56 protein-coding genes are annotated in these 55,392 nt (G+C 61.1%); 33 read left to right on the top strand and 23 right to left on the bottom strand.

Annotated elements, in window-relative coordinates; all coding sequences use genetic code 11:
• The first annotated feature begins 27 nt into the window (after positions 1 to 27).
• Positions 28 to 702 (top strand): RadC family protein, encoded by a 675-nt coding sequence (gene radC / locus KL786_RS02835; RefSeq protein WP_215516667.1) that lies wholly within the window; start codon positions 28 to 30, stop codon positions 700 to 702.
• Positions 703 to 743: 41 nt separating this feature from the next.
• On the opposite strand, the gene KL786_RS02830 is transcribed toward radC, so the two are convergent.
• On the bottom strand, positions 744 to 2,336 hold the full coding sequence (locus KL786_RS02830; RefSeq protein WP_215516666.1) for an ABC transporter substrate-binding protein: 1,593 nt from the start codon (positions 2,334 to 2,336) through the stop codon (positions 744 to 746).
• Positions 2,337 to 2,794: 458 nt separating this feature from the next.
• On the opposite strand from KL786_RS02830, the gene rpmB reads away from it, so the two are divergent.
• Both rpmB and rpmG read left to right on the top strand, forming a co-directional pair.
• The gene (rpmB, locus tag KL786_RS02825) at positions 2,795 to 3,028 is read left to right on the top strand and encodes a 50S ribosomal protein L28 (RefSeq protein ID WP_007920377.1); all 234 of its coding nucleotides are present in this window, start codon (positions 2,795 to 2,797) and stop codon (positions 3,026 to 3,028) included.
• An 11-nt stretch (positions 3,029 to 3,039) separates the two neighbouring features.
• The gene (gene rpmG / locus KL786_RS02820) at positions 3,040 to 3,195 is read left to right on the top strand and encodes a 50S ribosomal protein L33 (protein WP_003176906.1); all 156 of its coding nucleotides are present in this window, start codon (positions 3,040 to 3,042) and stop codon (positions 3,193 to 3,195) included.
• Positions 3,196 to 3,275: 80 nt separating this feature from the next.
• Here rpmG and KL786_RS02815 read toward each other — a convergent pair whose 3' ends face one another.
• Entirely contained in the window at positions 3,276 to 3,638 is a 363-nt protein-coding gene (locus KL786_RS02815; protein WP_032856821.1) for a cupin domain-containing protein, read from the bottom strand.
• A 228-nt stretch (positions 3,639 to 3,866) separates the two neighbouring features.
• Here KL786_RS02815 and KL786_RS02810 point away from each other — a divergent pair, with 228 nt between their 5' ends.
• Together KL786_RS02810 and KL786_RS02805 are read left to right on the top strand one after the other, a co-directional pair.
• On the top strand, positions 3,867 to 5,360 hold the full coding sequence (locus tag KL786_RS02810; RefSeq protein ID WP_215516665.1) for an aldehyde dehydrogenase: 1,494 nt from the start codon (positions 3,867 to 3,869) through the stop codon (positions 5,358 to 5,360).
• A 163-nt stretch (positions 5,361 to 5,523) separates the two neighbouring features.
• Entirely contained in the window at positions 5,524 to 6,666 is a 1,143-nt protein-coding gene (locus KL786_RS02805; RefSeq protein ID WP_215516664.1) for an MFS transporter, read from the top strand.
• 65 nt (positions 6,667 to 6,731) lie between these two features.
• Here KL786_RS02805 and KL786_RS02800 read toward each other — a convergent pair whose 3' ends face one another.
• Entirely contained in the window at positions 6,732 to 8,300 is a 1,569-nt protein-coding gene (locus KL786_RS02800; protein WP_215516663.1) for a phospholipase D family protein, read from the bottom strand.
• Positions 8,301 to 8,362: 62 nt separating this feature from the next.
• Complete coding sequence (locus KL786_RS02795) at positions 8,363 to 9,796, bottom strand: aminotransferase-like domain-containing protein (protein WP_215516662.1); 1,434 nt, start codon at positions 9,794 to 9,796, stop codon at positions 8,363 to 8,365.
• A 166-nt stretch (positions 9,797 to 9,962) separates the two neighbouring features.
• Between KL786_RS02795 and KL786_RS02790 the strand changes: the two genes are divergently transcribed.
• On the top strand, positions 9,963 to 10,196 hold the full coding sequence (locus tag KL786_RS02790; protein WP_215516661.1) for a DUF1127 domain-containing protein: 234 nt from the start codon (positions 9,963 to 9,965) through the stop codon (positions 10,194 to 10,196).
• 1 nt (position 10,197) lies between these two features.
• Here the strand turns inward: KL786_RS02790 and KL786_RS02785 are convergent, their stop codons facing one another.
• Positions 10,198 to 11,490: an NAD(P)/FAD-dependent oxidoreductase gene (locus KL786_RS02785; RefSeq protein ID WP_215516660.1), complete on the bottom strand. Its 1,293-nt coding sequence runs from the start codon at positions 11,488 to 11,490 to the stop codon at positions 10,198 to 10,200.
• Between the two features lie 115 nt (positions 11,491 to 11,605).
• Between KL786_RS02785 and KL786_RS02780 the strand changes: the two genes are divergently transcribed.
• Complete coding sequence (locus KL786_RS02780) at positions 11,606 to 11,959, top strand: YkgJ family cysteine cluster protein (protein ID WP_215516659.1); 354 nt, start codon at positions 11,606 to 11,608, stop codon at positions 11,957 to 11,959.
• A gap of 112 nt (positions 11,960 to 12,071) precedes the next feature.
• Here the strand turns inward: KL786_RS02780 and KL786_RS02775 are convergent, their stop codons facing one another.
• Positions 12,072 to 12,560, bottom strand: coding sequence for an Lrp/AsnC ligand binding domain-containing protein (locus KL786_RS02775; protein ID WP_003206849.1), 489 nt, complete (start codon positions 12,558 to 12,560; stop codon positions 12,072 to 12,074).
• Positions 12,561 to 12,716: 156 nt separating this feature from the next.
• On the opposite strand from KL786_RS02775, the gene dadA reads away from it, so the two are divergent.
• The 6 genes from dadA (at position 12,717) to KL786_RS02745 (ending at position 18,810) form a co-directional block, all read left to right on the top strand.
• Positions 12,717 to 14,018 (top strand): D-amino acid dehydrogenase, encoded by a 1,302-nt coding sequence (gene dadA / locus KL786_RS02770; protein ID WP_215516658.1) that lies wholly within the window; start codon positions 12,717 to 12,719, stop codon positions 14,016 to 14,018.
• On the top strand, positions 13,990 to 14,343 hold the full coding sequence (locus KL786_RS02765; RefSeq protein ID WP_032856829.1) for a RidA family protein: 354 nt from the start codon (positions 13,990 to 13,992) through the stop codon (positions 14,341 to 14,343). The genes dadA and KL786_RS02765 overlap by 29 nt, the downstream gene beginning before the upstream one ends.
• A gap of 77 nt (positions 14,344 to 14,420) precedes the next feature.
• The gene (gene alr, locus KL786_RS02760; RefSeq protein ID WP_032856830.1) at positions 14,421 to 15,494 is read left to right on the top strand and encodes an alanine racemase; all 1,074 of its coding nucleotides are present in this window, start codon (positions 14,421 to 14,423) and stop codon (positions 15,492 to 15,494) included.
• Between the two features lie 116 nt (positions 15,495 to 15,610).
• Positions 15,611 to 16,159, top strand: a complete 549-nt coding sequence (locus KL786_RS02755; protein WP_032856831.1) for a cupin domain-containing protein — start codon at positions 15,611 to 15,613, stop codon at positions 16,157 to 16,159.
• 181 nt (positions 16,160 to 16,340) lie between these two features.
• Complete coding sequence (locus KL786_RS02750; RefSeq protein ID WP_215516770.1) at positions 16,341 to 16,754, top strand: c-type cytochrome; 414 nt, start codon at positions 16,341 to 16,343, stop codon at positions 16,752 to 16,754.
• A gap of 133 nt (positions 16,755 to 16,887) precedes the next feature.
• On the top strand, positions 16,888 to 18,810 hold the full coding sequence (locus tag KL786_RS02745) for an acetyl-CoA hydrolase/transferase C-terminal domain-containing protein (RefSeq protein ID WP_215516657.1): 1,923 nt from the start codon (positions 16,888 to 16,890) through the stop codon (positions 18,808 to 18,810).
• A 131-nt stretch (positions 18,811 to 18,941) separates the two neighbouring features.
• Here the strand turns inward: KL786_RS02745 and KL786_RS02740 are convergent, their stop codons facing one another.
• Positions 18,942 to 19,514 carry a xanthine phosphoribosyltransferase gene (locus KL786_RS02740; RefSeq protein ID WP_029289761.1) on the bottom strand — a complete coding sequence of 191 codons (573 nt, stop codon included), beginning with the start codon at positions 19,512 to 19,514 and terminating at the stop codon, positions 18,942 to 18,944.
• A gap of 57 nt (positions 19,515 to 19,571) precedes the next feature.
• Positions 19,572 to 21,581: a DNA helicase Rep gene (gene rep, locus KL786_RS02735; RefSeq protein WP_032856834.1), complete on the bottom strand. Its 2,010-nt coding sequence runs from the start codon at positions 21,579 to 21,581 to the stop codon at positions 19,572 to 19,574.
• 267 nt (positions 21,582 to 21,848) lie between these two features.
• On the opposite strand from rep, the gene KL786_RS02730 reads away from it, so the two are divergent.
• The gene (locus KL786_RS02730; RefSeq protein WP_032856835.1) at positions 21,849 to 23,522 is read left to right on the top strand and encodes a putative bifunctional diguanylate cyclase/phosphodiesterase; all 1,674 of its coding nucleotides are present in this window, start codon (positions 21,849 to 21,851) and stop codon (positions 23,520 to 23,522) included.
• Between the two features lie 66 nt (positions 23,523 to 23,588).
• On the opposite strand, the gene KL786_RS02725 is transcribed toward KL786_RS02730, so the two are convergent.
• Positions 23,589 to 24,983, bottom strand: coding sequence for a NorM family multidrug efflux MATE transporter (locus KL786_RS02725; RefSeq protein ID WP_065943608.1), 1,395 nt, complete (start codon positions 24,981 to 24,983; stop codon positions 23,589 to 23,591).
• Between the two features lie 152 nt (positions 24,984 to 25,135).
• Between KL786_RS02725 and KL786_RS02720 the strand changes: the two genes are divergently transcribed.
• Together KL786_RS02720 and KL786_RS02715 are read left to right on the top strand one after the other, a co-directional pair.
• On the top strand, positions 25,136 to 26,056 hold the full coding sequence (locus KL786_RS02720) for a LysR substrate-binding domain-containing protein (RefSeq protein WP_215516656.1): 921 nt from the start codon (positions 25,136 to 25,138) through the stop codon (positions 26,054 to 26,056).
• Positions 26,057 to 26,246: 190 nt separating this feature from the next.
• Positions 26,247 to 28,223 carry a methyl-accepting chemotaxis protein gene (locus KL786_RS02715; RefSeq protein ID WP_215516655.1) on the top strand — a complete coding sequence of 659 codons (1,977 nt, stop codon included), beginning with the start codon at positions 26,247 to 26,249 and terminating at the stop codon, positions 28,221 to 28,223.
• A 6-nt stretch (positions 28,224 to 28,229) separates the two neighbouring features.
• Here KL786_RS02715 and KL786_RS02710 read toward each other — a convergent pair whose 3' ends face one another.
• Entirely contained in the window at positions 28,230 to 29,141 is a 912-nt protein-coding gene (locus KL786_RS02710) for an ABC transporter six-transmembrane domain-containing protein (RefSeq protein ID WP_181941695.1), read from the bottom strand.
• A gap of 113 nt (positions 29,142 to 29,254) precedes the next feature.
• Between KL786_RS02710 and KL786_RS02705 the strand changes: the two genes are divergently transcribed.
• Positions 29,255 to 29,839 carry a TetR/AcrR family transcriptional regulator gene (locus KL786_RS02705; RefSeq protein ID WP_090292413.1) on the top strand — a complete coding sequence of 195 codons (585 nt, stop codon included), beginning with the start codon at positions 29,255 to 29,257 and terminating at the stop codon, positions 29,837 to 29,839.
• On the opposite strand, the gene KL786_RS02700 is transcribed toward KL786_RS02705, so the two are convergent.
• On the bottom strand, positions 29,836 to 31,332 hold the full coding sequence (locus KL786_RS02700; protein WP_215516654.1) for a YifB family Mg chelatase-like AAA ATPase: 1,497 nt from the start codon (positions 31,330 to 31,332) through the stop codon (positions 29,836 to 29,838). The two genes, KL786_RS02705 and KL786_RS02700, sit on opposite strands and share 4 nt — an antisense overlap.
• A 208-nt stretch (positions 31,333 to 31,540) precedes the next feature.
• On the bottom strand, positions 31,541 to 31,801 hold the full coding sequence (locus KL786_RS02695) for an accessory factor UbiK family protein (protein ID WP_215516653.1): 261 nt from the start codon (positions 31,799 to 31,801) through the stop codon (positions 31,541 to 31,543).
• Positions 31,802 to 32,221: 420 nt separating this feature from the next.
• Here KL786_RS02695 and glnK point away from each other — a divergent pair, with 420 nt between their 5' ends.
• From glnK to sutA, 4 genes are all read left to right on the top strand, one after another.
• Positions 32,222 to 32,560 carry a P-II family nitrogen regulator gene (glnK, locus tag KL786_RS02690; RefSeq protein WP_002555808.1) on the top strand — a complete coding sequence of 113 codons (339 nt, stop codon included), beginning with the start codon at positions 32,222 to 32,224 and terminating at the stop codon, positions 32,558 to 32,560.
• A gap of 34 nt (positions 32,561 to 32,594) precedes the next feature.
• A complete protein-coding gene (locus KL786_RS02685; protein ID WP_032856882.1) occupies positions 32,595 to 33,932 on the top strand; it encodes an ammonium transporter in 1,338 nt (445 codons plus the stop codon).
• A gap of 214 nt (positions 33,933 to 34,146) precedes the next feature.
• Positions 34,147 to 34,344 carry a YjbQ family protein gene (locus tag KL786_RS02680; protein WP_215516652.1) on the top strand — a complete coding sequence of 66 codons (198 nt, stop codon included), beginning with the start codon at positions 34,147 to 34,149 and terminating at the stop codon, positions 34,342 to 34,344.
• A gap of 103 nt (positions 34,345 to 34,447) precedes the next feature.
• On the top strand, positions 34,448 to 34,774 hold the full coding sequence (gene sutA / locus KL786_RS02675) for a dormancy-specific transcriptional regulator SutA (protein ID WP_032856883.1): 327 nt from the start codon (positions 34,448 to 34,450) through the stop codon (positions 34,772 to 34,774).
• Positions 34,775 to 34,880: 106 nt separating this feature from the next.
• On the opposite strand, the gene KL786_RS02670 is transcribed toward sutA, so the two are convergent.
• From KL786_RS02670 to lptM, 6 genes are read right to left on the bottom strand one after another with little or no spacing between them, the layout of a single operon-like run.
• The gene (locus tag KL786_RS02670; RefSeq protein ID WP_215516651.1) at positions 34,881 to 35,573 is read right to left on the bottom strand and encodes an HAD family hydrolase; all 693 of its coding nucleotides are present in this window, start codon (positions 35,571 to 35,573) and stop codon (positions 34,881 to 34,883) included.
• Positions 35,570 to 36,469 (bottom strand): tyrosine recombinase XerC, encoded by a 900-nt coding sequence (gene xerC / locus KL786_RS02665; protein WP_215516650.1) that lies wholly within the window; start codon positions 36,467 to 36,469, stop codon positions 35,570 to 35,572. Before xerC ends, KL786_RS02670 begins: the two co-directional genes overlap by 4 nt.
• A gap of 2 nt (positions 36,470 to 36,471) precedes the next feature.
• Positions 36,472 to 37,197 (bottom strand): DUF484 family protein, encoded by a 726-nt coding sequence (locus KL786_RS02660; protein ID WP_032856888.1) that lies wholly within the window; start codon positions 37,195 to 37,197, stop codon positions 36,472 to 36,474.
• Positions 37,198 to 37,210: 13 nt separating this feature from the next.
• Positions 37,211 to 38,041 carry a diaminopimelate epimerase gene (gene dapF, locus KL786_RS02655; protein WP_032856890.1) on the bottom strand — a complete coding sequence of 277 codons (831 nt, stop codon included), beginning with the start codon at positions 38,039 to 38,041 and terminating at the stop codon, positions 37,211 to 37,213.
• Between the two features lie 4 nt (positions 38,042 to 38,045).
• Positions 38,046 to 39,293: a diaminopimelate decarboxylase gene (gene lysA / locus KL786_RS02650; RefSeq protein WP_215516649.1), complete on the bottom strand. Its 1,248-nt coding sequence runs from the start codon at positions 39,291 to 39,293 to the stop codon at positions 38,046 to 38,048.
• 9 nt (positions 39,294 to 39,302) lie between these two features.
• Positions 39,303 to 39,464, bottom strand: a complete 162-nt coding sequence (gene lptM / locus KL786_RS02645) for an LPS translocon maturation chaperone LptM (protein ID WP_032856894.1) — start codon at positions 39,462 to 39,464, stop codon at positions 39,303 to 39,305.
• Between the two features lie 239 nt (positions 39,465 to 39,703).
• On the opposite strand from lptM, the gene cyaY reads away from it, so the two are divergent.
• From cyaY to rnk, 3 genes are all read left to right on the top strand, one after another.
• A complete protein-coding gene (gene cyaY, locus KL786_RS02640; protein ID WP_215516648.1) occupies positions 39,704 to 40,036 on the top strand; it encodes an iron donor protein CyaY in 333 nt (110 codons plus the stop codon).
• A 2-nt stretch (positions 40,037 to 40,038) separates the two neighbouring features.
• Positions 40,039 to 40,257, top strand: a complete 219-nt coding sequence (locus tag KL786_RS02635) for a DUF1289 domain-containing protein (RefSeq protein ID WP_215516647.1) — start codon at positions 40,039 to 40,041, stop codon at positions 40,255 to 40,257.
• 143 nt (positions 40,258 to 40,400) lie between these two features.
• Positions 40,401 to 40,811 (top strand): nucleoside diphosphate kinase regulator, encoded by a 411-nt coding sequence (rnk, locus tag KL786_RS02630; RefSeq protein WP_032856900.1) that lies wholly within the window; start codon positions 40,401 to 40,403, stop codon positions 40,809 to 40,811.
• Here the strand turns inward: rnk and KL786_RS02625 are convergent.
• The 3 genes from KL786_RS02625 to KL786_RS02615 all read right to left on the bottom strand — a co-directional run bounded on the left by KL786_RS02625 (position 40,808) and on the right by KL786_RS02615 (position 44,539).
• Positions 40,808 to 43,645 (bottom strand): class I adenylate cyclase, encoded by a 2,838-nt coding sequence (locus tag KL786_RS02625; protein WP_215516646.1) that lies wholly within the window; start codon positions 43,643 to 43,645, stop codon positions 40,808 to 40,810. The two genes, rnk and KL786_RS02625, sit on opposite strands and share 4 nt — an antisense overlap.
• A 168-nt stretch (positions 43,646 to 43,813) precedes the next feature.
• On the bottom strand, positions 43,814 to 44,068 hold the full coding sequence (locus KL786_RS02620; RefSeq protein ID WP_215516645.1) for a TIGR02647 family protein: 255 nt from the start codon (positions 44,066 to 44,068) through the stop codon (positions 43,814 to 43,816).
• A 186-nt stretch (positions 44,069 to 44,254) separates the two neighbouring features.
• Positions 44,255 to 44,539: a hypothetical protein gene (locus KL786_RS02615; RefSeq protein WP_032856903.1), complete on the bottom strand. Its 285-nt coding sequence runs from the start codon at positions 44,537 to 44,539 to the stop codon at positions 44,255 to 44,257.
• Between the two features lie 126 nt (positions 44,540 to 44,665).
• Between KL786_RS02615 and KL786_RS02610 the strand changes: the two genes are divergently transcribed.
• Positions 44,666 to 45,325, top strand: coding sequence for a glutathione S-transferase family protein (locus tag KL786_RS02610; RefSeq protein WP_215516644.1), 660 nt, complete (start codon positions 44,666 to 44,668; stop codon positions 45,323 to 45,325).
• A 169-nt stretch (positions 45,326 to 45,494) separates the two neighbouring features.
• On the opposite strand, the gene argH is transcribed toward KL786_RS02610, so the two are convergent.
• Positions 45,495 to 46,889 carry an argininosuccinate lyase gene (gene argH / locus KL786_RS02605; protein ID WP_215516643.1) on the bottom strand — a complete coding sequence of 465 codons (1,395 nt, stop codon included), beginning with the start codon at positions 46,887 to 46,889 and terminating at the stop codon, positions 45,495 to 45,497.
• A 551-nt stretch (positions 46,890 to 47,440) separates the two neighbouring features.
• Between argH and KL786_RS02600 the strand changes: the two genes are divergently transcribed.
• The 7 genes from KL786_RS02600 to KL786_RS02570 all read left to right on the top strand — a co-directional run bounded on the left by KL786_RS02600 (position 47,441) and on the right by KL786_RS02570 (position 53,832).
• Positions 47,441 to 48,187, top strand: a complete 747-nt coding sequence (locus tag KL786_RS02600; RefSeq protein WP_215516642.1) for a LytR/AlgR family response regulator transcription factor — start codon at positions 47,441 to 47,443, stop codon at positions 48,185 to 48,187.
• A gap of 138 nt (positions 48,188 to 48,325) precedes the next feature.
• Positions 48,326 to 49,267, top strand: a complete 942-nt coding sequence (gene hemC / locus KL786_RS02595) for a hydroxymethylbilane synthase (protein ID WP_215516641.1) — start codon at positions 48,326 to 48,328, stop codon at positions 49,265 to 49,267.
• Entirely contained in the window at positions 49,264 to 50,031 is a 768-nt protein-coding gene (locus tag KL786_RS02590) for a uroporphyrinogen-III synthase (protein WP_215516640.1), read from the top strand. Before hemC ends, KL786_RS02590 begins: the two co-directional genes overlap by 4 nt.
• A gap of 19 nt (positions 50,032 to 50,050) precedes the next feature.
• Positions 50,051 to 51,163, top strand: a complete 1,113-nt coding sequence (locus KL786_RS02585) for a uroporphyrinogen-III C-methyltransferase (protein WP_215516639.1) — start codon at positions 50,051 to 50,053, stop codon at positions 51,161 to 51,163.
• Between the two features lie 5 nt (positions 51,164 to 51,168).
• Complete coding sequence (locus KL786_RS02580; protein WP_154842192.1) at positions 51,169 to 52,410, top strand: heme biosynthesis protein HemY; 1,242 nt, start codon at positions 51,169 to 51,171, stop codon at positions 52,408 to 52,410.
• Between the two features lie 236 nt (positions 52,411 to 52,646).
• The gene (locus KL786_RS02575; RefSeq protein ID WP_032856918.1) at positions 52,647 to 53,168 is read left to right on the top strand and encodes a disulfide bond formation protein B; all 522 of its coding nucleotides are present in this window, start codon (positions 52,647 to 52,649) and stop codon (positions 53,166 to 53,168) included.
• Positions 53,169 to 53,373: 205 nt separating this feature from the next.
• Entirely contained in the window at positions 53,374 to 53,832 is a 459-nt protein-coding gene (locus KL786_RS02570) for an Rsd/AlgQ family anti-sigma factor (protein ID WP_032856919.1), read from the top strand.
• 54 nt (positions 53,833 to 53,886) lie between these two features.
• On the opposite strand, the gene KL786_RS02565 is transcribed toward KL786_RS02570, so the two are convergent.
• Positions 53,887 to 54,552 carry an FKBP-type peptidyl-prolyl cis-trans isomerase gene (locus tag KL786_RS02565; RefSeq protein WP_215516638.1) on the bottom strand — a complete coding sequence of 222 codons (666 nt, stop codon included), beginning with the start codon at positions 54,550 to 54,552 and terminating at the stop codon, positions 53,887 to 53,889.
• 192 nt (positions 54,553 to 54,744) lie between these two features.
• Here KL786_RS02565 and KL786_RS29365 point away from each other — a divergent pair.
• Positions 54,745 to 55,392 (top strand): AlgP family protein (locus tag KL786_RS29365; protein ID WP_252193568.1); only part of this gene is annotated, 648 nt, incomplete at its 3' end.

Genomic DNA, 55,392 nt, shown 5'->3' with positions numbered 1-55,392 from the left:
AGCGGCGCACATGCACACGGAGGTGCCATGAGTATTCGTAACTGGCCTATGGCGGAGCGGCCGCGGGAGAAGCTTTTGGCGTTGGGGGCGGCGAGTCTCTCGGATGCCGAGCTGCTGGCGATTTTCCTGCGTACCGGCGTCTCGGGTAAAAGCGCCGTGGACCTGGCGCGCCATCTGTTGGCGCAATTTGGCAGCCTACGTGCGCTGCTGGAGGCCCGGCAGAGCGTATTCATCCAGCATCTGGGCCTGGGGCCGGCGAAGTTTGCCCAACTGCAGGCTGTGCTGGAAATGGGGCGGCGCCATCTGGCCGAACATGTGCGTAATGAGTCGGTGCTGGAAAGCCCGGTGGCGGTGCGTGATTACCTCAAGGCCCTGCTGCGTCATGAGCCCCACGAGATATTTGGTTGCCTGTTTCTCGACTCAAGGCATCGGGTGCTGGGCTTCGAAGCGTTGTTCCAGGGCACCATCGACAGTGCCACGGTCTACCCGCGACAAGTGGTCAAGCGCGCCCTGGACTACAACGCTGCGGCATTGATCCTGTGCCACAACCATCCATCCGGGAGCACCGAGCCGAGCATTGCTGATCGAAAATTGACCAAAGTGCTGCAAAAGGCCCTGGATCTGGTGGATGTGCGGGTACTGGATCACATTATCGTCGGCGATGGTGACCCGCTGTCGATGGCCGAATATGGATGGATATAGAAGGGTAGCGGCAAGCCTCAAGCGGGCTTGCAGCTTGTGGCTTACGGCTTCACATCGACTTTGGAGAAGTCCTGCCGCCCAAACGGGCTGACCTGGTACCCCTCGACATTCTTGCGCGTCAGGGCAAAGGCCGTCGGGTGAGCCAGTGGCAACCACAGCGCCTGCTGTTGGATCTGCGCCTGCGCCTGTTGGTACAGCTTGCTGCGCACGCCTTGCTCGTTGGTGGTCTTGCCGGCACTGATCAGCTTGTCCAGCGCAGGGTCGCAGTAACGGGCGAAGTTGGTGCCGGACTTGACCGCCGCGCAGGAAAACTGCGGGGTCAGGAAGTTGTCCGGGTCGCCATTGTCGCCGGCCCAGCCCATGAACAGCAGGTCGTGCTCGCCGGCCTTGGCGCGGCGGATCAGCTCGCCCCATTCGATCACGCGGATCTCTGCCTGGATGCCGATCTTGGCCAGGTCGGCCTGCAATAGCTGGGCGCCCAGGCTGGGGTTGGGATTGAGCAGGCTGCCAGATGGCCGGGTCCAGATAGTGGTCTTGAAACCGTCCTTGAGCCCGGCGCGATCCAGCAGCCCTTTGGCCTTGGCGATGTCCTGTGGATAACCCGGCAGCTCCTTGGCAAAACCCCAGGTATTGGGCGGGTAGGGCCCATTGGCGGCTTCGGCGGTGCCTTCAAACACGGCCTTGAGGTAGCTGGCCTTGTCGAAGGCCAGGTTGATCGCCTGGCGCACTTGTGGCTTGTCCAGTGGCGGGTGCTGGCTGTTGATGGCGACAAAGGCCGTCATGAAGGCAGCGGTTTTTTCCACTTTGAGTGCAGGATCCTTTTGCGCTTCACCGATATCCAGGGGTTTGGGCGACAAGGCAATCTGGCATTCATCCCGGCGCAGTTTCTGCAGGCGCACATTGGCGTCCGGGGTGATGGCAAAGATCAAGTTATCCACAGCCGGTTTGCCGGCAAAGTAATCCGGGTTGGCCTTGTAGCGAATGGCCGCATCTTTCTGGAACCGCCCGAACACGAACGGCCCGGTGCCGATGGGTTGGCTATTGAGCTTTTCCGGGGTGCCGGCCTTGAGCAGGTTGCCTGCGTATTCGGCGGGGTAGATCGAGGCAAAGCCCATGCTCAGTGCGGCAAGGAACGTGGAGTCGGCGTGATCGAGGGTAAAACGCACGGTCAGCGGGTCCAGGGCGTCGATCTTCTTGATCAGCGCCGGCAGTTGCAGGGACTGGGCGTGGGGGAAACCGCTCTGGGCAATCTGGTGCCAGGGGTTGGCCGGATCGAGCATGCGCTCGAAACTGAAACGCACGTCTTCGGCGGTCAGGCTGCGGCTCGGGCTGAAATACGCGGTGCGGTGGAATTTGACGTCCGGGTGCAATTTAAAGGTGTAGGTCAGGCCGTCCGGCGAGACTTCCCAGCTATCGGCCAGGCTCGGCACCAGCTTGCCGCTCGCGGCGTCGAAGTCCACCAGGCGATTCATCAGCACATCCGCCGAGGCGTTGGTGGTAGTCAGCGAATTGTATTGCACCACATCGAACCCTTCGGGGCTGGCCTCGGTGCAGACGCTCAGCGTAGAGGCTGCCTGGGCCAGCGGGGCGAGGAAGAGCGGGGCGAGCAATAAGGGTAGGGCAGCGAGACGCATGGTCGGTTTCCTGTGCAGATCGAAGGCCCATCTGCGAGTGCAGTCTGGAAAAGTCCTACCGTAGTAGGCTGATTGGCAAATGACTAGCCCATATTTACCTGTGCAGGGGCCGTAAATACTGTTTTGATGGCACTGCAGGTCATTTTGCCCGGCGCCCTGTCGTACACGTAGCAGCGATAAAACATTCGGTGCGACGAGCGGTTTAATTGTACAGCGGCCCATCCTGGCTGCACTTGGGGCCTGTGTGGGCGAGATTTACAGCGGGAAAAACACACCGGCTGTTGTTGCACTGGGGTCTTTCTGGTATAAAGCAGCGCTCTTTTCTAGGGGCCCGGTTCCTTCACTGTAGGTGTAGCCGGTAAGACCCTTAAAGAAACGCGGCGCCTGGCGCCAAATGACTGAGAGATTAAGCGGCCAACCCATGCCGGGTTGGGCATGTGGTTTTAGAGGGCTGAGGCATGTCGAGAGTCTGTCAAGTTACCGGTAAGGGTCCGGTGACTGGGAATAACATTTCCCACGCAAACAACAAAACCCGTCGTCGTTTCCTGCCAAACCTGCAGCATCACCGCTTCTGGGTTGAAGAAGAGAAACGTTTTGTCCGTCTGCGCGTATCTGCCAAAGGCATGCGCATCATCGACAAGCGTGGCATCACTGTCGTGCTCGCTGAACTGCGCCGCGACGGCAAAATCTAAGGAGCTAAATCATGCGTGAATTGATTCGAATGATCTCTAGCGCCGGTACTGGTCACTTCTACACTACCGACAAGAACAAGCGTACTACCCCGGACAAGCTCGAAAAGAAAATGTTCGACCCGCGCGTTCGCAAGCACGTGATCTACAAAGAAGGCAAAATCAAGTAATTGGTTTTCTTTCTTGTGAAAAAAACCCGTATCTCACGATGCGGGTTTTTTTTGCCTTGGAAAAAGTCGTGCGCGACCGATCAGGCCTTTTCTTCGAATATCACGTAGATCTTGCGGCATGACTCCAGCACTTCCCAGGTGCCACTGAAGCCGGCCGGGATGACGAAGCGATCGCCGGCGCGCAAGGTCTTGGCGTTGCCGTCGGCATCGCGCAGCACCGAAACCCCCTGCACGATCTCGCAATACTCGTGTTCGGTGTAGTTGACCTTCCATTGCCCGGCTTCACCTTCCCAGACCCCGGCGTTCATCTGGCCGCACGGGCTGTTGTAGTGGTTGTAGACCGTTTGCTCGGGATCGCCCTTGAGGATTTTTTCTGCGGCGGGGCGGTAGCGTTCGGCGGCGGTGTTCGCCTGGCTGAAATCGACGATATCCTGAATGTTCATGCACGTATCCCGTCTAGGCCTGGGGTTGGAGAGCCAAAGTCTATGTTTATTAAAATGAACATCGCAAGGGCGTTTGCTGCCGTTATGTCAAATATATTGAAACATCCCTTGTGGCTGGTTTAGGGTGGCGGGTGCCTCGGACCGAATAGCTGGCTGGCCGGGCAAGCATTTGGAAGGGAACTGGTGATAACGCCGGGCCCTTATATTTAATAAGAGGAGGACACTCGCATGACCACCCTGACCCGTGCCGACTGGGAACAACGCGCCAAGGACCTGAAGATTGAAGGCCGCGCGTACATCAATGGCGAATACACCGCCGCCGTTTCCGGCGACACGTTCGAATGCCTCAGCCCGGTCGATGGCCGCCTGCTGACCACGGTCGCCAGCTGTGACGTCGCCGACGCCCAGCGCGCCGTGGAAAACGCCCGTGCCACCTTCAACTCCGGCGCCTGGTCACGCCTGGCCCCGGCCAAGCGCAAAGCCACCATGATCCGTTTCGCCGCGCTGCTCAAGGCCAATGCCGAAGAGCTGGCCCTGCTTGAAACCTTGGACATGGGCAAGCCAATCGGTGACTCCCTGGGCATCGACATTCCAGGCGCAGCGCAAGCCCTGAGCTGGAGCGGCGAGGCCATCGACAAGATTTACGATGAAGTCGCCGCCACCCCCCATGACCAACTGGGCCTGGTGACCCGCGAGCCCGTCGGCGTGGTGGCGGCCATCGTGCCGTGGAACTTCCCGCTGATGATGGCCTGCTGGAAACTGGGGCCGGCGCTGTCCACCGGTAACTCGGTCGTCCTCAAGCCGTCGGAAAAATCGCCGCTGACCGCCATCCGCATCGCTGCCCTGGCCGTTGAAGCCGGTATCCCCAAAGGCGTGCTCAACGTGCTGCCGGGCTACGGCCACACTGTGGGCAAGGCCCTGGCGCTGCATATGGACGTGGACACCCTGGTGTTCACCGGTTCCACCAAGATCGCCAAGCAACTGATGATCTACTCCGGCGAGTCGAACATGAAGCGCGTCTGGCTGGAAGCGGGCGGCAAGAGCCCGAACATCGTGTTTGCCGATGCTCCGGACCTGCAGGCCGCTGCCGAATCCGCCGCCGGCGCCATCGCCTTCAACCAGGGCGAAGTCTGCACCGCCGGCTCACGCCTGCTGGTGGAGCGTTCGATCAAGGATAAATTCCTGCCGATGGTGATCGAGGCCCTCAAGGGCTGGAAGCCGGGCAACCCGCTGGACCCGGCCACCAACGTCGGTGCGCTGGTGGATACCCAGCAGATGAACACCGTGCTGTCGTACATCGAAGCCGGGCACGCCGATGGCGCCAAACTGGTGGCCGGTGGCAAGCGCACCCTGCAGGAAACCGGCGGCACTTACGTCGAACCGACGATTTTCGACGGCGTGACCAACGCCATGAAGATTGCCCAGGAAGAGATCTTTGGCCCGGTCCTGTCGGTGATTACCTTCGACAGCGCTGACGAAGCCGTAGCCATCGCCAACGACACGCCTTATGGCCTGGCCGCTGCGGTGTGGACCTCGAATATCTCCAAGGCACACCTGACCGCCAAGGCCCTGCGTGCCGGTAGCGTGTGGATCAACCAGTACGATGGCGGTGACATGACTGCGCCGTTTGGCGGGTTCAAGCAGTCGGGTAACGGTCGCGACAAGTCGCTGCACGCGTTCGATAAATACACCGAACTGAAGGCGACCTGGATCAAGCTGTAAGCAACCCAGCTGATCCCTTGTAGGAGCGAGCTTGCTCGCGAAAAACGTCAACGATAACGCGTTCTGTCTGGTTGAACGCGGTGTCCTTGAGTTCTTCGCGAGCAAGCTCGCTCCTACAGTTCGTTTTACCGTCCATGAATGAGTTATCCACAGGAGCGTGGCAATGCGTTGGGCGACTTACTTCGCCGTCCTGGCTTCGGTGCTCAGCGTCGGCCTTGCCCTGGGCGTCAGCATGCCGCTGGTGTCCCTGCGCCTGGAAAGCTGGGGCTATGGCAACTTTGCCATCGGCATCATGGCGGCCATGCCGGCGTTCGGCGTGTTGCTGGGCGCCAAGGTGTCCAGTCGCCTGGCTTCCTGGCTGGGCACGGCAAACCTGATGCGCCTGTGCCTGTGGGCCGGGGCGATTTCCATCGGTTTGCTGGCGGTATTGCCCAGCTACCCGGTGTGGCTGGTGCTGCGGTTGATGATCGGGGTGATCCTGACCATTGTGTTTATCCTCGGCGAAAGCTGGATCAACCAACTGGTGGTGGAACAGTGGCGTGGTCGGCTGGTGGCGCTGTATGGCTGTACCTACGCCTTGAGCCAGCTGTCGGGGCCGTTGTTGCTCGGCGTGCTGGGTACCGATCATGACTATGGCTTTTGGGTTGGCGTCGGTCTGTTGATTGTTGCGCCATTCCTGCTGCTGGGGCGTAGCGGGGCACCGACGGCAGAGGCCTTCAGCGTGACCTTTGGCGATTTATGGGGATTTTGCCGGGGCTTGCCGGCGATTGCCTGGGCGGTGGCGTTGTTTGCCGCGTTCGAGGCGATGATTCTGACGCTGTTGCCGGTGTATTGCCTGCAACAGGGCTTCACTGCCGAGGTGGCACTGGCGATGGTCAGCACCGTGGTGGTAGGCGATGCGCTGCTGCAATTGCCGATTGGTGCGTTGGCCGATTACCTGCCCAGGCGCACCCTGTTTCTCGGCTGCGCGGTGCTGTTGCTGCTGTCGAGCCTGGCCATTGCGCCGTTGCTGGATACCTGGCTGATCTGGCCGATCTGGGTCCTGTTCGGTGCCAGTGCGGGGGGCTTGTTCACCTTGTCGTTGATTCTGATCGGCGAGCGCTACCGTGACGATGCGCTAGTGCGGGCCAATGCCCATATTGCGCAGTTGTGGGGCATTGGCTGCCTGATCGGGCCGCTGGTGGCGGGGGCTGGCAGCCAGTGGATCAGCGGGCATGCGTTGCCGCTGTTGATGGCGGCGGGGGCGTTGGGGCTGGTGATTTTGTTGCTGCGCCAAGGCGCGTTTGGCGTCGAGCAACCAGCCTGACTTGGAAATGCGATCAAAACTGTGGGAGCAGGCAAGCCAGCTCCCACAATGGATATTCGTGGTTCTTAGAGCATGCGCTCCAGACCCACGGTGGTGGCGAACCAGGCATTGAACCGGCGCCACCAACTGCCTGGCTCGCGGGTCAGGGTGTGCAGTTGGCCGTTATCTTCCGTCACCCAGACCACTTGGCCATCCTGCAACTTGGCCTCGTAACTCAAGGCCGGTGCCATCCCTTGCAGGGCCAGCTTGCGCACATGCTCGGCCAGCTCCGGGCTGTCCACCAGCACGCCGACTTCGGTGTTCCACAGCACCGACCGCGGGTCGGAATTGAATGAGCCGATAAACGATTTTTGTCGATCGAAGATCATTGCCTTGCTGTGCAGGCTGGAGTCCGAGCCATACAGCGAGCGGCTGCCCAGTAGATGCGGACCACTGCCACCGCCGCCGTCTCCGGGTTGGCGGCGCAGCTCGTAGAGTTTCACCCCGTGTTCCAGCAGCGCCTTGCGATAGGGGGCATAGCCGCCGTGTACCGCCGGCACGTCGGTGGCTTCCAGGGAGTTGGTCAAAAGGCTCACCGCAACCCCCGCGTCCGCGCGGCTGGTCAGGTACACCAGGCCCGGTTGGCCGGGGACGAAGTAGGCCGAGATCATCATCAGTTCGTGGCGCACACCTTCCAGCTCGGGCGCCAGTTGAGTGGTGAGCAGCAAGCGTGGATCAGGATCGGCCTTGGCCAGGACCTTGCTCGGCGCGTCCCACAGCGCCTGGTTCCAGGCCCAGATCAGTTCCCGGCGCCAGATCTCCATGCGTGGTTGGGTCTTGTAGGTCCGCAGGCGGTTATACAGGGCATGGTTTTGCTGGCGCGACTCGGCCAGAGACGTCTCCAGCAGCCCGCGCGCCGTGGCCAGGTCGCGGGAGGACGGGGCGCTGGAGATAAAGTCGGCGATAGGCTTGCTCAGCGCACTGTTCCAGTACTGGTCAAAGCTGTGGCCCAGTTGTTCGGCCACCGGCCCCACGCTAAGCATGTCGATGTCGGTGAAGTTCAGGTTGGGCTCGGCATCGAAATACTCATCTCCCAGGTTGCGCCCACCGACAATCGCCACGCTGTTATCCGCCAGCCACAGCTTGTTGTGCATGCGCCGGTGTTGCAGCGACAGGTTGAACAAGCGGCCCATGGCGCGCGTCACCCCGGTGCTGCGGCCCAGGTGCAATGGGTTGAACAGGCGAATCTGGATCTGCGGGTGCGCGGCCAGGGTGGCGATGATCTGGTCCAGGCCGTCGCTGGTGGTGTCGTCCAGCAGGATGCGCACCCGCACGCCACGGTCGGCCGCCGTGAGCAACTCGTCTACCAGCATGCGCGTGCTGATGCCGTCATGGACGATGTAGTACTGCAAGTCGAGGCTGGTCTGGGCATTGCGGATCAGTTCGGCGCGGGCCATGAACGCTTCGCTGCTGTTGGGCAGCAGGCGAAACCCGGAGCGGCCCTTATAGGGCGCGGCCTGGGCCTGGATCGAGCGGCCGAAGGCGGACTGCGTCGCCGGCAGCGCCTCGCTGGGTACGCGGGGTTCGTCCAGGGTGGCGCAACCGCCCAGGCCCAGGAACCCGAGCAGGAAAAACGCTAACAGCCTTTGGCTCATCAAGGAGACAGGTTCCGAATCAGGGCGGTGGTGGGTATATGACGGTGATTGATGGCAAAAGGTCAGTCCACCCGTGGCTCGGTTTCGGCCAGCATCTTGATCGCTGTTGCCCCGACCTTGCGCACGGCCTCTTCAACCTGGGGTGTTGGCTTGGCAGCGTAGTTCATCCGCAGGCAGTTCCGGTATTTGCCCGAGGCGGAAAAGATGCTGCCTACCGCAATCTGCACCCCTTGTTCGACCAGGGCCCGGTTGAGCTTGAGGGTGTCGAACCCGTCGGGCAGTTCCACCCACAGCATAAAGCTGCCCTGGGGCCGGCTGGCCCGGGTGCCGGCGGGGAAATAACGGCTGACCCAATCGAGCATCAGGTCGCGATTGCGCTGGTATTGGGTACGCATCCGCCGCAAATGGGGTTCGAAGTGCCCGTTCTTGAGGAATTCGGCAATGGCGATCTGTGGTTGGGTCGCGGTCGAACCGGTGCTGATGTACTTCATGTGCAGCACCCGCTCCAGATAACGGCCAGGTGCCACCCAGCCGATCCGCAGGCCGGGGGCCAGGGTCTTGGAGAATGAGCTGCAGAGTAGGACACGGCCATCTTCGTCGAAGGATTTGATGGTGCGCGGGCGCGGGTAGCTGTAGGCCAGTTCGCCATACACATCGTCTTCGATAATCGCCACGTCAAAGCGCTGGGCCAGGGTCAGCAATGCCCGCTTGCGCGCCTCGGGCATGATGTAGCCCAGGGGGTTGTTGCAGTTGGGGGTCAGCTGGATAACCTTGATCGGCCATTGCTCCAGGGCCAGTTCCAGGGCTTCGAGGCTGATACCGGTCAGCGGGTCGGTGGGGATTTCCAGGGCTTTCATGCCCAGGCCCTTGAGGGTTTGCATGGCGCCGTGGAAGCTCGGCGAGTCCACGGCGACGATATCGCCGGGCTCGCAAATCGCACGGATGCTGGAGGACAACGCCTCGTGGCAGCCGGTGGTGATCACGATGTCCTGGGCGTCGAGCTGGCAGCCGGAATCCAATGACAGACGGGCTATTTGCTCACGCAATTCCATACAGCCGTAGATGTTGTCGTAGTACAGGCCCGGCAGGTCCTGACGCCGGCTGACCCGGGCGAGGCTGCGCAGCAAGGGCTTGATGGTCGGTGACAGTACATCCGGCATGCCGCGGCCCAACTGTATGACGTCTTTGCGCGGCACCGCGCGGACCAGTTCCAGTACCTGGTCCCACTGGGAAATCTCCACCGGGCGCTGGGCCGGACGACCCACGGCGGGCAGCGCCGGCAGCTCGCGCCCGACGGGCACGAAGTAGCCGGATTTTGGCTTGGGCGTCGCCAGGCCGTTGTCTTCCAGTAGCCGATAAGCCTGCTGCACGGTGCTCAGGCTGACCCCATGTTCCACGCTCAGGGCACGTACCGAGGGCAGGCGATCGCCGGGGCGATAGAAGCCCTGTTCGATGCGGGTACCCAGCAATTCGGCGAGGTTGACGTAGAGGGTCATGGCGGTCGCTCCCGGGGGACCAGTACAGATGAAGGGAAAATACAGGATTCAGCCCGCGTTTGGCAGTATCTGTATGGATTTAATAAAGGTTGGTTGAATCTGTAATGGTTTTGTCGCGCCATTCATTCTAGTCACTCATGGCAACAGGCAAATGAGGGGCAGGACAATGAGTGGCTTGAGCGATGTGCGGCTGGCGCTACACAGTCAGGAACTGGAAGCAGGGCAGGAACGCGAGATGACCGGGCTGGCGCCTGGCAATCCGAGCCGCTGGGAACTGTTCTGGCGCCGTCGCCATACGCGCAAGGCCTTGCTGGGCCTGAGCCGGGAGCAATTGCGCGATATCGGCCTGACTGCCGAACAGGCGCGCCAGGAAGGCTTGAAACCGTTCTGGCGCGGGTGAGTCAGAGCAGTTCTTTCATGCGGTGCCAGAGCATGCCCAGGGCCAGTAGCGGTGAACGCAAGTGCTTGCCGCCAGGGAAGGTGATGTGGGGCACCTGGGCAAACAGGTCGAAGCGCCCACGGTGCTGGCCGCTGATGGCTTCGGCCAGCAGCTTGCCCGCCAGGTGGGTGGCGTTCAGGCCGTGGCCGGCATAGGCCTGGGCAAAGTACACGTTGGGGTGGTCGGCCAGCCGGCCAATCTGCGGCAGGCGGTTGGCACCGATGCCAATCATGCCGCCCCACTGGTAGTCGATCTTCACCTCGGCCAGTTGCGGGAAGACCTTGAGCATCTTCGGCCGCATATACGCGCCGATATCCTGGGGATCACGCCCGGAATAATGGCAGGCGCCGCCAAACAGCAGGCGCCGGTCGGCCGACAGCCGGAAGTAATCCACTGTGACCCGCTGATCACACACGGCCATGTTTTGTGGCAGCAGTTCGGCGGCCTGGGCCGGGCTCAAGGGTTCGGTGGCGATGATGTAGCTGCCGGCGGGCAGCACCTTGCCGCTCAGGTGGGGGTTGAGGCCATTGAGATAGGCATTGCAGCCCAGCACCAGGGTCTTGGCGCGCACGCAACCCTGGGCGGTGTGGACTTTGACCTCAGGGCCGTAGTCGATGCGCAATACCTGGGACTGTTCAAACAGCCGTGCGCCCAACTGCTGGGCGACGGCGGCTTCACCGAGGGCCAGGTTCAGCGGGTGCAGGTGGCCGGAGCCCATGTCGATCATGCCGCCCACGTAACGGTCGGACCCGATCACACTGCGCATTTCCCCGGCTTGCAGCAGGCGCAGTTCATGGCGATAACCCAGGTCGTGCAACTCCTCGGCATCGGCGGCCAGGCCTTGCAGGTCGCGGGGCTTGTTGGCCAGGTCGCAGTAACCCCAGGTCAGGTCGCATTCAATCTGGAAGCGCTCGACCCGCTGGCGCACGATTTCCACGGCTTCCAGGCCCATTAATTTCATCTGCCGCACGCCTTCGGTGCCGACCACATTGGCAAACTGATCGAGGCCATGGCCGACGCCACGAATCAACTGCCCGCCATTGCGCCCGCTGGCGCCCCAGCCGATCTTGCGCGCCTCCAGCAGCACCACGCTAAACCCGCGTTCAGCCAACTCCAGGGCCGTATTCAACCCAGAGAACCCGCCGCCCACCACGCACACATCGGCGACGACTTCGCCCGCCAAGGCCGGGTAATCGGGTTGCGGCAGGCTGCTGGCGGCGTAGTAGGAAGCGGTGTGCCGGGCGCTGGCGGTCATGGGGAGCATCCGTGTCTGGAAAATTTGACGCAGGATACAGCGGTCGGGTGAAGCTGTCTCACTCGGGGCTTTTAGGGCAAAATTCACGCCTATTCGCCGTTCGGTATGGGTTTCGATGAGTTGCAACAGCCAGAAAGTCAACGCGCTGCGCCGGCAGATTCCTTCGTTTGAGTGTGTGCCGGGTTGCCATGATTGCTGTGGGCCGGTGACTACATCCACCGAGGAAATGTCGCGCCTGCCGCGCAAGACCGCACCCGAGCAGGAAGCGGCCATGGATGAGCTGAACTGTGTACACCTGGGGCCCAACGGTTGCACGGTGTACGACGAGCGCCCATTGATCTGTAGGTTGTTTGGTACTACGCCCAGCCTGCCATGCCCCAACAACCGTGGCCCGGTGGAACTGATTCACCCGCGGGTGGAGAAGCAGATCCACGAGTACATGGCGACCACCCGGCAGGTGCTGGTCTGACAGATGTACTCGGTCAAAAGGTGGGAGCTGGCTTGCCTGCGATAACGGTGTGCCAGGCAATGAAAATGGCGGCCGGTTGATCGCTATCGCAGGCAAGCCAGCTCCCACAGGATCAATCCGGGATCGGCAGGTTCAGGCTCTCCTTCACCTCTTCCATCACGATATAGCTCTTGGACTCGCGTACATGGGGCAGCTTGAGCAGGATGTCGCCCAGCAGTTTGCGGTACGAAGCCATCTCGGAAATCCGCGCCTTCACCAGGTAGTCGAAATCCCCTGAAACCAGGTGGCACTCCAGCACATGGGGCAGTTTCAGCACAGCACGTCGGAATTCTTCGAAGGTATCGCCGGATTTGTAGTCGAGGCTGATCTCGACAAACACCAGCAGGCTACCCTTCAAGTGCTGCGGATTGAGGCGGGCGTTGTAGCCCATGATGATCCCCTCGCGCTCCAGGCGCCGGACCCGTTCGGTGCAGGGCGTGGTCGACAGCCCTACCTTTTCCCCCAGCTCGGTAAACGAAATCCGCCCGTCCGCTTGCAGGATGCGCAGGATGTTGCGGTCGATCTTGTCCAGCTCCCGCTTGGTCTGGGTATTGGTCCGCATAGGGGATGCTCCTCCGTGAAAAGGGTTTTTGCCGAGAATTGTCGCCAAATATAGGCACTTATATAGTGAAATGCACTGGTCATTGCTTTTTATACTGCCCACATCTTTGTGCTGAACAACAAACGTCAGCGGTCAAGCCGTGATGAGGATATAAAAATGCGCGTTTTGGTCTTGGGTAGCGGTGTCATTGGTGTGGCCAGTGCCTACTATTTGGCGCGTGCCGGTTTTGAGGTGGTCGTGGTCGACCGTCAGCCGGCCGTTGCAATGGAGACCAGCTTCGCCAACGCCGGCCAGGTCTCGCCCGGCTATGCGTCGCCATGGGCCGCGCCGGGCGTACCGCTCAAGGCTATCAAGTGGCTGCTGCAGCGCCATGCGCCACTGGCGATCAAGGCCACGGCCGATATCGACCAGTACTTGTGGATGGCGCAGATGCTGCGCAACTGCACCGCCAATCGCTATGCGGTGAACAAGGAGCGCATGGTGCGTCTGTCCGAGTACAGCCGCGACTGCCTCGATGAACTGCGCGCTGAAACCGGCATTGCCTACGAAGGCCGTAGCCTGGGTACTACCCAATTGTTCCGCACCCAGGCACAACTGGATGGTGCGGCCAAGGATATTGCCGTGCTCAAAGAGTCCGGCGTACCGTTCGAGCTGCTCGACCGTGCCGGTATCGCCCGCGTCGAGCCGGCCCTGGCCAGCGTCACGGATATCCTGGCCGGTGCCTTGCGCCTGCCCAATGACCAGACCGGCGACTGCCAGATGTTCACCACGCGCCTGGCCGATATGTGCAAGCAGTTGGGCGTTGAGTTCCGTTTCGAGCAGGACATTCAGCGCCTGGACCACGCCGGTGATCGTATCAACGGGGTGTGGATCGACGGCAAGCTGGAAACCGCTGACCGCTACGTGCTGGCCCTGGGCAGTTACTCGCCACAGCTGCTCAAGCCGCTGGGGATCAAGGCGCCGGTGTATCCGCTCAAGGGTTACTCCCTGACCGTGCCGATCACCAACCCGGCGATGGCCCCGACCTCGACCATTCTCGACGAAACCTACAAGGTCGCGATCACTCGCTTCGACAACCGCATCCGGGTTGGCGGCATGGCTGAAATAGCCGGTTTTGACCTGTCGCTGAACCCACGCCGGCGCGAAACCCTGGAGATGATCGTCAACGACCTTTATCCTCAGGGCGGTGACTTGAGTGAAGCGACGTTCTGGACCGGCCTGCGCCCGACCACCCCGGACGGTACGCCAATTGTCGGCGCCACCCCGTTCAAGAATCTGTTCTTGAATACCGGCCACGGCACCCTCGGCTGGACCATGGCCTGTGGCTCTGGTCGCTTGCTGGCGGACCTGATGGCCAAGAAAACCCCGCAGATCAGTGCCGCAGGCCTTGATATTTCCCGTTATGGCAGCCCTCAGGAGTCCACAAAACATGTCAATCCAGCGCCAGCTCACCAATGAGCGCATGAGCCAGATCGTTGTCCACAGCGGTACCGTGTATCTGGCAGGGCAGGTCGGCGACGACATGAGTGCCGGGATTGAACAGCAGACCCGTGAAACCCTGGCCAATATCGAGCGTTTGCTGGATCTGGCCGGTACCGACAAAACCAAGTTGCTGTCGGTGACGATCTACCTCAAAGACATCGACGCCGACTTTGCCGGCATGAACGCGGTATGGGACAAGTGGCTGCCAAAAGGCGTCGCACCCGCCCGTGCCACGGTTGAGTCGAAACTGTGTGAGCCAGAAATCCTGGTCGAGCTGTCTGTCGTGGCCGCTCTGCCTTAAACGATCCCTCTTCCGGTGCCGGCGCTGTCGGTCGGTACCGGTTTTTTCTTCCTACCGCCGCCTAGAAGCCTGCCGCCATGCGTCCTGCCCGTGCCCTGATCGACCTACAAGCCCTGCGCCACAACTACCAATTGGCCCGCGAACTGACCGGGGCCAAGGCCCTTGCCGTGATCAAGGCCGACGCCTACGGCCATGGCGCCGTGCGCGTGGCCCAGGCCCTGGAAGACCAGGCCGACGGTTTTGCCGTGGCCTGTATCGAGGAAGCGCTGGAACTGCGCGCTGCCGGAGTTGGTGGGCCGGTGTTGTTGCTCGAAGGGTTCTTCGAGGCCGACGAACTGCCGCTGATCATCGAGCATGACTTCTGGTGCGTGGTGCATTCGTTGTGGCAGCTGGAAGCGATTGAACAGGCGCGCCTGAGCAAGCCGCTGACGGTGTGGTTGAAGCTGGATTCGGGCATGCACCGGGTTGGCTTGCATCCCAAGGATTATCACGACGCTTACCAGCGCCTGCTGGCCAGTGGCAAAGTGGCCAAGATCGTGTTGATGAGCCACTTCGCCCGTGCCGATGAGCTGGACTGCGCGAGCAGCGATGAACAGGTCGCGGTATTCGAGGCAGCGCGCCAGGGCTTGGCGGCCCAGGTCAGCCTGCGCAACTCGCCGTCTGTGATGGGTTGGCCGAGCGTTTCCAGCGACTGGGTACGCCCCGGCATCATGCTTTACGGTGCGACGCCCTTCGGCGAGGACCAGGCGGTTGCCGCGCGTTTGCAGCCGGTGATGACCCTGGAGTCGAAAGTCATCTGCGTGCGCGAATTACCGGCGGGCGAGCCAGTGGGTTACGGCGCGCGATTCGTGACGCCCAAGCCGATGCGTATCGGTGTGGTTGCCATGGGTTATGCCGACGGTTATCCACGGCATGCGCCGACCGGCACGCCGGTACTGGTCGCCGGCCAGCGCAGCCAGTTGTTGGGGCGGGTGTCGATGGACATGCTGTGCATCGACCTGACGGATGTACCCCAGGCGGGTCTGGGTTCAACCGTCGAGTTGTGGGGCAAAAACATTCTTGCCAGCGATGTGGCGACCGCCGCCGAGACCATCCCCTATCAGATTTTCTGCAACCTGCGCCGCGTGCCACGGCTCTATTCCGGTGCTTAGCCGTCGGCTACAGATGAAGCTCACCGGGATTGGGACCAAAGTGTTGTAAATACTGAACGCTGTCGCCATGATAACGCTCAATTACAACAAAGCCTGAATCCTAGGAGGCTCCTGCATTGGACGTCGGCGAACGACTGCAATCCATCCGTAAACTGAAAGGTCTTTCCCAGCGTGAACTCGCCAAGCGTGCGGGCGTCACCAACAGCACCATTTCGATGATCGAGAAAAACAGTGTCAGCCCCTCCATCAGCTCCTTGCGCAAGGTGCTGGGCGGCATCCCCATGTCCATGGTCGAGTTCTTTTCCGAAGAGATCCTCCAGGAAAAACCGACGCAGATCGTCTATAAAGCCAATGAGCTGATCGACATCTCCGATGGCGCGGTCACCATGAAACTGGTAGGCCGGGCGCATCCCAGCCGGGCGATTGCGTTTCTCAATGAAATCTACCCGCCAGGCGCCGACACCGGCGAGGAAATGCTGACCCATGATGGCGAGGAAACCGGGATCCTGTTGGAGGGTCGACTGGAACTGGTGGTAGGCGCCGAAATTTTTGTGCTCGAAGCCGGCGATAGCTACTACTTTGAAAGCACCAAGCCGCACCGTTTTCGCAATCCGTTCGATGTGCCGGCGCGACTAATCAGCGCAGCCACACCCGCGAACTTTTAACAGAAGAGGCGCCCTGCCTACCTTGCAGAGGTGCCCGTAGTTGCATTTCGCCCTGTTGAATCTCCCCTTGGATAATAGGGTTGTTTCAGTGAGGCGGCCTAACCGTTATACTTTCGCCGCCTGCGAAACCGTGGCCGCAGGCGTGAATAGCCACCATGAGGGTGAACGCGTGAACCTAATTATGAAAATGCTGGCTGTACCAGCAACCGTACTGGCCCTTTGGGCTGCCAGCGCTCAAGCTGCGACCAATGATGATATTGCCAAGCGCCTTGAACCCGTCGGGAAGGTCTGTATTCAAGGTGAAGAATGCAAGGGCATGGAAGTCGCTGTGACAGCGGGCGGCGGCGGCGCGAAAACGCCGGACGAGATCATTGCCAAGCACTGCACCGCTTGCCACGGCACGGGCCTGTTGGGCGCACCGAAAATCGGTGACACCGCAGCCTGGAAAGAGCGCGCCGACCACCAGGGCGGCCTTGACGGCATCCTGGCCAAGGCCATCACCGGCATCAATGCCATGCCGCCTAAAGGGACGTGCGCCGATTGCTCGGATGCTGACCTCAAAGGTGCGATCGAGAAGATGTCTGGTTTGAAATAAACCGATCTTCGCCAAAAAGCCGCTGACCAGCGGCTTTTTTGTGCCCGCAATTTGGTTGCCAAGGCTGTTCATTGCAGCAAAGACCCGGCAAGCTCGGTCCAACCCCAATTCATGGAATGTTCAGGAGGGTCGGATGGTGCAGTTGTGTTCAATCGAGCAAGCGGTCGACGACGTACTGGCGCGCTTGCCTGCGCATATTCACATGGGGATGCCGCTGGGCCTGGGCAAGCCGAACCTGTTTGCCAACGCGTTGTACCGGCGCATCGCCAAGCTGCCCGAGCGCGAACTGACGATCTACACCGCCTTGAGCCTGGGCCGCCCGCCGTTGGGCGATGGTTTGCAGAAGCGCTTTCTCGAACCGTTTATCGAGCGGGTGTTTGGCGACTATCCCGAACTGGACTTCCTCGCCGCCCTGCGCAAGGACAGCCTGCCGGCCAATATCCACGTGCAGCAGTTCTTCATGCAGCCCGGCAGCCTGTTGCATAGCGCCCAGGCCCAGCAGGATTACGTCAGCAGCAACTACAGCCATGCGGCCCGTGACATCAACGCCGCAGGCCTGAACCTGGTCGCGCAGTTGGTGGCCAGCAGCAGTGAACACCCGGATCGCCTGAGCCTGAGCTGCAACCCTGATATCACCCTCGACCTGTTGCCGATGATTGCCAAGCGTCGCGCGGCCGGGGAGACCATCCTGGTGGTCGGCCAGGTGCATGAGGACTTGCCCTACATGCCGGGCGACGCCGAGTTGGGCATGGACCAGTTCGACTTCCTGATCGACGAAAAAGACCACACCACACTGTTCTCCACGCCGAACATGCCGGTGGGGTTCCAGGACCATTTCATCGGCTTGCACGCCAGCACTCTGGTGCGCGATGGCGGCACCTTGCAGATCGGCATTGGTTCGATGGGTGACGCCCTGACCGCTGCGCTGCTGGCGCGCCAAGCCGATAACGAAGGCTACCGGCACTTGCTCACTGACCTGGATGTGTACCAATGGGCGCCGCTGATCAGCCGTGAGGGTGGGGTCGAGCCGTTTGCCAGGGGCCTCTACGGTTGCAGCGAGATGTTCGTCAACGGCCTGCTGGTGCTGGCCGATGCCGGGATTGTGCGGCGCAAGGTCTACGCCGATGTGGCGACACAGACGCAGGCCAACGCGGGCCTGCTGGACGATGCCGCACAGCCCGACGGCGTGTCGATCCATGGCGGTTTCTTCCTGGGACCACGCAGTTTTTACCAGCGCTTGCAGGAAATGACTCACGCCAAGCGCCAGGCATTCAACATGACCCGCATCAGCTATATCAACGAGCTGTATGGGCAGGAAGAACTCAAGCGTTTGCAGCGCGTGGATGCGCGGTTTATCAACAGCGCGATTATGGTGACCTTGCTGGGTGCAGGCGTTGCCGACCAACTGGAAGACGGCCGCGTGCTCAGCGGTGTGGGCGGGCAATACAACTTTGTCGCCCAGGGTCATGCGCTGGAAGGCGCGCGCTCGATCCTGATCCTGCGCAGCTGGCGTGAATCGGCTGGCGAGGTCAGCTCCAATATTGTCTGGGAATACGGCCATTGCACGATTCCACGGCACCTGCGCGATATCGTGATCACGGAATACGGCATCGCTGACCTACGTGGTCAGACCGACGCCAAGGTGATCGAGGCGCTGCTCAATATCACCGACTCACGGTTCCAGGCCGACTTGATCGAACAGGCGCAAAAAGCCGGCAAGTTGCCCAAGGATTTTGAACTCGACCCACGCTTTGCCGACAATACGCCCGAGCGTTTGCAGGCGGTGCAGGCGCGGCATTCAAGGCTGTTTCCGGAGTATCCGCTGGGCAGTGACTTCAGTGATGAAGAGCGGGATTTGTTGCGGGCGTTGAATTGGCTCAAGAGCAAATTCAAGCTGACGGAGATTCTGGAGTTGGGCAAGGCGGCGCTGGATGCGCCGGAGCCTGCGGCGTTTCCCGGGCATTTGGTGCGCATGCGCCTGGATAAGCCTGAGGGGTTTAAAGAGGATCTGTATCAGCGCCTATTGCTTGCTGGCCTACAGGCCACCGCACGCTGACAGGTAACACAAGGCAAATGTGGGAGCTGGCTTGCCTGCGATGAGGGCCTGACAGTCGACATCTCTGTCGCCTGACACGGCGCTATCGCAGGCAAGCCAGCTCCCACATTTTTAACTGTGCTCGCTCACCTTCAGTCGATGAAGGTCACGACCCCACCGGCCAGGGACTTCACCCGCGCCAGCGACTCGACCCGATAACCCTGGGCATCCAACTCCGCACGGCCACCCTGGAACGACTTCTCGATCACAATCCCCAGGCCCGCCACGGTGGCGCCGGCCTGTTTGATGATAGAAATCAGCGCCTGGGATGCCTTGCCGTTGGCCAGGAAGTCATCGATCACCAGCACGCGATCGCTGCTGGTCAGGTGGCGCGGGGAAATCGCCACGGTGCTTTCGACTTTCTTGGTGAAGGAATACACCGTCGCCGACAGCAGGTTTTCCGTCAGGGTCAGGGACTGTTGCTTGCGGGCGAAAATCACCGGCACGCCGAGGTTAAGGCCGGTCATGATCGCCGGCGCGATGCCCGAGGCTTCGATGGTGACGATCTTGGTGATCCCCGAGTCCTTGAACAGCGCGGCGAATTCGTCGCCGATCAGCTTCATCAGCGCCGGGTCGATCTGATGGTTCAGAAAGGCGTCGACCTTGAGTACCTGGTCGGAAAGCACGATGCCTTCTTCGCGAATTTTCTTGTGCAGTGCTTCCACAAAAGCTTCCTCTGGTGGCGCAAGGGGCGCCGAAAGTAGATTAAAAAGTAGTCGATTCTAGCGCTTTAGCATCGCGCGTATATCTGCCAGGGCGGTGTTGCCGCGTACCGCCTTGACTTCAGTCGGGGTGTCGTCGTTGCCTTCCCAGGCCAAATCGTCCGGTGGCAGTTCATCGAGGAAGCGGCTCGGGGCGCAGTCGATGATCTCGCCGTATTGCTTGCGCTTGGCCGCAAAGGTGAAGGCCAGGGTCTGGCGAGCGCGGGTAATGCCTACGTAGGCCAGGCGCCGTTCTTCTTCAATGGTGTCGGCTTCGATACTGGAGCGGTGTGGGAGGATTTCCTCTTCCATGCCCATGATGAACACATAGGGGAATTCCAGGCCCTTGGACGCATGCAAGGTCATCATCTGCACGCCTTCGGCGCCATCTTCTTCTTCCTGCTGACGTTCAAGCATGTCGCGCAGGACCAGCTTGCCGATCGCGTCTTCGACGGTCATTTCGCCGTCTTCGTCTTTTTCCAGGGTGTTCTTCAACGCTTCGATCAGGAACCAGACGTTGCCCATGCGGTAATCCGCGGCCTTGTCGCTGGAACTGTTGGTGCGCAGCCAGTTTTCATAGTCGATGTCCATGACCATGCTGCGCAGGGCGCTGATCGGGTCTTCGCCGGCACACTGCTCGCGCACCTTGTCCATAAAGCGCTTGAAGCGCGACAGGCGATCGGTGAAGCGCGTGTCCAGGTGCTCGCCCAGGCCGATTTCGTCGGTGGCGGCGTACATCGAGATCTTGCGCTCGGTGGCGTAGTTGCCGAGTTTTTCCAGGGTCGTGGAGCCGATTTCCCGGCGCGGCACGTTGATCACACGCAGGAAGGCGTTGTCATCGTCCGGGTTCACGATCAACCGGAAGTAGGCCATCAGATCCTTTACTTCCTGGCGTCCGAAAAAGCTGTTGCCGCCCGACAGGCGATACGGAATCTGGTGGTGCTGCAACTTCAGCTCGATCAGCTTGGCCTGGTAGTTGCCGCGATACAGGATGGCGAAGTCGCTGTAGGGGCGGTCGGTGCGCAGGTGCAAGGTCAGCAACTCGACGGCCACGCGCTCGGCTTCGGCATCTTCGTTGCGGCAGCGGATCACGCGGATTTCGTCGCCATGGCCCATCTCGCTCCACAGTTGTTTCTCAAACTCGTGGGGATTGTTGGAGATCAGCACGTTGGCGCAACGCAGGATACGACTGGTGGAGCGGTAGTTCTGCTCCAGCATCACCACTTTCAAGGACGGGTAGTCGACCTTGAGCAGCATCAGGTTTTCCGGGCGCGCACCGCGCCAGGCGTAGATCGACTGGTCGTCGTCGCCGACCACAGTGAACTGGTTGCGCGTACCGATCAGCAACTTCACCAGCAAATACTGGCTGGCGTTGGTGTCCTGGTATTCGTCCACCAGCAGGTAGCGCACCTTGTTCTGCCACTTTTCGAGGATGTCGGCGTGTTCCTGGAACAGCTTGACCGGCTGCAGGATCAAGTCGTCGAAGTCCACCGCATTGAACGCCTTGAGCGTGCGCTGGTAGTGGGTGTAGACGATGGCGGCGGTCTGTTCCTTGGGGTTGCGTGCGTTTTCCAGGGCTTCGGGGGGCAGGATCAGGTCGTTTTTCCAGGCGCCGATCATGTTCTTGATCTCGTCGACGCCGTCGTCGCCCGCGTATTCCTTCTGCATGATGTCGGTCATCAGGGCCTTGACGTCGGTCTCGTCAAAGATCGAGAAGCCCGGCTTGTAGCCCAGCCGCGCATGCTCCTTGCGGATGATGTTCAGCCCCAGGTTGTGGAAGGTACACACGGTGAGGCCGCGGCCTTCGCCACCCTTGAGCAGGGTGCCGACGCGCTCTTTCATCTCGCGCGCGGCCTTGTTGGTAAAGGTCATGGCGACGATGTACTGGGCACGGATGCCACAGTTCTGGATCAAGTGCGCGATCTTGCGGGTGATCACGCTGGTTTTGCCGGAGCCAGCACCGGCGAGCACCAATAGAGGGCCGCCGACGTAGTTCACGGCTTCTTGCTGCCGGGGATTGAGTCGGGACATACGGAATTTTGGGAGTCATTGTTCAAAAGGGCGGGCATTTTAACAGGCTGGCAAGATTCTGCTGCCTCTGAACGACAGTGTGACGTACCACTCGATCTAAATTTGCCGCTTTTGTTACTTTGACGCAGGATGTGCGGGGTTTTTGGGTCTATCGTTCGATCTAGAGCCGCACTGCGCGTATTTGATAACCAATATCATTGGTGATTATCAGGCTGCACGTCATAATGCCCGCCGCCAACGAAATCTTGCACAGTCTAGGGAGCTAGCTTGTCTACGCCTGTCGAACCCTTGCGTTTGCTGCTATTGGCCGATACGCCTACGTGGGCAGCGTTGTTGCGCGAGTGCCTGGCGCCGATGGGCGACGGGGCAGTGCTGATCAGTGCGCCAAACTGGGAGTCGGTGAGCAGCCTGTTCGATGACGACCGCACGGCCGTCTTGCTGACCACCCCCAGCCTGCAACCCGGCCCGGGCCGTTGCAGCCTGCCGACCGTCTTGCTGCTGGAGCAGGAGCCGCTGGTTGCGCCGCTGGGCGCCAGTGACTGGCTGATCCTCGGTGCGTTTGATGTCGATACGGTGCGCCGCTGCCTGCGCCATGTGCGCGAGCGCGGCTTGCTGGAAAACACCCTGCAACGCCTGGCCGAACAAGATCCGCTGACTGGCATCGCCAATCGCCAGGGGTTCCAGACCCTGCTGGCCGCACGCCTGGCGGAAAACGACGGGCGGGGCCTGGCCCTCGGTCACCTGGACCTGGACAACTTTCGTCACGCCAACGATGCCCTCGGCCACCAGGCGGGCGACCGGCTGATCCTGCAAGTGGTCTCGCGGCTCAAGAGCCAGCTTGAAGCCGGCGACCAACTGGCGCGCCTGGGCAGTGACGAATTTGCCTTGCTGATCGACACCCGTCGCGCGCCGCAACGCGCCGAGTGGATGGCCGAACGTATCACCGAGGCCATGGCCGAACCTTACTGGGTCGACGGCGAGAGCCTGCTGATCGGTTGCAGCCTCGGTGTGGCCCACGCCCGCGCCAAGGCCGGCGCCGACCCGTTGATGTGGCACGCGCATATCGCCATGCAACAGGCCAAGAGCACCCAGGGCTGCACCTTTCATATCTTCAACGAGCGTATTAACCGCAATGCCCGCAGCCTTGCCGACCTGGAAAGCGAACTGCGCCGGGCGCTGCGCCGTGACGAACTGGAGCTGCATTACCAACCGCGCCTGGACCTGGACGATGGGCATATCGTCGGCCTCGAAGCCCTGGTGCGCTGGCGCCATGGCGAGCGCGGCCTGTTGCCGCCGAGCGAGTTCGTGCCGTTGGCCGAGCAGAGCGGCCTGATCGTGCCGTTGGGCTACTGGGTGATTTCCCGTGCCCTGCGCGATATGCAGGACCTGCGCGAACGCGGCCTGCCGGCGCTGCACATGGCGGTCAACCTGTCGTTTCGCCAGTTTCAGGACAGTCAGTTGCTGTCGACCTTGAGCCGGCTGATTGCCGAACGCGGGGTGGAGGCGCAATGGCTGGAATTCGAGCTTACCGAAACCGCCGTGATGCGCCGCAGCGACCTGGTCAAGCAGACCATGGATGCCTTGGGCCGCCTGGGTGTGCGTTTTTCCCTGGATGACTTTGGTACCGGGTTTTCATCCTTCGTACACCTCAACAGCCTGCCGATTGCCCTGCTCAAGATCGACAAGAGCTTTGTCGGTGGCATGGAAGAGCGCGAGGAAAACCGCAAGCTGGTGCACGCCATGATCAACCTGGCCCATAACCTCAACCTGGAAGTGGTGGCCGAAGGTGTGGAGACGCCTGAGCAACTGGCGTTGTTGCGTCTGTTTGGCTGCGACCAGGCCCAGGGTTACCTGATCAGCAAGCCATTGCCGTTGCCGGAGTTGGTGGAATACCTGACATTTGGCAGCAGCCAACAGGCGTTGTTGGGTGAAGTGATCTGACTGTGTAAACCCAATCAAAAATGTGGGAGCAGGCAAGCCAGCTCCCACATTGACCGAGTACATGCTTCAGTTCGGCTGTGGGGCCGTGTCGATTTGCGGTTCCTGGGCAATCATCCGCTTCATCTTTCTTTCAAACGCCCACGTCAGGGTAATCGCCGCACAGGCCAGGCCCAGCGCCAAGCCCCACCATACGCCAGTCGGTCCCCAGTCCAGGGTAAACGCCATCAACCAGGCCGCGGGTGCGCCAATCAACCAGTAGCAACCCAGGCCGACGAGGAAGGTGGTCTTGGCATCCTTGAGCCCACGAATGCAGCCCATGGCGATGGTCTGCACGCCATCGAACAGCTCGAACCACGCAGCCACGGCCAACAGGCTGACGGCCAGGCTGATCACCTGGGCGAAGGCTGGGTCGTCATGGTCCAGGAACAGGCCGATCAGCGGGTCCGAGAACAGCCAGAACACCATGGCGAACCCCAGCATTACCGTCGCGCCAAAGGTAATCCCGACCCGCCCGGCCAGCCGTGCGTCGAGTAACTGACCGCCGCCGTAGTGCAAGCCGATGCGCATGGTCACGGCATAGGACATGCCCGCCGGCACCATGAACGCCACCGAGACGATTTGCAGGGCAATCTGATGCGCGGCCAACTGCGTACTGCCCATGGTGCCCATGCACAGCGCAGCGAAGGCGAACAACCCGACTTCCACCGCATAGGTGCCGCCAATCGGCAGGCCCAGGCGCCACAGTTCGCGCAAATAGTGCAGGTTGGGACGCAGCAGGCCCTTGCCCAGTGGATAGGCCGCGTAGGCACGGTTGTATTTGATGTACCACAACAGTGCCAGGGCCATGCAGTTGGCGACAATCGCGGTGACCAGGCCAATGCCCATCAGGCCCAGCTTGGGCAGGCCGAACATGCCTTCGATCAATGCATGGTTGAGCAGGTAGTTGATCACCGTGCCGCACAGGCTGATCACCATGACCGGCGTGGCTTTGCCGATGGCGCTGGTGAAGCCGCGCAGGGCCATGAACGTCAGGTAGCCGGGCAGGGCGAACGGCAGGATCATCAGGAACTGGCCGGCCGACTGCACGTTGGTTTCGGTCTGGCCGAACAGCAGCAGCACTGGCTTGAGGTTCCACAGCAGCAAGCCGGCCACCAGCGCCATCAGCCAGGCCAGCCAGAGCCCGGCCTGAGTCAGGCGGGTGGCACCTTCGATGTCGCCGGCGCCCTGGCGAATAGCGACCAGGGTGCCCACGGCGGCAATCACGCCGATGCAAAAGATCGACACAAACGAATAGCTCGCCGCACCCAGCCCGCCGCCGGCCAGGGCTTCGGGGCTCAGGCGGGCCATCATCAGGGTGTCGGTCAGCACCATCAGCATGTGCGCCAACTGTGAGGCAATCAACGGCCCTGACAGCCGCAGAATGGCCCAGAGTTCGGTACGCGCCGGATGCTGCATGATCATCACGCTCAATAATTCAGGAAGGGGTGCAAGGGTTGATTCTCGGCGCTCTCAGCGCTTTGCACAAAGGGATAAATGCGATCGTTCGCATGATTAAAACTCATGCAAGGATGATTCTGGTAGGGTTTCGGGATCGTGCCGTCGGAGTTTTCCTCATGTCTCGCCGTCTTCCTCCGCTGTATGCCTTGCGCGCATTTGAAGCTGCCTCCCGGCACAACTCCTTCACCCGCGCGGCCGAGGAGTTGTCGATTACCCAAAGTGCGGTCAGCCGGCATATCCGCACCCTGGAAGAGCACTTCGCCTGCCGCCTGTTCCAGCGCAGCGGGCGCACCTTGCAGCTCACCGAGTCGGCACGCCTGCTGCTGCCGGGCGTGCGTGAAGGGTTTGCCGCCCTGGAGCGCGCCTGCCATACCTTGAATGCCGAAGATGACATCCTGCGCATGAAGGCCCCGTCCACCTTGACCATGCGTTGGTTGCTGGCGCGGTTGAGTCGCTTCCGGCACCTACAGCCGGGCAATGAGGTGCAGTTGACCAGCGCGTGGATGAGCATCGATGAAGTGGACTTCAATCAGGAGCCGTTCGACTGCGCGGTCCTGCTCAGCGATGGGCATTTTCCTGCGGACTGGGAGGCCAGTTACCTGTTTCCCGAGTTGCTGATCCCGGTAGGCGCCCCGAATTTGCTCAACGATGGCCCCTGGGATGTGGCGCGCCTGGCCAGCGCTGAACTGCTGCACCCCACGCCGGATCGCCGTGACTGGCGACGTTGGCTGCAACGCACGGGATTGGCTGCGCGGGTGGCGATCAAGGGTGGGCAGGTGTTCGATACGCTGGAACTGGGCATGATTGCCGCTGCCCGGGGCTATGGTGTGTCCATGGGCGATCTGCTGATGGTGGCCGAAGATGTCGCCCAGGGACGCTTGAGCCTACCGTGGCCGACCGCAGTGGCCAGCGGCGAAAGCTATTACCTGGTTTGGCCGAAGACCCGTCCCGGCGGTGAGCGCCTGCGCCGGTTGTCGGACTTCCTGCAAAGCGAGGTCCGGGCCATGGAATTGCCGGCGGTCGAGCAACTCGACTGAATCGATGCAGCGCCCGCAAACCCTGTGTTTGGGTGATACCCCTGTGATTTGCTCAAGTATTGATCCAGGCCGCCGAAGTAAGGGGTGTCGGAGCCGCCAATACGCCGCGGCCCAGCGTGCCCCCTATTTCAAGAAATTCGCCGATTAGCGCTATGAGATCAGGATGATCCGGCCTCGGCCAGGAGCTGTCATGTCTCAACCCCGCGCCCGCATAGCTTCGCAACTGGGCCTTGCCCTGGCGGTCATATTGGCTGTCGTGATCAGCGGCAGCACCGTGTTTGCCCTGCGTTCCCTTGATTCGGCCAACCTGCAGACCCGCGAAGAACACCTGGCCAGCGAAGCGCGTTTGCTCGCCGACCAACTCAATACCTTCCACAGCACCTTGCGCGAAAGCACCCAGCGTTTGAGCGGGCTATTCGAAAAGCGCTTCGGCGCCGGTTTGAGCGTACGCCCCGAGCAGAGGGTGAACGTAGCCGGGGTGCAGACCCCGAGCCTGTACCTGGGCGATGAAGTGCTGAACAACAACTTCGACGAAGTCGATGAGTTCAAGCAGATGTCCGGCGGCGTGGCCACGGTGTTTGTGCGCAGTGGCGAAGATTTCATCCGCATCAGCACCTCCCTGACCAAACAGGACGGCAACCGCGCCATCGGCACGGTGCTGGATCGCCAGGGGCCGGCCTACCAGCGCCTGCTCGCCGGGCAGAGCTACATTGGCCGCGCGGTGCTGTTCGAACGTTCCTACATGACCCAGTACAGCCCGGTACGCGATGCCAGCGGCAAGGTGATCGCGGTGTTGTTTATCGGCTTTGACTACACCGATGCGCAGAACGCCCAGTTCGCCAACCTCAAGCGTTTCCGCATTGGCCAGACCGGCTCGCTGGCGCTGCTGGACGAGCAAAAACACTGGCTGGTGCCGCCTGCCGGTGTGCAGGCGTTGGAGCAGGCGGTGCCCGTGATCCTGGAGTTGGCGCAAAAACCTGGCCAGGGACGTTTCTGGAGTGACCAGAGCGAAGACTTCTACAGCGTTGCGGTGCCGTTTGACGGTGGCCCGTGGTCGGTAGTGGCGAGCATGCCCAAGGCCGAGATTCGCGCCGTGACCTGGGCGGTGGGTATCCGCCTGGTGATCGGCAGTGTGTTGGCGATGCTGCTGGCCGTGGGCGCGGCGGTCTGGTTGCTGCGCAGCAAGTTGCAGCCCCTGGGCGATCTGGTGCGCCAGGCCGAGGCCCTGGGCGCGGGTGATCTGAGTGCGCGGCTGAATGTGTCCAGCCATGACGAAATCGGTCAGTTGGCACGCAGTTTCAACCAGATGGGCGAGGCCCTGTCGACCATGGTCTCGCATATCCGCAAGGCGGCCGAGGAGGTCAATAGCCGTGCCCAGGCGCTGTCGGGCCTTTCGGGTGGGGCCTATGAAGGCATGGAGCAGCAGTCCGGCGAGATCACCAGCATGGCCGGCGCGGTGGAAGAGTTCAGCGCGACCTCGTTGAACATCGCCGACAACATGGGCAATACCGAACGCCTGGCCCAGGAAAATGCGCAGCAGACCCGCATCGGGCGTGATTCGATGCAGGAGGCGTCGTCGTCCCTGGAGCATATCGCCACGGCACTCAACAGCACGGCCACAGTGATCAATACCCTGGGCCAGCGCTCCCAGGAAATCGGTGGGATTGTCGGGGTGATCACCTCGATTGCCGACCAGACCAACCTGCTGGCGTTGAACGCCGCCATCGAGGCGGCAAGGGCCGGGGAGCAAGGGCGTGGGTTTGCGGTGGTCGCCGATGAAGTGCGCAACCTGGCGTCGCGTACCCGTCAGGCCACCGATGAAATTTCCGGGATGATCCAGAGCATCCAGCAGGAAACCGGCAATGCCATCAGCACCATGGAGCAGGGTAATGTGCTGATGCAGGAAGGCCTGTCGCGCAATGCCGACGTCGCGTCGGCCCTGGCACGCATTGACGAACAAAGCCGCTCGGCCGGCCAGCAGTTTGCCGCGATCACCACCGCCACCCAGGAGCAGAGCAGCACCGCAACCCTGCTCAGCAGCAACCTGCAGAGCATCGCCCTGGCCAATAGCGAGCAGCGTGAAGTGGTGTCGAACCTGGCCGTTACCGCCAAGGAACTGGAGACCCTGGCGGCAGGGTTGCGCCAGGAAGTGGATCGGTTCCGCTAAGGCTGATCAGTCCCCCAGCCCCGGGTCCACCCGTTTGCCGATGTCCTTGAGCCGCGCCAGTTGATCAACCATCCCTGGCGCTTCGTCGAGGCTGCTGACAAAGGTCCACAGATAGGTCATCACTGCATAGATATGGCCGGCCTTGACCGCAGGCGACAAGGCCAGTTGGCTGATCGCGACGATGAACAGCAGCGCGGCCAGCGCGCCGATGAACAGGTAGGCAGCGGCCTCGCGGTCCGACAGCCAGATCCGCAGGCGCGACAGCAGTTGATAATGGCGTCGCAGGGTTTGGGCGCCGACTTTCTCTACCAGGCCGATCTCCTTCTCCAGGCGGTTGTTCAACCGTTCGTGCAGTTGCTCGTTACGACGGGCAAAGCGCGGCAGCAGGGTGATGCATATCGCCAGCGCGGCAAAACAAGCCAGGCCAACCCAAGGTTCAATCACCAATAACATCACGGCTGCACCGACGATGGACACCAAGGCCGTTGCAATAATTGGCACATGTTTTTCGAAGAAATCGACAAAGTCCCGCGCCAGTACCACCCGCGCGGCGGCCTTTGACGTGCTGTGATTTTGCAGGCGCTGATTGAGAATCACCGGTACGGCAAGATCGGCGTAGATCCGGGTGAAGGTGCGGGTATCCAGGGCCCGGCGTGCGGCACCGACTACCCAGAAAGCCATCACCACCGCCGCATAGAACAACGCACTGCCGGCATCGCCGCGCAGGATCGAGTCCACCGCAAAACCGGCAAACAGGGGATAGGCCAGCAGCAATGCGTTCTCCAGCGCGACCAGTGACAGCGTGCAGAACAGCTTGCCGGGATAGGCCTTGGCGATTGCCTTGAGGGTTTGGCTGGCGGATTGCTGGCCGATTTTCTTGCTTTCTTCGATCAGGATGTGTGGCGTTACGGATGGCATGGGTGCACCAAAGGAGTAATAGGCGCTACTATTGAGCGACCGCTCAAGTATCCTTGAGCAGTCGCTCAAAAAGCAAGCGCCGCTTATCTGCCGGTGCCCGTAAGGAATTGCCCATGTCGCGTATCGACCGTAAAGACCAGATCATCGCTGCTGCCCTGGAGCTGTTTCGCAGCAAGGGTTTTGCCGATGTCTCCACCCGCGACCTGGCGGAGCATGCCGGATTGTCCCGCAGCCACGTGTATCACTACTTCAGCGACTGGAAAGAACTGCGCCGCGAAGCATTCATCCGCTTTGCCAATGAGCAACTGGACGAAGTGCGCGCGCCGTTGGCGGATGCACCGCCGCTTGAGGCCCTGGTGGGCTTCCTGCGTGGCTGCCTGCCATGCACCGCCGATGCTGGCTGGGCACTCTGGCTGGATGCCTGGGATGAAGCGATGCATGACGCGGAACTGGCCCAGGCGTATCTGCTGATCAATGCCCAGTGGCAAGCCATGCTCGCCGAAGTGATCGAGCAGGGGATCGCCACCGGGGTGTTTCGCTGCGATTCGTCCAGCCGTGCTGCACGCCAGATCTTTGCCGTGACGATGGGCTATACCGATGACCTGTTGCTCAAACCCTCTGTTGAGTCGGCAGAAGCTGTGCTGGAGGAGGTGATGGAAGTTGCGGGGCTGTTGCTGGATTTGCCCAGGGCGCTTTAATTCATGGCTGCCGGCCGGTACTGCAACGCTTCGGCCAAATGATTGCGCGTGATGCTGTCTGCCTGCTCCAGATCCGCCAGGGTGCGTGCGACCTTGAGTAGCCGATGAGCTGCGCGCAACGACAAGGTCAGACGCTCGCAGGCGGTTTCCAGCCAGCCTTCATCGACTTTTGAGAGCAGGCAGTGGCGCCGCAGGCCCGTCAGGTCGAGGAAGGCATTTGCACAACCCTGGCGTTGCTGCTGGCGATCCCTGGCGCTGGCGACAAGGGCTGAAGCGCTGGCCGTGTCATTGCCGGTTTGCCTGGCCGGGTTCAGTGCGGTGCTTTCCCGGGCGACGGTCAGGTGCAGGTCGATGCGGTCCAGCAACGGCCCGGAGAGTTTGTTGCGGTAGCGCTGGATCTGTTCCGGCGTGCAACGGCAGCGCCCGCTGGGTTCGCCCAGGTAGCCGCAGGGGCAGGGGTTCATCGCCGCGACCAGTTGAAACCTCGCCGGGAAGCTCACGCGGTCGCGCGCGCGGGAAATCACGATATGCCCGGACTCCAGCGGCTCGCGCAGCACCTCAAGTACCTTGCGATCAAACTCCGGCAATTCATCGAGAAACAGCACCCCGTGATGGGCCAGGGTGATTTCCCCAGGCTGGGGTTTCGAACCGCCACCTACCAGCGCCGGCCCGGATGCTGAATGGTGCGGCTGACGGAATGGCCGGTGGGGCCAGTGGCTCAAAGGGGCGAGGCTGACCACCGACTGGATCGCCGCCACTTCCAGGGCTTCTTGTTCGCTCAGCGGCGGCAGCAAGCCGGGCAGGCGGCTGGCGAGCAAGGTCTTGCCGGTGCCGGGTGGTCCGCTGAACAGCAGGTTGTGGGCACCGGCTGCGGCAATCAGCAGCGCGCGCTTGGCGGCAAGTTGGCCCTGCACTTCGCTCAGGTCCGGGTACGGCTTGTTCAGGTACAGCAACCCGTCGGACTTGTAAGGTTCGATCGGCACCAGCCCATTCAGGTGTGCCACCACTTGCAGCAGGTGATCCACTGCAATCACCTTCAGCCCGGAGGCCAGGCACGCCTCCTCGGCATTGGCCCGAGGCACGATCAGTGTGCGCCCGGCCTTGCGTGCAGCCAGGGCCGCCGGTAATACGCCTTTCACCGCTCGCACCTCGCCGGACAGGGCGAGTTCGCCAAGACACTCCACGTCATCCAGCTCCAGCGCGGGCACCTGCACACTGGCCGCGAGAATCCCCAAGGCAATCGCCAAGTCAAAACGCCCGCCGTCCTTGGGCAGGTCGGCGGGCGCCAGGTTGAGGGTGATGCGGCGTGCGGGGTACTGCAGCGCGCTGTTGAGAATGGCGCTGCGCACGCGGTCCTTGCTTTCCTTGACGGCGGTCTCCGGCAGGCCCACCAACGTCAGCGACGGCAAGCCATTGGCCATATGCACTTCGACCGTGACGGCAGGGGCTTCGACGCCGATCTGGGCGCGGCTGTGGACGATGGCGAGGGACATGCTCGATCCTTGAAATGGGCGACCGCTTCCTGCGGGTTTTTCAAGGGTAGACGAGGGAGGGGAAGATGCCGTGCGCAGGTTTTACAGAACGTATCCATGTAGGAGCGAGCTTGCTCGCGAAAAACGTCAACGATAACGCGGGGCTTCTGGATGCACGCGGCGTTCTCAGGTTTTTCGCGAGCAAGCTCGCTCCTACAGGGGCGGCGTGTTATTGCTCGCTGGGATTCAGCCGTGCTTCCAGCTCCGCCACCTTCGCTTCCAGGCTCTCCAACCGCGCGCGGGTGCGGGCCAGGACCACCATCTGGCTGTCGAATTCCTCGCGGCTGACCAGGTCCAGTTTGCTGAACCCGCTTTGCAGCAGCGCCTTGAACTGGCTTTCGATTTCATTGCGGGGCAGCGGGGTGTCGCCGCTGAACAGGCGAGAGGCGTGGCCGCTCAGGGCGTCGAGGAGGTCTTTGGGCGCGAGCATGGGAAACATTCCGGAAAACAGTTGGTCGGCAGTGTATCACGCAGTGCCTATAGTCTTTTTCATGTGCCCTGCGCACGGTTTTCGCGCATTGGCCTGAATGGTGGTGCACTGTTTTTGTGCGTATCCAGGCCGCTGCACGGGCCCATGGGTGGACGTAAGCCGGCAACGGATTGATTTCAGTGATTTTTACGGAGCTGGCAAGGTTTCTGCTTAGACGATCATGACCCATGCACTGATGCAGTCGCTGTGACGAATGCAGTGCGCTGACGGACCAGGGTACATGTTTCGTCACCAACGGTTAGCTGGCGTCGCAAAGGCAATTGCCGAGGCGACGATGCGTTACAAAGCCAGGCACTGCGCTTAGACTTGAGACGGGTTTGTTTTCCTGGGGCAAGTCCACCAATTCGGGAGAGAGTTTTCATGAAGCTAGTCACTGCCATCATCAAGCCGTTCAAGTTGGACGATGTACGCGAGTCACTGTCCGAGATCGGCGTGCAGGGCATTACCGTCACTGAGGTCAAAGGCTTCGGTCGGCAGAAGGGTCATACCGAGCTGTATCGCGGCGCGGAATACGTAGTCGATTTCCTGCCGAAGGTGAAGATTGATGTCGCCATTGACGACAAGGATCTTGATCGGGTTATCGAGGCGATAACCAAGGCGGCCAACACCGGCAAGATCGGTGACGGCAAGATCTTCGTGGTCAATCTGGAACAGGCTATTCGCATCCGTACCGGCGAAACCGATACCGACGCAATCTAAGCCGCCAAACCCCAACGCCCCAGGAGAAAACAATATGACTCTGCGTAAATTCGCAGGGCTAGGAGCCCTGTTGTCCATCGTAATGCCCAGCCTGGCCATGGCGGCAGACGAAGTGGCGGCTCCAGTCCTCAACTCCGGCGACACCGCCTGGATGCTGACAGCCACCGCATTGGTGCTGTTCATGACCATCCCTGGCCTCGCGCTGTTCTACGGCGGCATGGTCCGCTCCAAGAATATTCTTTCCGTGATGATGCAGTGTTTCGCCATTACCGGTCTGATCAGCATCCTGTGGGTCGTCTACGGCTACAGCATTGCGTTCGACACGACTGGCATGGAGCAGGGCGTCGTCAACTTCAACTCGTTCTTCGGCGGCATGGGCAAGGCGTTCCTGGCGGGTGTCACTCCGTCCAGCATCACAGGCCCTGCGGCGCTGTTCCCGGAAGCGGTGTTCATTACCTTCCAGATGACCTTCGCGATCATCACCCCGGCGCTGATCGTCGGTGCGTTTGCTGAGCGCATGAAGTTCTCCGCCATGCTGCTGTTCATGGCCATCTGGTTCACCCTGGTCTATGCGCCGATCGCGCACATGGTCTGGAGCGGCAACGGTGGCCTGATGTGGGACTGGGGCGTGCTGGACTTCGCTGGCGGCACCGTGGTGCACATCAACGCCGGTGTGGCTGGCCTGGTAGCGTGCATCGTGCTCGGCAAGCGTAAAGGCTACCCGACTACGCCGATGGCCCCGCATAACCTGGGCTACACCCTGATCGGTGCGGCAATGCTGTGGATCGGCTGGTTCGGCTTCAACGCCGGCTCCGCTGCAGCGGCCAACGGCACGGCCGGCATGGCGATGCTGGTGACCCAGATCGCCACCGCTGCTGCGGCACTGGGCTGGATGTTCGCCGAGTGGATCACCCACGGCAAACCAAGCGCCCTGGGCATCGCCTCCGGTGTGGTTGCCGGCCTGGTGGCCGTTACGCCGGCCGCCGGTACCGTGGGCCCGATGGGCGCCCTGGTGATCGGCCTGGCTTCGGGTGTGATCTGCTTCTTCTGCGCCACCAGCCTCAAACGCAAGCTGGGCTACGATGACTCCCTGGATGCCTTCGGTGTGCACGGTGTCGGCGGTATCGTCGGCGCGATCCTCACTGGTGTGTTCGCAGCCCCGATCCTCGGTGGCTTCGGCACGGTGACCGACATCGCTGCACAGGTCTGGATCCAGGCCAAGGGCGTTGGTTTCACCGTGATCTATACCGGTATCGTGACCTTTGTGATTCTCAAGGCGCTGGACCTGACCATTGGCCTGCGGGTAACCGAAGAGGAAGAGGCTGTTGGCCTGGACCTGGCGGAGCACAACGAACGCGGCTACAACTTGTAAGTACGCTTGAAAAAAACATGCCCGGCTTGCCGGGCATTTTTTTGTCTGGTATTTGCTGTCATGAAAGCGTGTGAGATTTTTTGTGCCGAGTTTGTGATCGGATCCACAAGGTACTTTTCACTGTGCGAATGTCTTACAGGCATGTAGGCGTATTCGGCACTTTGTTTTTTCCCAGAGCGCGCTAGAATGCGCGCCGATGGGCGCATAACTGTAGGTGGCAACAGGCTCTGATTACTCTGCGGGCCAGGCCCCGGGTTATTTCAAGGGTAGCCTGTCGAGCCACCAACTGAGTTTGCCGGTCAAGTCCGGCCACTTGGTGATGGGCACATGGCAAAGCGTTTATCTGGACGAGCAGCGTGATCATGACGGTGCTCGTGAAGTCCTCGCCACTTTGCATGGTGATGGGGCATAAGCCACTGGTTATCCGGTGGACGTTGATTTTTTTCCGGCAGCCTTCGACAGATGGTGAAGCTGGGCTATAACTAATCTGCTTTTCGCAAGTCATGAGGTAGAACATGAGCGACGATGATCTGGAAAACGACGACCTCGAAGTAGGTGACGACGATGAAACCGAAGAAGGTCTTGAGGCGGCTGCCGAAGACGTAGCTGACGACGACGGCGGCGATGACGCGCCGGCCCCGACAGCCAAAGGCAAGGCCAAGGCTGCTGTGTCGGTTGACGAGTTGCCAAGCGTTGAAGCCAAGAACAAAGAGCGCGATGCGCTGGCCCGCGCGATGGAAGAATTCCTCGCCAAGGGCGGCAAAGTGCAGGAAGTCGAGGCCAACGTGGTGGCAGATCCACCGAAAAAGCCGGATAACAAGTACGGCAGCCGTCCTATCTGAGGTCGGTTACTTGCTTGCTGAAAAAGCCCGCCGTCGCTGCGGGCTTTTTCATGGGCGAAACAAATTTCGGTCGGCCACCGCAGCCCAAACCCAAATGTGGGTGTTACTACCAGCGGGTCAGCAGCTCCGGCAATTCGGCTAGGCTACGAATCTGCGCATCCGGCAATTTCTCGCCTTCCCAGGCCTTGCCCGTCGGGTTGAACCACACTGCCCGCAGCCCCGCCTGCTGCGCCCCGGCGATGTCATCACCCGGATGATCGCCAATATGCACCGCCGCACTGGCCTCCACTCCGCCACGCTGCAATGCTTCCTGAAACAAGCGCACATCCGGCTTGGCGATGCCGATATCTTCGGCCCGCAGGGCAAAGTGGAAGTAATCCGCCAGGCCCACGCGCTGTACATCGGCATTGCCATTGGTGATCACTCCCAGCAGAAAGTGTTGGCGCAGGGCATGAAGCATCGGCTCGGCTTCCGGGAATACCGTGAGCTGGTGTCGCGCGTGAATGAACGCCTCATAGCAGGTATCGGCCATTTGCGTAGCTTGCGGTTGTGGGTAACCGGCCTCTTCAAAGGCGTGCATCAGCACCCGGTGGCGCAGGATGCTGATCCGGTGTTTGAGCTCGGGATGACGCTGCAACACCTGCTGGCGCAGGCTGGCGAAATGCTCCAGGGGCAAGTCGCCGACCTTGGACGCATGGGTGGCCAGCCATTGGCGCATCGATGCTTCGGCGCTGATGATGACGGGGACGTTATCCCACAGGGTATCGTCCAGGTCGAAGGTGATTAGCTTGATACTCATGAGTCGCCGCCTTTAACGCGTTTGGCCCGTGGATGGGCGCTGTCGTACACCGTCGCCAGGTGCTGGAAGTCCAGGTGGGTGTAGATCTGGGTGGTCTTGATATCCGAGTGGCCGAGCAGTTCCTGCACCGCGCGCAAGTCTTGTGATGATTCCAGCAGGTGGCTGGCAAAGGAGTGCCGCAGCATGTGCGGATGCAGGTTTTGCCCCAGCTCCCGCTCGCCGGCGGCCTTGACCCGCAACTGAATGGCCCGTGGCCCGAGGCGTCGGCCTTGCTGGCTGACAAACACCGCAGCGTCCGGCGGATTGCTCAAGGCCCGCAGGGGCAGCCATATCAGCAGGGCGTCGCGGGCTTTTTTGCCGATGGGCAGCACGCGGGTCTTGCTGCCTTTGCCGTGCACTTGCACCAGGCCATCGGCCAGGTCCAACTGATCGAGGTTGAGGCTGGTCAGCTCCGACAGGCGCAGGCCCGAAGAGTAGAGCAGCTCCAGGATCGCCTGGTCACGGTGCGCCAGGAAGTCATCCTCGACCGCGCCATCCAGCAGTTGCAGGGTGCGATCGGCATCCAGGGTCTTGGGCAGGCGGCGTTCGCCCTTGGGCGGTGCCAGGCCGTTGGCCGGGTCGTGATCGCACAGGCCTTCGCGGTTGAGGTAGTGATAGAGGCCGCGCACCGCTGACAGCAGGCGCGCCAGGCTGCGTGAGGATTGGCCTTGCTGGTGCAGGCGGGCAATCAGGCTGCGCAGGCCCTGGATATCGAGGGCCTTCCAGCTGCCGATCTGTTGTTTCTCGCAGAACGCCAGGACCTTGTTCAAGTCCCGCCGATAGGCTTCCAGCGTATGGGGAGACACCTGGCGCTCGCTGCGCAGATGAGCGCAGTAGGCGTCCAGTTGTCGTTCCATGGCTAGCGCACCGCGCGCAGGGCGGTGGTGAAGCGCGGCAGGCTGCGGCTCAACACTTCGGCAATGTAGGTCAAAAACAGCGTGCCTACGGTGCTCTTGTAGTGCTGCGGATCACGGCTGGCGATGGCCAGGACGCCGTGCAAGCCTTGATGGCTGAGGGCGACTACGGCAGTAGAGCCGATCTGCACGCGCTGGTCCTCGCCAAACAGGAAGTCCAACTCATGCTCACGCAGGGTGCCGCTGATGGTCTTGCCTTCCGACAGCAGGCCACCAATGGCGGTCTGCGCCTCGCTGCCCTTGACCCAGCGCCCAACCGGCATCGGGTTGTCGCTGAACAGGATCAGGCTGACAAACGGCACCTGGAAGTCCTGGCGCAGGCTGTCTTCGACGGCAATGGTCAGGTCTTCCAGGCTGCCTGCATCCAGCAGCGCCAGGATCAGGCGGCGGGTCTTGTCGAACAGACGGTCGTTGTCGCGGGCCACGTCCATCAGTTGCGAGAGTCGATGGCGCATCTCGATGTTGCGCTCGCGCAGGATTTTCATCTGCCGCTCCACCAGCGACACGGTATCGCCGCGCTGGTGGGGAATGCGCAAGGCCGGCAGCAGTTCTTCGTGTTCGACGAAGAAGTCCGGATTAGCCTCCAGGTAAGCGGCGACGGCCGCTGCCTCCAGGCTTTCGCAAGGGGATCCTTCGGGCTGCTTGGCGGGAGCCTGGGGCTTATCGGTCATTGGCGAGGCGCTCTCATAGACGGACTTGTCCTTCGTATACACGGGATGCCGGGCCGGTCATTTTCACCGGTTGGCCTGGGCCTGCCCATTCGATGGACAGGCGTCCGCCGGGCAGGTCGATCAACAGTGGCGAATCCATCCAGCCCTGGCTGATCGCAGCCACGGCAGCGGCGCAGGCGCCAGTGCCGCAAGCCTGGGTTTCCCCGGCGCCGCGCTCCCACACACGCAGTTGCGCACGGGAGCGGTCGATGACCTGCAGGAAACCGACGTTGACCCGTGCCGGAAAGCGCGGGTGATGTTCGATCTTCGGCCCCAGTTCATGCACCGGCGCATTGTTGATGTCGTTGACCCGCAGCACGGCATGGGGGTTGCCCATGGACACGGCTGCCACCTCGACGACGGTGCCGTCGACATCCAGCGGATAACTCAGCGCCTGGGCGTCAGCCTGGAACGGAATATCGGCTGGTACCAGGCGTGGGGCGCCCATATCGACGCTGATCTGGCCGTCGCTGCGGATATCCAGTTCGATAATGCCGCTTTTGGTCTCGACGCGAATCTGCCGTTTGGCGGTCAGGCGCTTGTCCAGCACAAAACGGGCGAAGCATCGCGCACCGTTGCCGCACTGTTCCACTTCGGAACCGTCGGAGTTGAAGATCCGATAACGGAAATCCACCTCCGGGTTGCTCGGCGCCTCGACGATCAGCAACTGATCGAAGCCGATGCCGGTATGGCGGTCGCCCCACAGCTTGGCGTGCTTGGGCAGGATGTGCGCGTGCTGGCTGACCAGGTCAAGGACCATGAAGTCATTGCCCAGGCCGTGCATCTTGGTAAAACGCAGCAGCATGGGATTACTCCGGCAGCAGGCTTTCGCCAGCAAACAACTCGGCTACCGTCTCGCGGCGACGCACTTCAAACGCTTGATCACCGTCCACCAACACTTCGGCGGTACGCCCGCGGGTGTTGTAGTTGGAGCTCATGACAAACCCATAGGCACCGGCCGAATGCACGGCCAGCAGATCGCCTTCTTCCAGGGCCAGTTCACGGTCCTTGGCCAGGAAGTCGCCGGTCTCGCAGATCGGGCCGACGATGTCATAGGCGCGGGCAACGCTTGCGCGCGGCGTCACGGCGGTGACATTCATCCAGGCCTGGTACAGCGCCGGGCGGATCAGGTCGTTCATCGCCGCATCGACGATGGCGAAATCCTTGTGTTCGGTGTGCTTGAGGTACTCGACCTGGGTCAGCAGCACGCCCGCATTGGCGACAATATAGCGGCCCGGCTCAAACATCAGCGTCAGGTCGCGGCCTTCGATGCGCTCGCGCACGGCCTGGATATAGTCGGCAATCAGCGGCGGCTCTTCATCGCGATAACGCACGCCCACGCCACCACCGAGGTCGATGTGGTGCAGGTAGATGCCGCACTCGCCGAGGCGGTCGATCAGTGCCAGCAGGCGATCGAGGGCGTCGATGAACGGTGGCAAAGTGGTCAATTGCGAGCCGATATGGCAGTCCACACCCAGCACTTCCAGGTTTGGCAACTGGGCGGCACGGATGTACACGTCTTCGGCGTCGGCAATGGCGATGCCGAACTTGTTTTCTTTGAGACCGGTGGAAATGTACGGGTGGGTGCCGGCATCGACGTCCGGGTTGACGCGCAGGGAGATCGGCGCACGCACGCCCATCTCGGCGGCTACCACTTGCAGGCGCTCCAGCTCGTCGGTGGATTCGATGTTGAAGCAATGCACGCCTACTTCCAGGGCGCGGCGCATGTCTTCGCGGGTCTTGCCGACACCGGAGAACACGATTTTGTCAGCCTGGCCGCCAGCGGCCAGTACACGTTCCAGCTCGCCACGGGACACGATGTCGAAACCAGCGCCCAGGCGCGCCAGGACATTGAGCACGCCGAGGTTGGAGTTGGCCTTGACCGCGTAGCACACCAGGTGCGGTACGCCGTCGAGCGCATCGGTAAAGGAGCGGTATTGCGCTTCGATGTGGGCACGGGAGTACACGTAGGTCGGGGTACCGAAGCGTTCGGCAATCGCGGACAGCGCCACGCCTTCCGCGAACAGCTCGCCGTCCCGGTAGTTAAAAGCGTCCATGATGTTCCCTTAGTTGGTGTCGTGCTTGTGCGCTTTGGATTGCGACGTTTGCGCCTGTTCATTCGGGTCTTTGCTGTCATCGGGCAGGTACAGCGGGCCTTTTTGACCACAGGCACTGACGAGGCAAGCGACCGCGACGAGCGCAGCAAGGGAAGAGATCAGGCGCTTCATGGCTAAATCCTTGAATATGCATTAATTGCGCCCGAGTATACCGACCACCCGCCAGCTTGCCTATGCGCCGGGACACCCGTCCGGCGGGGCTTTGCCGAGTATGTCGTGAAGTGGCCTACATCCATCGCGGATATTTCACGCGGCTGACGGGAATGAAATCGGTATCCTTTGCAATCATCATGGCGCGTCCGTATTGTGCGCCGCTTGAGCGTGAGTAGACACTTTTTGAGGTTCCCACCATGAGTTTGACCGAAGCCCGCTTCCACGACCTGGTCGATGCGACCCAGCAAGTGCTGGAGGATATTTTCGATGAAAGTGGCGAAGACCTGGATCAGGAGAACTCCGCCGGTGTGCTCACCGTCAAGTTCGAGAATGGCAGCCAACTGATCTTCAGTCGCCAGGAGCCGCTGCGTCAGCTCTGGTTGGCGGCGCGCTCCGGCGGCTTTCACTTCGACTACGACGAAGAAAGCGAGCGTTGGATGTGTGACAAGAGTGAAGAACAACTGGGCGAGATGCTTGAGCGCATTGTGCGTGAGCAGGCGGATGTCGAGTTGGAATTCGAAGGTCTCTGATCGTGAGCCAGCCCGCTACCGTCCGCCCGCCCAAGCCGCTGTTCAGTAATGTCAGCCCGGCAGTGCCGTCACCTTGTATCAGTTTGTGTCGGCTGGATGAGCAAAAAGTCTGCCTTGGCTGCTTCCGACACGTGGAAGACATCCGGGAATGGCGCTCCGCTGACGATCAGCGGCGCCGCGTGATTGTCGCCCAGGCCGAGCAACGCAAGGCCGGCGCCTGACCTTCAGGCCGGCCCATCTTGTTTATTTGTTGTGCTGTGGTAGTGTCCGGGTACGCCTCAACTCATCGAGGTCCGTGAGAACCCCGCCTTTTCCTGGCGGGGTTTTGCTTTTTTGTGCAGAAAAAAAGGAGACTGCCGCAATCATGACTGCACCTTCCATCATCCTCACCCGTCTCGATGTGCAACGTCTTGAGCAACTGATCGACCGTATGGACGACAAATTGCCAGGCGTCATCGCCCTGCAAGCCGAACTTGACCGCGCTGACGAAGTGGTCGGCCACGATGAAGTGCCTGCCGGTGTCGTGACCATGAACTCCAGCGTGCATTGCCGTGAGCAAAGCAGCGGCAAGGACTATCACCTGACCCTGGTCTACCCCAAGGATGCGAATGCCGACGAAGGCAAAATTTCGATCCTGGCCCCGGTGGGCAGTGCGTTGCTGGGCCTGCAAGTCGGCCAGCATATCGATTGGCCAGCCCCGGGCGGCAAGACCCTCAAGCTTGAGTTGCTGAGCGTCGAAGGCCAGCCCAAGGACGGCGGCGCGTTCCCACTCTAAACCTGGTTCAACGCCTGGTTGAGCGCCTGCTCCAACTCGGCCTTGTAGCGCAGGTACAGATTGCTCGGGCTTTGAACATCACCGAGCAGGCCGGACAGGTCCAGGTCGGTGATGTAGCAACGATAGCGCTCGGTTTCCCGGCGCTGCCCGACGATCTCCTGGGCGACGACTGCAAACAGTTGGTCGCCAAATTCCAGTTCGCAAAACTCCCGCTGATTGCAGTACAGGGTAATCCCCACCTGCCCTGGCGCACCTTTGCCGATAATTGCCTGCACGTCGTAGAACGGTTTGTTGGCCGGCGTCTGGGGCGCGGGTCGTGGCTCGACCCGACGGGCGCGGCCGCCTGCCGATGACAGTTGGTAATACAGCACCTGCACAGCCCCCAGTGGCTGCTGCGGGTCCAGCGGTGACAGCGCGTCACGCCGATAAATGACCGATTGCAGGAAGCGTTGCAATGGCACCAACAGGCTCTGTTCATCGTGAAACGGCAGGCACTGTTGCCAGAGGGCATTGAACTCGTCGAGCACGTACAGCTCGGCGAAGCCCTCGTTGATGCGATAAAACACTTGCACACAATCGGCCTGGCCCATGGGCAGCAAGGCTGCCAGGTCGTGGTCTTCGAGAGCCATGGCATCCAGGTGCAGCGGGCTGTAGCTGGCCAATTCTTCGCTGAGGTAATCCACCAGCGCCTGCTGGCTGGCAAGTGGCACGTGAGTGGCTTGCCCCGGGGCCAGTTCCATGACGTGATAATGCTGTTGCACCTGGATCAGGTAGCGGTGGTTGAGCTGGCTGAGCATCAGGTTTTGCGCGGTATCGAAAATCTCTTCCACACGCTGGGCAATGAACTGTGCCCGGTTGTGGCAGAAACAGCGCACCCGCAGCCGTGGCAGTTGGTTGCGCGGCAACTGGTTCAGATAGTCGCGTAGGCAGTCGAGCAGGGCGTGGGGCCCCTCGTAGCGGCTGACCATCACCTCGTTCCAGCTGTTGAGCGTCACCTGATCCAGGGTCAGCACCAGGTTTTCCCTGACGCCGGCGTAACTCAACGAGTCGGTGCGCTCGGTGGTCATCAGGATATTCAAATCGCGGTGGTGCTTGAGCGGGTCGACACCGACGTTGACCAGCAGTAGCACTTCATCGGGTATCGCTGTGCGCAGCAAGCGCTCCTCATCGACTGCGGCCAGGGGCAGGGCGACGGTCTGTTGCAGGCTGCCCAGCAGGTTGAACAGCTCGAACTCGCTCAAGTCGCTGGTGCCCGGGTGCAAGGCCAGGCGGGTGCTGCTGTCGATCACACCGTTGCGATGGCACCAGGTGAGCATCTCCAGCAGGTCCCGGCTGCGTTTGATCGGGGCAAAATGCTCCCATTCCAGTGCGGTCAGGCTGCCGTTGTACAGGCCCCAATGGGACTGGCCCGGCTCCTTGCGGTTGGGCGAGTGGACCAGGGTGAGGGTGTCTTCGGCCAGGTCCGGGGCAATCCCGGGGTTGATGAACTCGACTTTGCCGGCCTTGCGTTCAAAGGCGGCGTACAGGCGCCGGCCCAGCACATTGAGGTCGCGTTTGTTGATTAGGCTGACGGTCTGCTCGGTGCGGGCGAACTGGGTCAGGAAGCGATAGCTGTAATTGAGCTCGTTGACCAGCGCGCGGCGCTCGGACGCCACCTGGCGCACTTTCCACTGGCTGCGGCTATCGAGCAGGGCCAGTTGTCGCGGGTCCCAGCCCCATTCATTGGCCAGACGCTCCAGCAGCGCACGTTGCCACCCGGTGGTGCGCTGGCCGGTGGTGAGCTTGCGGTTGACCTTCAGGTACAGGCTGCGCCGCACCAATTCCAGGCGCTCGGGCTCGTTGCGGCCCAGCAGGTATTCCTCGATACGCCGATAGACCACGATGTACGGGTCCAGCTCATCCAGATCCAGCTGGTTGGCGAACACCGCGCGTTTGAAGCGCAGGCTCAGGCACTGCACCTTGGGGTGCTCGCTGGCATACACCTCGGTCAGCAACAACTTGAGCACGGACTTATAGGGTGACTCGATGCCCTTGAACAGTTGCCACAAACCGGCGCCGATGAATTCTCCCGGTGGAATATGAGCCAGATGCCCGAGGTCGAGGGTTTCGTCGGCGCGGATAAAACGTTTGGAAATCAGCGCGTGGGTAAATTCGGCATAGCGCGCTTCTTCGTAGACCGGCACCAGCCACCAGATCGGCGTGCGCCCGGCCAGCCAGATAGCGGTGCGGTAGAACTCGTCCAGCAATAGATAGTGCTGGCTGGTACCGCAGTCATCCGAACTGAGCTGGGTATCGCGACCACCCTGTACAAAGCGCTTGGGTTCGATCAGGAAAAAGTGCGCCTCGGCCCCCATGCTCAGGGCCCAGGTCTCCAGCAACTGGCATTTCTTGCGCAATTCGCCCAGTTCGCTCTCGTCCAGGTCCTCGGCGTGGCAGACCCATACGTCCATATCGCTCTGGTCGGCTTGGGCCAGTGTGCCGAGGCTGCCCATCAGAAACAGACCGTGGATCGGGGTTGGCGGGTTGCCGTGGCGTGGCTTGTAGGAAAACGAGCGGGTCAGGCGTTGGGCTTCGGCCAGGACCTGGGCGTCCGGTTCAAAATTCGACAGCCCGGCCGGGGTGCTGCCCGAGACATAGCCAGGCAGCAGCGGGTGATTGACGTGGAAAAACAGCGGCAGCAGCGCCAGCACGCTTTGCTGGCGTGGGGTCAGGCCTTCGATGGCACGGGCCATGCGGCCTGCGTTGAGGGTCAGGAAACGCGCGCGCAGTTGGGCCAGTACCTTGCGGTCAATGCCTTCATCCAAGTCAGGGCGGATTTCATGGGTACTGGTCATGTCGAACTCAATGGCTCGCAGGGCCCGGCGTGGGCAGCCGTGTAGGAGTTTACAGACAGAACCGTAGGAGGTTTAAGAGGAATCTGTTTTTGACGTCAGAATTTTATCGCGGGCGCAGGAGTACCCGCGGAATCCATGAACAGAGGATCCCGTGGGCGATACGAGGTATCAAGCGGCTTCTTTGGTGGTCGCGGTGGTCAGAATCGTCAGCAAGGTCTGGGCTTGTTCTGCGGCGTCACGACCCAGGCTGGTCAGGTAGCCGCCATCTGGCTGGTCGATCAGTTTTTTCTCGAACAGGCGCTTGGCAGCAGCAATGGCAGTGGGAGCGGCGGTCTGGTGGACTTTCAGACCTTCCTGGGTGCTACCCAGGGAAAAAAGTGCAAGGATTTCCAGTTCGGCAACCAACTCAGGGGTATACGACATAAGGACTCCAGACGTTCTAGGAATTGTCAGACGCTAGCAGAGCCTAAGGTGAACGTACTTGAGCGAACTGTCCAGTGTGTAGGAGCAAGCTTGCACGCGAAAAGCGCTAACGTTGACGCGGGGCAGTTGAGTAACCGCGGCGCGCTCAGGTTTTTCGCGAACAAGCTCGCTCCAAAAAGGGCAGGGTTACTGGTTTTCGGGCGGCAGCTCTGGCAGTGCGCGCAGCGCCGTTTCATACCAATCGGTATTGAACGGGCGGTCTTCTTCCAGCATCGCGTCGATTTCGACGGCCAGCACGTGGGCCATCAGGTTCAGGATGTCTTCGCGCTCGTAGCCCACCAGGGTCAGTTTGTTGAACGTGGCCTTGGCCGCAGGCGGGTTGTCGCTTTCGATCTGGTTTTCGATCGCTTGGGTCAGGGTGGACTCGGCGAACTCTTCTTCGTCGTTGTCGATATCGGTTGGCTCGCTCATGGCAGCCTCCTGTCAGGAAAGGGCGCCAGTTTACCCCCATTCAGCCAGGTGATGCTGCTGGTCAGGTGGCTCATCACGATCTATAACCTACCCAGCCAACCCCCTGCACGGCCTGGAGGCTTTGTGATGCTCAAGCTCTACGGATTTTCGGTCAGTAACTACTACAACATGGTCAAGCTGGCGCTCCTGGAAAAGGGCTTGCCCTTCGAGGAAGTGCCGTTTTATGCCGGGCAAACCCCCGAAGCCCTGGCGGTGAGCCCGCGCGGCAAGGTGCCGGTGCTGAAGGTCGAAAAAGGCTTCATCAACGAAACCAGCGTGATTCTCGAATACCTCGAACAGACACAGTCGGGCCCGGCCCTGCTGCCTGGCGATGCGTTCCAGCGTGCCCAGGTGTTGGCGTTGTGCAGGGAAATCGAGTTGTACATCGAACTGCCAGCCCGCGCGTGTTATGCCGAGGCGTTCTTTGGCATGTCGGTGCCAGAGGCGATCAAGGACAAGTCCAGGGCCGAGCTGCTGCTGGGGATTGCGTCGCTGGGGCGCCACGGCAAGTTTGCGCCGTATGTGGCGGGGGAGAGTCTTACGCTGGCCGACTTGTACTTCCTGTACAGCGTGGACTTGGCGTGTGCGGTCGGTGGGAAGCTGTTTGGCCTGGATCTGTTGGCTGAGTTTCCGCAGGCCAGGGCCTTGCTGAAGAAGCTGCAAGACATGCCTAACGCCCAGCGAGTGGCGGCGGACAAGGAGGCGGCGATGCCAGCCTTCATGGCGATGATCGCGACGAAGAAGTAATAACTGTGGGAGCTGGGCTTGCCCGCGATGCAGGCACCTCGGTGTGTCAGTGACACTAAGGTGATGCTATCGCAGGCAAGCCAGCTCCCACACAAGCCTGCTCCCACAGTTGACCGAGGTAGATTGAAGGCCCCGGTCAAAGGTGGGAGCTGGCTTGCCTGCGATGCTTTTAGCGGCTGGCGAGCAGTGCCTGGCCGCGCGCAACGGCGGCCTTGACCTGGGCCGGTGCGGTGCCGCCGATGTGGTTGCGGGCATTCACCGAACCTTCCAGGGTCAGCACCGCGAACACGTCCTGCTCGATCTGGTCGCTGAACTTACGCAGCTCTTCCAGGCTCATTTCCGCCAGGTCCTTGCCAGTGTCCACGCCGTATTTCACGGCATGCCCGACAATTTCATGGCAATCACGGAACGGCAGGCCACGGCGCACCAGGTAGTCCGCAAGGTCAGTGGCGGTGGAGAAACCGCGCAGGGCCGCTTCACGCATGATCGCGTGCTTGGGCTTGATCGCCGGGATCATGTCGGCAAACGCACGCAGCGAGTCGCGCAGGGTGTCGGCGGCGTCGAACAACGGTTCCTTGTCTTCCTGGTTGTCCTTGTTGTAGGCCAGGGGCTGGCCCTTCATCAGGGTCAGCAGGCCCATCAAGGCCCCGAAAACACGGCCGCTCTTGCCACGAACCAGCTCTGGCACGTCAGGGTTTTTCTTTTGCGGCATGATCGAACTGCCGGTGCAGAAACGATCCGGCAGGTCGATGAACTGGAACTGCGCGCTGGTCCACAGCACCAGTTCTTCGGAGAACCGCGACAAGTGCATCATCGCGATGCTGGCCGCGGCGCAGAACTCAATGGCGAAGTCACGATCCGACACGCCGTCCAGGGAGTTACCGCCGACTGCGTCAAAACCCAGCAGTTGCGCGGTGTATTCGCGGTCGATCGGGTAGGTGGTGCCCGCCAGCGCGGCGCTGCCCAGCGGCATGCGGTTGGCGCGTTTGCGGCAATCGACCAGGCGCTCGTAGTCGCGGCTGAGCATTTCGAACCAGGCCAGCAGGTGGTGGCCGAAAGTCACGGGCTGCGCGGTCTGCAGGTGGGTGAAGCCGGGCATGATGGTGTCCGATTCACGCTCGGCCTGCTCCAGCAGGCCTTTTTGCAGGCGGGTGATTTCGCCCAGGATCAAGTCGATTTCATCACGCAGCCACAGGCGGATATCGGTGGCCACCTGGTCGTTGCGGCTACGTCCGGTGTGCAGCTTCTTGCCGGTCACGCCGATGCGGTCGGTAAGGCGCGCCTCGATGTTCATGTGCACATCTTCAAGGTCCACGCGCCAGTCGAAGGTGCCAGCCTCGATTTCGCCACGGATGGTGGTCAGGCCATCGATGATGCTGTCGCGCTCGGCATCGGTCAGCACGCCGACCTTGGCCAGCATGGTGGCGTGGGCGATGGAGCCCATGATGTCGTGGCGATAGAGGCGCTGGTCGAAGGTGACGGAGGCGGTGAAGCGCGCGACGAAGGCGTCGACGGGCTCACTGAAGCGGCCGCCCCAGGACTGGTTGGTCTTGTCGGTGCTCATGGATTCGCTCGTGATCTGCTTAAAAGAGGGCATGAAAGTGTGCCGCCGATAATAACAGGGTTGCCCGTGGAGGCGTTGATACGCCGCATCGGCATTTTTATTTGTTTGATGGGTGGCAAAGTGCCTTGCCGTCGACCGCGTCCGGGATGAGACTGGAGGCAGGATTGCATAAGGGCTTTAACGCGGGCGATTCCTGAGGTAAACATGGGGTGTTTATTGAAACGATATTTGACGATTGAGCTATATCGTCTTCATGAGCGTCTACAGTTCCACTGACAGGGGTGCAGTGCACCATTGCCGGGTGGTGAAGTCGAACTCCAGGCTAACCATAAAGTAGAGGGGGTGTTCATATTGTGTATCAGCAAACCCTATGACGATGCCCTGCGGTATCGGGCTTCTGGCGGTATTGAACAGGTCCGGGTAAATATTGGTGCCGCTCTCGGGGCACTTTTTGCCGCTCCCGCTAGTCTTAGCGTGGATCGCCGTGACGGAAGTCACCGCACCTGTCTACGCTATCCTTGTGCGAGACTCACGCAGGAATCCAGCGCAATATGAATGTCCTGATCGTTGATGACGAACCCCAAGCCCGCGAGCGACTGAGCCGTATGGTCAGTGAGCTTGAGGGATACACTGCCCTAGAGCCGAGCGCCGCAAGTGGCGACGAGGCCTTGACCTTGATCGAAAGCCTGAAGCCGGATGTCGTGCTCCTCGATATCCGCATGCCGGGCCTCGATGGCTTGCAGGTAGCCGCCCGGTTGAGCGAGCGCGAGTCGCCGCCAGCACTGGTGTTGTGCGCCACCGAGGAGGAATTTTCCTCGGATGCCCTGGCGGCCAGTGGTGTCAGCTTCCTGGTCAAACCGGTCTCTGCCGATGCAGTGCTCAAGGCCTTGAAGAAGGCGGAGCGACCCAATCGCGTCCAGCTTGCCGCCCTGACCCAGCCCGCAGCGCAAAGTGGCAACGGCCCGCGCAGCCACATCAGCGCCAGGACCCGCAAGGGCATTGAGCTGATTCCTGTGGATCAGGTGGTTTATTTTATTGCCGATCACAAGTACGTGACCTTGCGTCACGAGCACGGTGAAGTGCTGCTCGATGAGCCGCTCAAGGCCCTGGAAGATGAATTCGGCGAGCGCTTCGTGCGTATCCACCGCAATGCGCTGGTGGCCCGCGAGCGCATCGAGCGCCTGCAGCGCACGCCCCTGGGGCATTTCCAGTTATTCCTCAAAGGGCTCAACGGCGACGCGTTGATCGTCAGCCGGCGCCATGTCGCAGGCGTGCGCAAGATGATGCAGCAGCTTTAGCCCAAGGGTTACGGCGATGTGCATATCCCATATCCCGGTGCGATGCGGCCAGGGAGGCCCCGCACTTGCTGATTCAAATCAAGGCGCTTGTGCCTGAGCTGTTATTATCTGCCGTATCTATTCAGTACGGATTGATCCATGTCCTCTCGCGAAATCCGCATCGCCACCCGTAAAAGCGCCCTGGCCTTGTGGCAGGCCGAATACGTCAAAGCCCGCCTTGAACAGGCCCATCCGGGCCTCACGGTGTCCCTGGTACCCATGGTCAGTCGCGGCGACAAGCTGCTCGACTCGCCGCTGTCGAAAATCGGTGGCAAGGGCCTGTTCGTCAAAGAGCTGGAAACCGCCCTGTTGGAGAATGAAGCCGACATCGCCGTGCACTCGATGAAAGACGTGCCGATGGATTTCCCCGAGGGACTGGGCCTGTATTGCATCTGCGAGCGTGAAGACCCGCGTGATGCATTCGTATCCAATACCTACGCCTCCCTGGATGAACTGCCGCAGGGCAGCATCGTCGGCACCTCCAGCCTGCGTCGCCAGGCGCAACTGCTGACCCGCCGCCCAGACCTGCAGATCCGTTTCCTGCGGGGCAACGTCAACACCCGCCTGGCCAAGCTGGATGCCGGCGAGTACGACGCGATCATCCTGGCGGCCGCTGGCCTGATTCGCCTGGGCTTTGAAGAACGCATCACCTCTGCCATCAGCGTCGAAGACAGCCTGCCTGCGGGTGGCCAGGGTGCCGTCGGTATCGAATGCCGCACCGCTGACCGCGAAATCCAGGCGCTGCTCAAGCCTCTGGATCACCAGCAAACCGAAATTCGCGTCACCGCCGAGCGCGCATTGAACAAACATCTCAACGGTGGTTGCCAGGTGCCGATCGCCTGTTACGCGGTGCTTGAGGGCGACAACCTCTGGCTGCGCGGCCTGGTGGGCGACCCCGACGGTGGCTTGCTGCTCACCGCCGAAATCCGCGGGCCACAAGCCGACGCCGCGAGCCTGGGTGTGCAGGTGGCCGAAGAACTCCTGGCAAAAGGCGCCGGCGCCATTCTGCAAAAAGTATATGGCGAGGCCGGTCCGCAGTGACCGGCTGGCGTGTGCTGCTGACGCGGCCTGCCGAGGAATCGGCAGCCCTGGCGGTGTCGTTGTCTGATGCCGGTATCTTCAGCAGCAGCCTGGCGTTGCTGGAAACCGAAGCCTTGCCCTTTACTGGCGAACACTCGGTGGTTTTCCAGGACCTGGATCGCTATTGCGCAGTGATCGTCGTGAGCAAGCCGGCCGCGCGCCTGGCGCTGCAATTGCTCGATCGATACGCGCCAGCAGTGCCGAGCTTGCCGTGGTTCAGCGTCGGTGCGGCAACAGCCCAGGTCCTGGCCGAGCATGGCCTGGACGTGAGTTACCCCGAGCTTGGGGATGACAGCGAGGCCTTGCTTGCTTTGCCCAGGTTGCGCGAGGCTGTCGCTGTCGACGCTGCCCGTGTCTTGATCCTGCGCGGGCAGGGTGGGCGCGAGTTGCTGGCTGAGCGTTTACGCGGCCAAGGTGCTAGTGTCGATTATCTGGAGTTGTATCGTCGTTTTCTTCCGGCCTACGACACCGGTGTGCTGATGCAGCGCATTGAAGTGGAACGCTTGAACGGCGTGGTGGTCAGCAGTGGGCAGGGTTTTTTGCATCTGCAAGCGCTCGCCGGCGCCGATTGGCCACGCGTGGCACAGTTGCCGTTGTTCGTGCCCAGTCCACGCGTCGCCGAAATGGCGCGGGCGGCGGGCGCGGAAAAAGTTGTGGATTGTCGCGGTGCCAGTGCCGCGGCTTTGCTAGTGGCGTTACGGAGCCAGCCCGTTCCCACTCTCTAATAACGCAAAGGATGGACACGTGAGCGAAACAGCCTTGCCTAAAGATGAAGCTCAGCCCGCGCTTGATGCGCCTGTTGAGACCCCGGTCACTGCGCCTCGCCGTGGTAACGGCCTGGCGGTCTTCGCCTTGTTGCTCGGTGCCGCAGGTGTTGCGGCCGGCGGCTGGGGGATCTGGCAGGTCCGGGCCCTGCAAGCCAGCAGCCAGCAGCAGTTTGGCCAGGTACAGACCCTGGACGAACAAGCCCAGGGCATCAAGCAGGCACAACAGCAGTTGGCCGCACGCCTGGCACAATTGCCGGGCGCTGATGAGTTGGAGGAGCGCCGTCGGTTGGTGGCGCAGTTGCAGGGCGACCAGCAACGCCTGAACCAGCGTTTGGAAACCGTCCTGGGCGCCAGCCGCAAGGATTGGCGCCTGGCTGAGGCCGAGCACTTGTTGCGTCTGGCCAGCCTGCGCCTGTCAGCGCTGCAGGACATCAACAGCGCCCAGGCGCTGGTGCAGGGTGCCGATGAGATCCTGCGTGAGCAGAGCGACCCCGGCTCCTACGCCGCCCGTGAGCAGTTGGCCAAGAGCCTGGCGGCGTTGCGCAGTGTCGAGCAGCCGGATCGTACCGGGCTGTACTTGCAGTTGGCTGCCTTGCGTGACCAGGTGGTGCAGTTGGCAGCCGTTTCCCCGGAGTTCCAGCTTCAAGAAACCGCACAGGGCCGCCCGACTACCGATACGGACAGTCGCTGGAGCCAATGGTGGGAGCAGATTTCCCGCTACTTCCGTATTGATTTCAACCCCGACGACAACATCCGTCCGCTGCTGGCAGGCCAAGGCCTGAACCAGGTGCGACTGGCCCTGAGCCTGGCGCTTGAGCAAGCACAATGGGCCGCGCTCAATGGCGAGCCAGCGGTGTACGCCCGCGCGTTGGGTGAGGCCCGCAGTGTGTTGCAGGGCAACTTCAACCAGGACAACCCGCAAAGCCAGGCCATGCTGGCGCGCATCACCGAACTTGAGCCCAAGGCCGTCTCGGTGGTGACCCCGGACCTCGCCGCGAGTTTGTCTGCGGTGCAGGCTTACCTTGAACGCCGCCATCTGTCTGCCGACGAAGCCAAGGCTTCCGCCGGTAAGCCGGCGACCCAGGAGTAACGCCGATGAAGCGTTTCTATGTGATCCTCGTGCTGGCGATTGCGCTCGCCCTGGCGCTGGCGGTGGGCATCTCGAAACACACCGGCTATGTGCTGATCAGCTATCCCCATGTGCTGCATTACGAGTCTGGCCTGTGGTCGACCCTGGTGGCGGTGTTTGTCGTCGGTCTGGCGATCTACCTGCTGCGGGTGTTGCTGGGCCTGGTGACGACCTCCGGTGGCGTGGTCAATCCCTGGTCGCGGCGTAACCGTAGCCGGCGGGTGCAGGTGGCTATCGAACAGGGTCAGATGGACCTGGCGGAAGGGCGTTGGGCCAGTGCGGAGCGGCATTTGCACCGTGCTGCGCAAGCTGAGCGCCAACCCTTGCTGTATTACCTCGGTGCGGCCCGGGCAGCCAACGAGCAGGGGCGTTATGAAGAGTCTGACAGCTTGCTGGAGCGTGCCCTGGAGCGTCAGCCCCAGGCCGAGTTGGCCATTGCTTTGAGCCACGCACAGTTGCAGATGGACCGTGGCGACACGGATGCCGCCCTGGTGACGCTACAGGCCATGCATGAGCGCCATCCGCACAACGCCCAGGTGTTGCGTCAGCTCCAGCGCTTGCACCAGCAGCGGGGTGACTGGTCCTCGGTGATCCGGCTATTGCCGGAACTGCGCAAGGATAAAGTGCTGCCCGCCACCGAGCTGGCAGATCTGGAGCGCCGGGCCTGGGGTGAAAACCTGAGCCTGGCCGTCCAGCGCGAAGAGCACGGTGAAGCCGGCCTGCAATCCCTTGAGCGGGCCTGGCAGCAATTGACCTCGGCCCAGCGCCAGGAGCCGCAACTGGTGCTGGCTTATGCCGAACAATTGCGTCAACTGGGCGCCGATGCCAAGGCCGAGGAGGCTTTGCGTGGCGCGATCAAGCGCGGTTACGACAGTCACCTGATCCGCTTGTATGGCCTGCTGCGCGGTGGCGATCCGGCCCGCCAGTTGAAATTCGCCGAAGGCTGGCTCAAGGACCATCCGGGGGATGCCAGCCTGCTGCTGACGCTGGGTCGGCTCTGCCTGCAAAACAGTTTGTGGGGCAAGGCGCGGGACTATCTGGAAAGCAGCCTGCAGGTGCAACGCAACCCCGAGGCCTGTGCCGAGTTGGCGCGGTTGCTGGCGCAGTTGGGTGATACCGAGCGCAGTAATCAACTGTTCCAGGAGGGCCTGGGTCTGTTGGACAGTCGCCTGCTGGCTTCACCGCTACCGGTGCCTGCCCGGGTTTAACGTAGGATATTTTGAAGGGTTGGCTCAGAAGCATCTGGCAACCAACTCTTCAAAATCCTTCGGTTTTGCGGGCTTTAGGGGATTGAGGTGGTTTCCCACACGGCATCACGTAAAATTACCTGCCCTCTGACGGGATATCCCTGCAATCTCGCGGAAGCGTCTGCTCCAGCGCGTATTGAAAGGGGTAAGGTCTTTCCTCTACCGTAACTACCTATCTCTTGCGTTGCGGATAAACAATGTCTTTGGCCCCCTCACGCTCCTTGTTCTTCCTGGCGTTCATGGCCGGTGTGTTGACGTTGGGCGCGTCTTTTTATCTGGAATACGGGGCTCTTTTGCGACCTTGTTTCCTGTGCCTGATCCAGCGCAGCCTGTTGGCGGTGTTCACGCTGATCAACCTGATAGCAGCGATCCATGGCCCCAGGCGTGTAGGCATTTACTTGTATTGGGCGGCGAGCACGGGGTGTGCGTTGCTCGGTGCAGTGACGGCGGTGCGCCAGGTGTTATTGCAGAACATCCCCCCTGACCAGATGCCCAACTGCTGGCCAAGCCTGGAGTACATGATCGATAACCTGTCGCTGGGGCAAGCTCTGCAATTGGCATTCAAGGGCACCGTCGACTGTGTGGAAATCAACTGGACGTTGTTCGACCTGAGCATCCCGGAGTGGAGCCTGCTGTTCTTCGTGGCCATGCTGATACTGGGGGCAACGCAGTTTTCCCGCTTGTTGTCCGGTCAGGGTTTGCGGTTCGTGAAGCACTGATTGGGTGTGTTGGGGCGTAGGAAGGGATTAAACACTTGTATGAACTTTCTGGTCTGCGTACCTTGAAGCCATAGTCATGCGGGCATAATCTGGCCCGCACGCGTTATTGAAACAGTTTGTTCGATGCGGCGTTGTCCGGTTGCCGCTTTATCCTCGAAGTGTTGCGCGGGCAAAAGCGGCACCGCCCATAAGGGAAGAGATCATCATGTTGGAAAGTTGTCAGAATGCTCAGGAACGCTGGGGTGGTGTGCACAAGCTGATCGATAGCTGGTTGAAGGCACGTCACGAACTGGTCCGCTCCTTTGATGCGCTTGGCGAGAAGCCTGAGGCGTTGGCTGAGAACCGTGGGCCCTTGCAGGAATTCTGTGGAGTCCTGGTGGATTACGTTTCGGCAGGGCACTTCGGGGTCTATGAGCAACTGACCAAGGAGGCCGAGGCTTTCGACGACCAACGTGGCCTGGAATTGGCCGAGACCATTTACCCGCGCATTGATGTCATCACCGAAAAGCTCCTCGCCTTCAACGACCTTTGTGATAAAGGCGAGTGTGTTGCCGCGAAATTCAAAGAGCTTGGCGGCCTGCTCCATGAGCGTTTCGAACTGGAAGACTGCCTGATCGAAGTGCTGCACAACGCCCACAAGGAAGAGCCTGCAACCCAGGCTTGAGCCCCGGCGGCAAGACACAAAACGGTGCGCATGGCGCACCGTTTTTCGTTGGGTTCAGGCACCCGCGGCGAGCAACTCAATCTCGAAAACCAGTGGTGTGTAAGGCGCGATCAACTCGCCTGCACCGTCTGCGCCATAGGCTTGTGTCGATGGAATCACCAGGCGCCATTTCGCGCCAACCGGCATCTGTTGCAACGCGCTTTGCCAGCCGCTGATCACACTGTCCAGGCGAAACCATTGGGGCTGCGCGCTCTGATCGAAAATCGTCCCATCGGGCAATCGACCAACATACTTCACTTGCACCCGGTCATTGGCGCCCGGTTTTTTCCCGCTGCCGGGAGTCAGTTCGGTGAGCAGGATGCCGTCAGCCAATTCACGCACGCCGGACTTGGCTTTTTCCGTGCTGAGAAATTTCTGTTCGGTGGCCAGTGCCTTTTCGCTTTGCGGCACCTGTGACTCGATGCTTGCCTGCGCTTCGTGCTGGGCCAGAATCTGTTCGATGCGTGCGTCATCCAGTGCCAGGGGCTTGCCTTGATAGGCTTGCTTGAGGCCGTCGAGCAAGGCCTGTATCTGCAGGTCGGGGACTTCCTGGCGCAGGCGCTCGCCCAGGCTGGCGCCCAGGCTGTAGGCCAGGTCGTGGCTGTCTTTGGACGCCGCCGGCTCACTCGCGTTGGCCACTGAAAGCGACAAACCCAGGATGAAAAAAAGGTAACGCGACATGGGTATTCTCCAGCCGAAAGTGCGGTGGATTATGCCAGTGTGGAGGGGTAAATAACGGAGTGGTTTTTCGTTATATCGATAAGAATTTCTGTGCGGTGCAACGCAACGCATTCGATACTGTCAACATGCCCTAGCGGCGGTAAGAGCAGAGGGCTAGTATGAGCCGCACCCACGTCAGCCAGGAGGTAAACCATGTCGGCCAAACAGAAGCCTGTTAATACCCCGTTGCACTTGCTCCAACAACTCTCGGGCAGCCTGCTCGAACATTTGGAAAGTGCTTGCTCACAAGCCTTGGCTGATGCAGAAAAATTGCTCGCCAAGCTGGAAAAGCAACGCGGCAAGGCTCAGGAAAAACTGCATAAATCCCGCACCAAACTGCAAGACGCCGCGACCGCCGGCAAAGCCAAGGCACAAACCAAAGCCAAGGGCGCCGTAAAAGAACTTGAGGACTTGCTCGATGCCCTCAAGGATCGTCAATCCGAAACCCGCACCTACATCCTTCAACTCAAGCGCGATGCCCAAGAAAGCCTGAAACTGGCGCAGGGCGTTGGTCGCGTGAAAGAAGCGGTGGCTAAAGTGTTGAGCACTCGTACACCGGCCAAGGCAGTTGCTGCCAAGGCACCGGCTAAAGTTGCGGCCAAGCCTGCTGCTAAAAAAGCGCCTGTGAAACCAGCCGCCAAGCCAGCTGCTAAAACTGCTGCTGCGAAACCAGCCGCCAAGCCAGCTGCTAAAACTGCTGCCGCAAAACCAGCCGCCAAGCCAGTTGCTAAAACTGCTGCCGCAAAACCAGCCGCCAAGCCAGCTGCTAAAACTGCTGCCGCGAAACCAGCCGCCAAGCCA

Source organism: Pseudomonas sp. TAE6080, assembly GCF_018732265.1.
Lineage (GTDB): Bacteria > Pseudomonadota > Gammaproteobacteria > Pseudomonadales > Pseudomonadaceae > Aquipseudomonas > Aquipseudomonas brenneri.
This window is presented reverse-complemented; position numbering and strand designations above follow the sequence as displayed.

Coding starts and splice junctions, on each gene's coding strand:
- KL786_RS02815 (WP_032856821.1), bottom strand. CDS start 3,638: ATGAACATTCAGGATATCGTCGATTTCAGCCAGGCGAACACCGCCGCC.
- hemC (WP_215516641.1), top strand. CDS start 48,326: ATGTCCTCTCGCGAAATCCGCATCGCCACCCGTAAAAGCGCCCTGGCC.
- cyaY (WP_215516648.1), top strand. CDS start 39,704: ATGAGTTTGACCGAAGCCCGCTTCCACGACCTGGTCGATGCGACCCAG.
- dapF (WP_032856890.1), bottom strand. CDS start 38,041: ATGCTGCTGCGTTTTACCAAGATGCACGGCCTGGGCAATGACTTCATG.
- KL786_RS02695 (WP_215516653.1), bottom strand. CDS start 31,801: ATGCTCGCGCCCAAAGACCTCCTCGACGCCCTGAGCGGCCACGCCTCT.
- KL786_RS02610 (WP_215516644.1), top strand. CDS start 44,666: ATGCTCAAGCTCTACGGATTTTCGGTCAGTAACTACTACAACATGGTC.
- KL786_RS02810 (WP_215516665.1), top strand. CDS start 3,867: ATGACCACCCTGACCCGTGCCGACTGGGAACAACGCGCCAAGGACCTG.
- KL786_RS02705 (WP_090292413.1), top strand. CDS start 29,255: ATGTCGCGTATCGACCGTAAAGACCAGATCATCGCTGCTGCCCTGGAG.
- KL786_RS02625 (WP_215516646.1), bottom strand. CDS start 43,645: ATGACCAGTACCCATGAAATCCGCCCTGACTTGGATGAAGGCATTGAC.
- KL786_RS02710 (WP_181941695.1), bottom strand. CDS start 29,141: ATGCCATCCGTAACGCCACACATCCTGATCGAAGAAAGCAAGAAAATC.
- KL786_RS02745 (WP_215516657.1), top strand. CDS start 16,888: ATGGTGCAGTTGTGTTCAATCGAGCAAGCGGTCGACGACGTACTGGCG.
- xerC (WP_215516650.1), bottom strand. CDS start 36,469: ATGGAACGACAACTGGACGCCTACTGCGCTCATCTGCGCAGCGAGCGC.
- KL786_RS02570 (WP_032856919.1), top strand. CDS start 53,374: ATGTTGGAAAGTTGTCAGAATGCTCAGGAACGCTGGGGTGGTGTGCAC.
- argH (WP_215516643.1), bottom strand. CDS start 46,889: ATGAGCACCGACAAGACCAACCAGTCCTGGGGCGGCCGCTTCAGTGAG.
- rnk (WP_032856900.1), top strand. CDS start 40,401: ATGACTGCACCTTCCATCATCCTCACCCGTCTCGATGTGCAACGTCTT.
- KL786_RS02670 (WP_215516651.1), bottom strand. CDS start 35,573: ATGAGTATCAAGCTAATCACCTTCGACCTGGACGATACCCTGTGGGAT.
- glnK (WP_002555808.1), top strand. CDS start 32,222: ATGAAGCTAGTCACTGCCATCATCAAGCCGTTCAAGTTGGACGATGTA.
- KL786_RS02785 (WP_215516660.1), bottom strand. CDS start 11,490: ATGACCGCCAGCGCCCGGCACACCGCTTCCTACTACGCCGCCAGCAGC.
- KL786_RS02580 (WP_154842192.1), top strand. CDS start 51,169: ATGAAGCGTTTCTATGTGATCCTCGTGCTGGCGATTGCGCTCGCCCTG.
- KL786_RS02750 (WP_215516770.1), top strand. CDS start 16,341: ATGAAAATGCTGGCTGTACCAGCAACCGTACTGGCCCTTTGGGCTGCC.
- KL786_RS02600 (WP_215516642.1), top strand. CDS start 47,441: ATGAATGTCCTGATCGTTGATGACGAACCCCAAGCCCGCGAGCGACTG.
- KL786_RS02805 (WP_215516664.1), top strand. CDS start 5,524: ATGCGTTGGGCGACTTACTTCGCCGTCCTGGCTTCGGTGCTCAGCGTC.
- KL786_RS02715 (WP_215516655.1), top strand. CDS start 26,247: ATGTCTCAACCCCGCGCCCGCATAGCTTCGCAACTGGGCCTTGCCCTG.
- KL786_RS02725 (WP_065943608.1), bottom strand. CDS start 24,983: ATGATCATGCAGCATCCGGCGCGTACCGAACTCTGGGCCATTCTGCGG.
- sutA (WP_032856883.1), top strand. CDS start 34,448: ATGAGCGACGATGATCTGGAAAACGACGACCTCGAAGTAGGTGACGAC.
- KL786_RS02765 (WP_032856829.1), top strand. CDS start 13,990: ATGTCAATCCAGCGCCAGCTCACCAATGAGCGCATGAGCCAGATCGTT.
- KL786_RS02700 (WP_215516654.1), bottom strand. CDS start 31,332: ATGTCCCTCGCCATCGTCCACAGCCGCGCCCAGATCGGCGTCGAAGCC.
- KL786_RS02780 (WP_215516659.1), top strand. CDS start 11,606: ATGAGTTGCAACAGCCAGAAAGTCAACGCGCTGCGCCGGCAGATTCCT.
- lptM (WP_032856894.1), bottom strand. CDS start 39,464: ATGAAGCGCCTGATCTCTTCCCTTGCTGCGCTCGTCGCGGTCGCTTGC.
- KL786_RS02775 (WP_003206849.1), bottom strand. CDS start 12,560: ATGCGGACCAATACCCAGACCAAGCGGGAGCTGGACAAGATCGACCGC.
- KL786_RS02830 (WP_215516666.1), bottom strand. CDS start 2,336: ATGCGTCTCGCTGCCCTACCCTTATTGCTCGCCCCGCTCTTCCTCGCC.
- dadA (WP_215516658.1), top strand. CDS start 12,717: ATGCGCGTTTTGGTCTTGGGTAGCGGTGTCATTGGTGTGGCCAGTGCC.
- KL786_RS02615 (WP_032856903.1), bottom strand. CDS start 44,539: ATGAGCGAGCCAACCGATATCGACAACGACGAAGAAGAGTTCGCCGAG.
- KL786_RS02575 (WP_032856918.1), top strand. CDS start 52,647: ATGTCTTTGGCCCCCTCACGCTCCTTGTTCTTCCTGGCGTTCATGGCC.
- lysA (WP_215516649.1), bottom strand. CDS start 39,293: ATGGACGCTTTTAACTACCGGGACGGCGAGCTGTTCGCGGAAGGCGTG.
- KL786_RS02795 (WP_215516662.1), bottom strand. CDS start 9,796: ATGACCCTCTACGTCAACCTCGCCGAATTGCTGGGTACCCGCATCGAA.
- rpmG (WP_003176906.1), top strand. CDS start 3,040: ATGCGTGAATTGATTCGAATGATCTCTAGCGCCGGTACTGGTCACTTC.
- KL786_RS02800 (WP_215516663.1), bottom strand. CDS start 8,300: ATGAGCCAAAGGCTGTTAGCGTTTTTCCTGCTCGGGTTCCTGGGCCTG.
- KL786_RS02620 (WP_215516645.1), bottom strand. CDS start 44,068: ATGTCGTATACCCCTGAGTTGGTTGCCGAACTGGAAATCCTTGCACTT.
- KL786_RS02685 (WP_032856882.1), top strand. CDS start 32,595: ATGACTCTGCGTAAATTCGCAGGGCTAGGAGCCCTGTTGTCCATCGTA.
- KL786_RS02660 (WP_032856888.1), bottom strand. CDS start 37,197: ATGACCGATAAGCCCCAGGCTCCCGCCAAGCAGCCCGAAGGATCCCCT.
- KL786_RS02790 (WP_215516661.1), top strand. CDS start 9,963: ATGAGTGGCTTGAGCGATGTGCGGCTGGCGCTACACAGTCAGGAACTG.
- rpmB (WP_007920377.1), top strand. CDS start 2,795: ATGTCGAGAGTCTGTCAAGTTACCGGTAAGGGTCCGGTGACTGGGAAT.
- rep (WP_032856834.1), bottom strand. CDS start 21,581: ATGTCCCGACTCAATCCCCGGCAGCAAGAAGCCGTGAACTACGTCGGC.
- alr (WP_032856830.1), top strand. CDS start 14,421: ATGCGTCCTGCCCGTGCCCTGATCGACCTACAAGCCCTGCGCCACAAC.
- KL786_RS02720 (WP_215516656.1), top strand. CDS start 25,136: ATGTCTCGCCGTCTTCCTCCGCTGTATGCCTTGCGCGCATTTGAAGCT.
- radC (WP_215516667.1), top strand. CDS start 28: ATGAGTATTCGTAACTGGCCTATGGCGGAGCGGCCGCGGGAGAAGCTT.
- KL786_RS02565 (WP_215516638.1), bottom strand. CDS start 54,552: ATGTCGCGTTACCTTTTTTTCATCCTGGGTTTGTCGCTTTCAGTGGCC.